The organism is Methylophaga thiooxydans DMS010 (genome assembly GCF_000156355.1).
Lineage (GTDB): Bacteria > Pseudomonadota > Gammaproteobacteria > Nitrosococcales > Methylophagaceae > Methylophaga > Methylophaga thiooxydans.
On the sequence record NZ_GG657906.1, the window covers coordinates 205,232 to 260,382 of the forward strand.

General features: G+C 45.3%; 47 protein-coding genes, 1 tRNA gene and 1 pseudogene (1 of these 49 cut by a window edge). 29 read left to right on the plus strand and 20 right to left on the minus strand.

Annotation, left to right across the window (positions count from 1 at the left end; all coding sequences use genetic code 11):
• Positions 1-1,575, minus strand: partial view of an AAA family ATPase gene (locus tag MDMS009_RS14805; RefSeq protein WP_008292220.1) — the 5' portion only. The gene continues 48 nt to the left of window position 1, outside the view; only the first 1,575 of its 1,623 coding nucleotides appear in the window; the start codon lies at positions 1,573-1,575; the stop codon falls past the left edge of the window.
• Positions 1,576-1,791: 216 nt separating this feature from the next.
• Between MDMS009_RS14805 and MDMS009_RS14810 the strand changes: the two genes are divergently transcribed.
• Positions 1,792-2,976, plus strand: coding sequence for an MFS transporter (locus tag MDMS009_RS14810; protein ID WP_043888413.1), 1,185 nt, complete (start codon positions 1,792-1,794; stop codon positions 2,974-2,976).
• A gap of 23 nt (positions 2,977-2,999) precedes the next feature.
• Here MDMS009_RS14810 and MDMS009_RS14815 read toward each other — a convergent pair whose 3' ends face one another.
• Positions 3,000-3,776, minus strand: coding sequence for a nuclease-related domain-containing protein (locus tag MDMS009_RS14815; RefSeq protein ID WP_008292163.1), 777 nt, complete (start codon positions 3,774-3,776; stop codon positions 3,000-3,002).
• Between the two features lie 185 nt (positions 3,777-3,961).
• On the opposite strand from MDMS009_RS14815, the gene MDMS009_RS14820 reads away from it, so the two are divergent.
• On the plus strand, positions 3,962-4,156 hold the full coding sequence (locus MDMS009_RS14820; protein WP_008292240.1) for a hypothetical protein: 195 nt from the start codon (positions 3,962-3,964) through the stop codon (positions 4,154-4,156).
• A 75-nt stretch (positions 4,157-4,231) separates the two neighbouring features.
• Complete coding sequence (locus tag MDMS009_RS14825; protein WP_008292128.1) at positions 4,232-6,958, plus strand: cation-transporting P-type ATPase; 2,727 nt, start codon at positions 4,232-4,234, stop codon at positions 6,956-6,958.
• Positions 6,959-7,277: 319 nt separating this feature from the next.
• Here the strand turns inward: MDMS009_RS14825 and MDMS009_RS14830 are convergent, their stop codons facing one another.
• The 4 genes and pseudogenes from MDMS009_RS14830 to ptsP all read right to left on the minus strand — a co-directional run bounded on the left by MDMS009_RS14830 (position 7,278) and on the right by ptsP (position 13,803).
• Positions 7,278-8,504 (minus strand): carbohydrate porin, encoded by a 1,227-nt coding sequence (locus MDMS009_RS14830; protein ID WP_237700544.1) that lies wholly within the window; start codon positions 8,502-8,504, stop codon positions 7,278-7,280.
• 83 nt (positions 8,505-8,587) lie between these two features.
• Positions 8,588-10,291, minus strand: coding sequence for a fructose-specific PTS transporter subunit EIIC (locus MDMS009_RS14835; protein WP_008292194.1), 1,704 nt, complete (start codon positions 10,289-10,291; stop codon positions 8,588-8,590).
• A 48-nt stretch (positions 10,292-10,339) separates the two neighbouring features.
• Positions 10,340-11,269 (minus strand): annotated as a pseudogene (gene pfkB / locus MDMS009_RS14840) (1-phosphofructokinase); the annotation flags it as partial.
• 104 nt (positions 11,270-11,373) lie between these two features.
• On the minus strand, positions 11,374-13,803 hold the full coding sequence (gene ptsP, locus MDMS009_RS14845; RefSeq protein WP_008292095.1) for a phosphoenolpyruvate--protein phosphotransferase: 2,430 nt from the start codon (positions 13,801-13,803) through the stop codon (positions 11,374-11,376).
• A gap of 197 nt (positions 13,804-14,000) precedes the next feature.
• Here ptsP and MDMS009_RS14850 point away from each other — a divergent pair, with 197 nt between their 5' ends.
• The 4 genes from MDMS009_RS14850 (at position 14,001) to MDMS009_RS14865 (ending at position 18,695) form a co-directional block, all read left to right on the plus strand.
• On the plus strand, positions 14,001-14,984 hold the full coding sequence (locus MDMS009_RS14850) for a LacI family DNA-binding transcriptional regulator (protein WP_008292045.1): 984 nt from the start codon (positions 14,001-14,003) through the stop codon (positions 14,982-14,984).
• Positions 14,985-15,110: 126 nt separating this feature from the next.
• The gene (locus MDMS009_RS14855) at positions 15,111-16,124 is read left to right on the plus strand and encodes a class 1 fructose-bisphosphatase (protein WP_008292223.1); all 1,014 of its coding nucleotides are present in this window, start codon (positions 15,111-15,113) and stop codon (positions 16,122-16,124) included.
• A gap of 254 nt (positions 16,125-16,378) precedes the next feature.
• A complete protein-coding gene (locus MDMS009_RS14860; protein WP_008292039.1) occupies positions 16,379-16,708 on the plus strand; it encodes a hypothetical protein in 330 nt (109 codons plus the stop codon).
• 139 nt (positions 16,709-16,847) lie between these two features.
• Positions 16,848-18,695 carry a lytic transglycosylase domain-containing protein gene (locus MDMS009_RS14865; RefSeq protein ID WP_043888416.1) on the plus strand — a complete coding sequence of 616 codons (1,848 nt, stop codon included), beginning with the start codon at positions 16,848-16,850 and terminating at the stop codon, positions 18,693-18,695.
• Between the two features lie 77 nt (positions 18,696-18,772).
• Here the strand turns inward: MDMS009_RS14865 and MDMS009_RS14870 are convergent, their stop codons facing one another.
• The 9 genes from MDMS009_RS14870 to MDMS009_RS14910 all read right to left on the minus strand — a co-directional run bounded on the left by MDMS009_RS14870 (position 18,773) and on the right by MDMS009_RS14910 (position 30,380).
• Entirely contained in the window at positions 18,773-19,063 is a 291-nt protein-coding gene (locus MDMS009_RS14870; protein ID WP_008292221.1) for a DUF3144 domain-containing protein, read from the minus strand.
• Positions 19,064-19,355: 292 nt separating this feature from the next.
• A complete protein-coding gene (locus MDMS009_RS14875) occupies positions 19,356-19,670 on the minus strand; it encodes a thioredoxin family protein (RefSeq protein ID WP_008292075.1) in 315 nt (104 codons plus the stop codon).
• A 25-nt stretch (positions 19,671-19,695) separates the two neighbouring features.
• A complete protein-coding gene (locus MDMS009_RS15945) occupies positions 19,696-21,249 on the minus strand; it encodes a hypothetical protein (protein ID WP_008292076.1) in 1,554 nt (517 codons plus the stop codon).
• A gap of 279 nt (positions 21,250-21,528) precedes the next feature.
• A complete protein-coding gene (locus tag MDMS009_RS14885; RefSeq protein ID WP_008292121.1) occupies positions 21,529-22,449 on the minus strand; it encodes a DUF2971 domain-containing protein in 921 nt (306 codons plus the stop codon).
• Between the two features lie 66 nt (positions 22,450-22,515).
• A complete protein-coding gene (locus tag MDMS009_RS14890; RefSeq protein ID WP_008292114.1) occupies positions 22,516-23,667 on the minus strand; it encodes a ribonucleotide-diphosphate reductase subunit beta in 1,152 nt (383 codons plus the stop codon).
• Positions 23,667-26,597, minus strand: a complete 2,931-nt coding sequence (locus MDMS009_RS14895; protein WP_008292131.1) for a ribonucleoside-diphosphate reductase subunit alpha — start codon at positions 26,595-26,597, stop codon at positions 23,667-23,669. Before MDMS009_RS14895 ends, MDMS009_RS14890 begins: the two co-directional genes overlap by 1 nt.
• 347 nt (positions 26,598-26,944) lie before the next feature.
• On the minus strand, positions 26,945-27,472 hold the full coding sequence (locus tag MDMS009_RS14900; protein ID WP_008292098.1) for a hypothetical protein: 528 nt from the start codon (positions 27,470-27,472) through the stop codon (positions 26,945-26,947).
• A gap of 95 nt (positions 27,473-27,567) precedes the next feature.
• Positions 27,568-29,715 (minus strand): methyl-accepting chemotaxis protein, encoded by a 2,148-nt coding sequence (locus MDMS009_RS14905; RefSeq protein WP_154647058.1) that lies wholly within the window; start codon positions 29,713-29,715, stop codon positions 27,568-27,570.
• 197 nt (positions 29,716-29,912) lie between these two features.
• Positions 29,913-30,380, minus strand: a complete 468-nt coding sequence (locus MDMS009_RS14910) for a peroxiredoxin (RefSeq protein WP_008292174.1) — start codon at positions 30,378-30,380, stop codon at positions 29,913-29,915.
• Between the two features lie 119 nt (positions 30,381-30,499).
• Between MDMS009_RS14910 and dapA the strand changes: the two genes are divergently transcribed.
• The 5 genes from dapA to MDMS009_RS14935 all read left to right on the plus strand — a co-directional run bounded on the left by dapA (position 30,500) and on the right by MDMS009_RS14935 (position 34,968).
• Positions 30,500-31,378 (plus strand): 4-hydroxy-tetrahydrodipicolinate synthase, encoded by an 879-nt coding sequence (dapA, locus tag MDMS009_RS14915; protein ID WP_008292042.1) that lies wholly within the window; start codon positions 30,500-30,502, stop codon positions 31,376-31,378.
• Positions 31,379-31,401: 23 nt separating this feature from the next.
• A complete protein-coding gene (bamC, locus tag MDMS009_RS14920) occupies positions 31,402-32,433 on the plus strand; it encodes an outer membrane protein assembly factor BamC (protein WP_008292195.1) in 1,032 nt (343 codons plus the stop codon).
• Positions 32,433-33,200 (plus strand): MBL fold metallo-hydrolase, encoded by a 768-nt coding sequence (locus MDMS009_RS14925; protein ID WP_036315110.1) that lies wholly within the window; start codon positions 32,433-32,435, stop codon positions 33,198-33,200. The genes bamC and MDMS009_RS14925 overlap by 1 nt, the downstream gene beginning before the upstream one ends.
• A 10-nt stretch (positions 33,201-33,210) precedes the next feature.
• Positions 33,211-33,921: a phosphoribosylaminoimidazolesuccinocarboxamide synthase gene (purC, locus tag MDMS009_RS14930; RefSeq protein ID WP_008292130.1), complete on the plus strand. Its 711-nt coding sequence runs from the start codon at positions 33,211-33,213 to the stop codon at positions 33,919-33,921.
• Between the two features lie 90 nt (positions 33,922-34,011).
• Entirely contained in the window at positions 34,012-34,968 is a 957-nt protein-coding gene (locus MDMS009_RS14935) for a GGDEF domain-containing protein (RefSeq protein WP_008292182.1), read from the plus strand.
• A gap of 12 nt (positions 34,969-34,980) precedes the next feature.
• Here MDMS009_RS14935 and pyrC read toward each other — a convergent pair whose 3' ends face one another.
• Positions 34,981-36,036, minus strand: coding sequence for a dihydroorotase (gene pyrC, locus MDMS009_RS14940; protein ID WP_043888419.1), 1,056 nt, complete (start codon positions 36,034-36,036; stop codon positions 34,981-34,983).
• Between the two features lie 158 nt (positions 36,037-36,194).
• Here pyrC and MDMS009_RS14945 point away from each other — a divergent pair, with 158 nt between their 5' ends.
• The 10 genes from MDMS009_RS14945 to argF all read left to right on the plus strand — a co-directional run bounded on the left by MDMS009_RS14945 (position 36,195) and on the right by argF (position 46,011).
• On the plus strand, positions 36,195-37,937 hold the full coding sequence (locus tag MDMS009_RS14945; RefSeq protein WP_008292200.1) for an acetolactate synthase 3 large subunit: 1,743 nt from the start codon (positions 36,195-36,197) through the stop codon (positions 37,935-37,937).
• Position 37,938: 1 nt separating this feature from the next.
• Positions 37,939-38,433, plus strand: a complete 495-nt coding sequence (ilvN, locus tag MDMS009_RS14950; RefSeq protein ID WP_008292265.1) for an acetolactate synthase small subunit — start codon at positions 37,939-37,941, stop codon at positions 38,431-38,433.
• A gap of 50 nt (positions 38,434-38,483) precedes the next feature.
• Complete coding sequence (gene ilvC, locus MDMS009_RS14955) at positions 38,484-39,497, plus strand: ketol-acid reductoisomerase (protein WP_043888445.1); 1,014 nt, start codon at positions 38,484-38,486, stop codon at positions 39,495-39,497.
• 109 nt (positions 39,498-39,606) lie between these two features.
• Positions 39,607-40,350: a CDP-diacylglycerol--serine O-phosphatidyltransferase gene (gene pssA, locus MDMS009_RS14960; RefSeq protein ID WP_008292101.1), complete on the plus strand. Its 744-nt coding sequence runs from the start codon at positions 39,607-39,609 to the stop codon at positions 40,348-40,350.
• A gap of 217 nt (positions 40,351-40,567) precedes the next feature.
• Positions 40,568-42,100: a 2-isopropylmalate synthase gene (locus MDMS009_RS14965; RefSeq protein ID WP_008292104.1), complete on the plus strand. Its 1,533-nt coding sequence runs from the start codon at positions 40,568-40,570 to the stop codon at positions 42,098-42,100.
• Positions 42,100-42,588 (plus strand): DNA polymerase III subunit psi, encoded by a 489-nt coding sequence (locus MDMS009_RS14970; RefSeq protein ID WP_008292160.1) that lies wholly within the window; start codon positions 42,100-42,102, stop codon positions 42,586-42,588. The genes MDMS009_RS14965 and MDMS009_RS14970 overlap by 1 nt, the downstream gene beginning before the upstream one ends.
• A 30-nt stretch (positions 42,589-42,618) precedes the next feature.
• A complete protein-coding gene (rimI, locus tag MDMS009_RS14975) occupies positions 42,619-43,071 on the plus strand; it encodes a ribosomal protein S18-alanine N-acetyltransferase (protein ID WP_043888421.1) in 453 nt (150 codons plus the stop codon).
• 101 nt (positions 43,072-43,172) lie between these two features.
• A complete protein-coding gene (gene sodB / locus MDMS009_RS14980) occupies positions 43,173-43,754 on the plus strand; it encodes a superoxide dismutase [Fe] (RefSeq protein WP_036315131.1) in 582 nt (193 codons plus the stop codon).
• A 157-nt stretch (positions 43,755-43,911) separates the two neighbouring features.
• A complete protein-coding gene (locus tag MDMS009_RS14985; RefSeq protein WP_043888423.1) occupies positions 43,912-45,111 on the plus strand; it encodes an aspartate aminotransferase family protein in 1,200 nt (399 codons plus the stop codon).
• 3 nt (positions 45,112-45,114) lie between these two features.
• Entirely contained in the window at positions 45,115-46,011 is an 897-nt protein-coding gene (argF, locus tag MDMS009_RS14990) for an ornithine carbamoyltransferase (RefSeq protein WP_008292186.1), read from the plus strand.
• Here the strand turns inward: argF and murU are convergent.
• Positions 46,008-46,691, minus strand: a complete 684-nt coding sequence (gene murU, locus MDMS009_RS14995) for an N-acetylmuramate alpha-1-phosphate uridylyltransferase MurU (RefSeq protein WP_008292032.1) — start codon at positions 46,689-46,691, stop codon at positions 46,008-46,010. The genes argF and murU overlap by 4 nt on opposite strands.
• Positions 46,688-47,677, minus strand: a complete 990-nt coding sequence (locus tag MDMS009_RS15000) for an aminoglycoside phosphotransferase family protein (RefSeq protein WP_008292133.1) — start codon at positions 47,675-47,677, stop codon at positions 46,688-46,690. Before MDMS009_RS15000 ends, murU begins: the two co-directional genes overlap by 4 nt.
• Before the next feature lie 196 nt (positions 47,678-47,873).
• Here MDMS009_RS15000 and MDMS009_RS15005 point away from each other — a divergent pair, with 196 nt between their 5' ends.
• Positions 47,874-48,287, plus strand: coding sequence for a hypothetical protein (locus tag MDMS009_RS15005; protein WP_008292284.1), 414 nt, complete (start codon positions 47,874-47,876; stop codon positions 48,285-48,287).
• A 5-nt stretch (positions 48,288-48,292) separates the two neighbouring features.
• On the opposite strand, the gene MDMS009_RS15010 is transcribed toward MDMS009_RS15005, so the two are convergent.
• Together MDMS009_RS15010 and MDMS009_RS15015 are read right to left on the minus strand one after the other, a co-directional pair.
• On the minus strand, positions 48,293-48,883 hold the full coding sequence (locus MDMS009_RS15010) for a Maf family protein (RefSeq protein WP_008292048.1): 591 nt from the start codon (positions 48,881-48,883) through the stop codon (positions 48,293-48,295).
• Positions 48,884-48,899: 16 nt separating this feature from the next.
• Positions 48,900-50,534, minus strand: a complete 1,635-nt coding sequence (locus MDMS009_RS15015; RefSeq protein WP_008292292.1) for an alpha-D-glucose phosphate-specific phosphoglucomutase — start codon at positions 50,532-50,534, stop codon at positions 48,900-48,902.
• 85 nt (positions 50,535-50,619) lie between these two features.
• On the opposite strand from MDMS009_RS15015, the gene MDMS009_RS15020 reads away from it, so the two are divergent.
• The 6 genes from MDMS009_RS15020 to MDMS009_RS15045 form a co-directional block, all read left to right on the plus strand.
• The gene (locus MDMS009_RS15020; protein WP_008292041.1) at positions 50,620-51,531 is read left to right on the plus strand and encodes a cation diffusion facilitator family transporter; all 912 of its coding nucleotides are present in this window, start codon (positions 50,620-50,622) and stop codon (positions 51,529-51,531) included.
• A 49-nt stretch (positions 51,532-51,580) separates the two neighbouring features.
• Entirely contained in the window at positions 51,581-52,192 is a 612-nt protein-coding gene (locus MDMS009_RS15025) for a nuclease-related domain-containing protein (RefSeq protein WP_237700545.1), read from the plus strand.
• A gap of 2 nt (positions 52,193-52,194) precedes the next feature.
• Positions 52,195-53,103, plus strand: a complete 909-nt coding sequence (locus MDMS009_RS15030; protein WP_008292057.1) for a 5'-nucleotidase — start codon at positions 52,195-52,197, stop codon at positions 53,101-53,103.
• A 2-nt stretch (positions 53,104-53,105) separates the two neighbouring features.
• Positions 53,106-54,629 (plus strand): HDOD domain-containing protein, encoded by a 1,524-nt coding sequence (locus tag MDMS009_RS15035; RefSeq protein WP_008292166.1) that lies wholly within the window; start codon positions 53,106-53,108, stop codon positions 54,627-54,629.
• A gap of 69 nt (positions 54,630-54,698) precedes the next feature.
• Positions 54,699-54,783, plus strand: a tRNA-Leu gene (locus tag MDMS009_RS15040).
• 57 nt (positions 54,784-54,840) lie between these two features.
• Positions 54,841-55,151: trigger factor (locus MDMS009_RS15045; RefSeq protein WP_008292288.1), on the plus strand; the 311-nt coding region annotated here is incomplete at its 3' end.

Sequence of the window (55,151 nt, forward strand, 5' to 3'; positions counted from 1 at the left end):
TTGACGGAACACATCAATATCTGGCTCAACACCCCGGTTTCTGGCTACGCGCAGCACCAGACGTAATAACATTTTCATATCGCGGGGGCTGATTTCCTGGAAGCTGGCCATCAGCTTCGCCAGCAGTTCGTCACTCAATTCAAATTCGTACTGCCGGGCAAACACTTGCCAGATTCTGGCGGCATTGTCGGCACTCGGTATGGTGTATTCAATGATTGCAGCACAGCGTGAAATGATGGCTTCATCAATATCCGACGGACGATTGGTGGTCATAAACAATAAGCCACTGAAATACTCCATCGTGCGTAAAAATTCAGCCACGATGGCATTTTGTTCAATATTGTCACCGCGACTGACAATAAACACATCCGCCTCGTCCAGTAGCAGCACACAGTTCCAGCGTTCAGCACGTGAGAAAATGACGCGCAGGTTGGCCTCGATATCCTTGGCGCTGGTGCCGAGTGACCCTGAGTGAAGCAGGTATAGCGGCCGTTCAATCAATTCGGAATAAATTTCTGCTGTCAGAGTTTTGCCGACACCCGGCACGCCCTTACACAAAATGACGTTGCCTGCGGTTTTACCTTCAATAATATCGCCGCTGAAAACATCAACATTAGTGGTTAATACATCGAGCAAGTCATGGTGCGTCTGGGGCAGAATCAATTTGTCTTTCAACGCTTCATCATAGACATATCGGCTCAGGTAGTCGGCATGAATCCAGACAAAGTTATGTGTCTGTAAATTAAAGACCCGCAGCAGCGGCCATTCGGGCAGGGCCAGAACATTGTCTTCACCTTCAAGCAGACAAGACTCGCGCAATTGTGAATGGGTTTTCACATCCCTGGCCGGCATATCATGGATGACTTTTGTATCGATGGCGGCACCATCTGAATTGACTTGTGTTTTATCGGTGTAAATCAGCCCGCTAGCGATAAACTGCTCAGAAAACTGATCCCGCACTTCGCGACAATAACGTGCATAGCTGACTTCGTAATCGGCTTTTAAGGCGGGGGTTTCTTTAAAGACTTGCTTGAGTTCCAGCACTTCATTGATACGTTTCTTATTCACATCACCGGGGCTGAAGGATAGGTGGTCATGTTCAAAACCGAAGTAGCCTTTTTTCAGGTTTGGTGACAAATGGCAAACATGGACGAGAAGGGATTCTTCGGCGTGGGCAGTGGCCGGCTTATAACTGAAGTCTGTCACCAATGCCGGGTAAAATTTACCATCGGCTTTTTTGAAATAGACCCAGCCATCGATCAACTGGTGTTTGAGGAAGGCTTCCAGTGTCGAAGAAAAAGCATTGAAGTTGGGAATAGGTGAATCAAATTCACCATCACGGGCCAGTAAGATGGCATCGATTGCCCGCCTGGACTTTATATCTTCCAGTAAGTCCGCGACCCGGGCCATATCCTGCAAGGCTGGCAAGGATAACTGCCGAGGCTCGATTTCCATATCAGTCGATTTTACATAGCCTTGACTGACCGCCTCTTCACGCGTCACCTTGTCACGGTATGGCGTTAACTCGGCATGCTGTGTTGCTTTGATGAATTTGTGAGAAACAATAAATGACACGTGACGGACCTATAATCAAAAATAAAAATGACTGTATGTGAAAGGAATAAGTTCAGCTTAGCGACTTGCCGCGTGAGAGTCACGTCGATTAATCAGCAACGATGAGTTAGTTGCTGGGGTAGGGCAGTCCATCACAAAAACAGAGGGCCCTAAACCTTAACTCAGTTTTAACCTTATCTATGTTACATTGCGCGCCTTTCTATAAGACGCAGTCATATGTCCTCAAGTAACCTCTCAGCTTCCTCTTATTCTTTACCATGGGTGATCTTTGCTTTGGCCATCGGTGGTTTTTGTATTGGCACAACCGAGTATGTGGCGATGGGGTTAATTCAAGAAATCGCCACAGATTTAAGTGTGTCGATTCCCTCAGCTGGATATTTCATTACTACTTATGCTTTAGGGGTGACGGTTGGCGCGCCAGTATTAGCGATTTTAGGGGTGAAGTTACCGCGTAAGAGCTTATTACTAGGGTTGATGTTGTTTTACGGCGTGGCCAATGCAATTACGGCATTAGCCAATAGTCCTGAAACCATGTTACTCAGCCGTTTTATTGCCGGTTTGCCGCATGGGGCGTATTTCGGCTTTGCCTCATTGGTGGCGGCAGATCTGGCGGGGCAACACCGCCGCGCTTCCGCGATTGCACAAGTGATGATGGGCTTAACGATTGCCAGTGTTATTGGTGTGCCATTCGCGACCTGGTTGGGACAGACCTATGGCTGGCGGGCTGGCTTTGAGTTTTCGGCAGTTACCGCACTTTTTACTATACTGGCGATCAGTTTTTTGGTTCCACGCATTAAGCCGTGCACCTCAGCGAGTATTCGTAAAGAAATTGCCGGTTTTAAAAACATCCATATGTGGTTAACGCTGGCAATTGGTGCGATTGGTTTTGGCGGCTTATTTTCTGTTTATAGCTATGCATCGCCAATCTTGACTGAATACACTGGCGCCAACGTGAAAGTCGTGCCATTCGCTTTAGCTGTTTTCGGTGTTGGTATGGTGCTTGGTGGTCTGGTCGCAGGCTGGTTGGCCGATAAACACCTTAATAAAACCATCGTCGGCGTGTTAGTCAGTTCCGCAGTCGCCTTTATTATTGCCGCGTTGAGCATGACTGAAGTGTATAGCGCGATTGCAGCTCTGTTTTTAATCGGCTTTACCGTGACAGGTTTGGCCGGGGCATTGCAAATCCGCTTAATGGATGTCGCCGGTGAAGCGCAAGCCTTAGCGGCCTCACTCAATCACTCTGCGTTTAATGTCGCTAATGCTTTAGGCGCCTTTTTAGGTGGCTTTGTGATCAGTCATCAAATGGGCTGGATTGCACCTGTCTGGGTTGGCCTGGCTTTGAGCCTGTCGGGCTTGTTACTGTTTAAGCTGGCACTGAGTGTAGAAGCCCGTAGCGTTTAAACTACATTAGTAAAGGCTTCAGATTATTCTGAGACCGCAACAACGGCGCGGCATTTCGGGAAGGATGAACACCCCCAGAACGGCTTACCGGCATTGCCACCTTTTTTCGTCTCCCTCAACACCATGGTGCTACCGCACTTCGGGCAAAGGTTTTTAGCCGCTTTCTCAGCGACAATAGCCTGAACATGTCTTACATGCTCACGATGGTTTCTAAACGTTCTGGCTAAGCGGCCTTCTTCAATTGCGTTTGTTATTTCCACAACTTGCTTGGGGGTGAGAACGGTTTCTGTTTTTGATTCAATGTAACGAATGTAGCCCATGCCAAAAGTGACGTTATCGGGCATTGAGGTTTTGAATTCACTGTCACCAATGAACACAATCACGGAATGCACCTGACTGTCCTCAAGGTTGAGTAAAGATTGCAGGCTTTTCGTGTGCTTGTAATTTTGGTGAAGGGGATTTTGAAATTTATTAGTGTGCTTATAGATTTTCTGTGTCCACATTTTCTGGTTAGGACTACCGAAAATCCAACCTTTGAGATTCTTGGTTTCGACGACAAAGACACCATAAACAGACACGATAATATGATCAATTTGTGTAGTGCCATCATCCGTGGGCAGAGTTACGTTTTTGATTAGGTGATAAACATCGTTATCTAACTTCCATGCAGCAAAGAGGTTGATGATGAACTCGCCGACAATGCCTTTAAACCAAGGCGTTTTGATGAGAGAAATAATGAAAAGAATCGGTATCAAATACCAGAAAGAGAGTAATACTTGAATGAGCGGCGAAAAGTCCATTTACCAAATTCCTTTTGGTGAGGGAGAGGGTAATAAGAATAAACCGACTCGCAGTTTTAATCAGCTAATAATTTTAACGCTGCTGCCTCTTGACTGTTCAATCATGAAAAGCCATAAATGCAGATAGGATCTCTACTTGTCAGTTGAATTCATTTGGATTTTATTTCGATGGAAAAGGAAGCAAAATGCAGAAGGTGTTAGCGAAAGAGTCAATTAAGCTTCTTAAGTTCGGTATTGTTGGATTGCTACTTGTCATTGTGCTTGTGCTCGCAGGTGAAGAGCTTAGTGGAATAGAAGCACTGATACTGGGCATCACCCCCTATGTTCTTTACCAGATTTACTGTGGCAGCCAGTGGGCAACAAAACGTAAGAAGAAATAACCCATCTGAATAACGTTTCTGTTTCAGTTACATCGCACTGATTGCCTTATTGAGTGGCTGAAAGCTGCCTAGTCAATGAGTGATGATAGGGTGGATAATCAGTATATGGGCACAAAATCAAAATGGCATAGTCACTCTTTTGATGTCGCACTTGAGGATCTACAAACTTCTACTGCAGGTTTGACTCAGGCTGAGGCCGAAACACGACTGTCAAATTATGGCCCAAATTGTTTACCACATGCCACCCGTCGTTCTCCCTTTGTGCGTTTTGTGTTGCACTTCCATAATATTCTCATTTATGTCCTTCTCGGGGCCGCTGCGATTACAGCACTTCTTGAGCATTGGATTGATACCGGCGTTATTCTCGCAGTGGTCGTTGCAAATGCAGTTATCGGTTTTATCCAAGAGGGCAAGGCGGAAGACGCCATCGATGCCATCCGTCATATGCTGGCGCCTCGCGCCAACGTTATTCGCAATGGCGAACGCACCACTATCAATGGCGAGCAACTGGTGCCGGGCGATATCGTTTTACTGGAGGCTGGTGGAAAAGTACCTGCAGATCTCAGATTGTTTTCCACACATGGTTTATCTATACAGGAAGCGATTTTAACCGGGGAATCATTGCCGGTTGAAAAGCATACTCATTCTGTTGATGACAATGCTTTCTTAGGAGACCGCAGCTGCATGGCCTACTCGGGCACACTCATCACAAGTGGTCAGGGTAAAGGGGTGGTGGTGGCCACGGCTTCAGGTACGGAGATCGGTCGTATCAGTGGACTTTTATCGCAAGTAGAAGCGTTAACAACCCCACTGGTGACACAGATGGATGTGTTTGCCAAATGGTTAACGGTCTTTATTTTTGTCATCGCCGTGGTCTTACTCGCGTTCGGATATTTTGTTGCACATTATGATTTCACTGAGATGTTTATGGCAGTGGTGGGCTTATCTGTCGCAGCCATTCCTGAGGGACTTCCAGCCGTGCTCACCATTACCTTGGCGATTGGTGTCCAGGCAATGGCTGGGCGTAACACCATCGTGCGACGCTTGCCAGCCATTGAGACCTTAGGCGCGGTATCGGTTATATGCACGGATAAAACCGGAACGCTTACTCGTAACGAAATGATGGTTGCCTCGGTGCTGACTCATCGCCACCTTTTCACGTTGGAAGGGAGTGGCTATGAACCCACAGGAGCGCTGAAGCTTGAAGACGCACATGTGTCTCCAAAGGAACACGCTGTTCTGGCTGAATTGGCCCGCACTGCAACACTCTGCAATGATGCCGTGCTACGAGAGCATAACAGTGTGTGGCTGGTGGAAGGCGACCCGATGGAAGGAGCGCTGTTGAGTTTTGCAGGTAAAGTCGATGTGAAAACCCGTGAGGAGCAGGCTACCTGGACGCGAACGGATACCATTCCGTTTGATGCCAAACATCGCTTTATGGCAACGCTCAATCATGATCACGAGCAACACGCCTGTATTTATATCAAGGGTGCGCCAGAGAGTGTGTTGGCAATGTGTGCCAATCAGCTCAGCGCCGATGGTAGTGCTGAAGCTTTGGATACGGCTTACTGGAACGAACGGGCAGATGCCATTGCCGCACGCGGACAGCGGGTATTAGCTTTTGCCTCAAAAGCCATGACACCTACTCATACTGTGTTGGAACGTGGGGAGTTATCAGGCTCTCTAACCCTGAACGGTATGGTGGGAATGATTGACCCACCTCGCACAGAAGCTATTAGTGCAGTGGCTGAGTGTCATGCTGCTGGCATTCAGGTGAAAATGATCACCGGTGACCACATTAAAACGGCTGCCGCCATAGCTAAGCAAATTGGTCTGAGAAGTACCGACAACGTCCTCACCGGAAGTGACCTGGATAAACTTGATGACACCGCACTTCGTCAGGTCGTCATGGGGTGTGATGTATTTGCCCGTACCAGTCCAGAACACAAACTACGGTTGGTCATGGCCTTGCAATCTCATGATATGACTGTCGCTATGACAGGTGACGGCGTTAACGATGCACCTGCGTTAAAACGAGCAGATGTCGGCATTGCCATGGGACAAAAAGGCAGTGAGGCGGCAAAAGAAGCTGCAGAACTGGTGTTGATCGATGATAACTTTGCCTCCATCGTGGCAGCTGTGTGCGAAGGCCGGACAGTCTATGACAACTTAAAAAAAGTCATTAGCTGGACATTACCGACCAATGCCGGCGAAGCGATGACAATAGTGTTAGCTTTGCTGTTAGGGATGACATTGCCTATTACACCGATTCAAATTCTGTGGGTTAATCTCATCACAGCCGTCACACTCGGCATTGCACTGGCGTTTGAACCCACTGAAAAAAACACAATGCGCCGACCGCCACGCGAACGCCATGAATCGTTAATAAACGGCGGACTGGTTTGGCATATCGTGTTGGTATCACTACTGTTTCTGTGTGGTGTATTTGGTACGTATCACTACGCCATAGATAAAGGTTACTCACTAGAATTGGCACGCACCATTGCATTGAATTCATTGGTGGTGATGGAAATTTTCCATCTGTTTTTTATTCGAAATATCTACAGTACGTCGCTCACCTGGCAAGGCGTGCGCGGGACCAAAGTTGTGTGGACTGTAGTGATTGCCATAACAGCAGCACAATTCGCGATTACCTATCTGCCATTATTGCAATCCATTTTTGCTACTGAATCGATTCCAGTACTCGATGGTCTACTGATCATCGGAGTAGGTATTACCTTATTTATTATCATTGAGTGTGAAAAGCAGATGAGACTGGCACTCCAGAAAATAAAGCGTTAATGATAAAAGCATTAAGCGATATGAGTTATCGCGAGCTATAAACGCACCGCGTCGCGTCACATTGATATTCATCATTCTCGTTGTACTATCAGCTGAACCATTTGAGTGTATAGAAGTCCTGATATGGTGCATCACCCCCTCTATTTTTTTACCAGCTATACCGTGCTTTCCAGTGGGCAACAAAACAGAAGAAGAAATAATCCTATATAAAACTGAAATTTTCGGTCATGAAAAGTCAACTGTGTGTGACTTTGTTGATTATTCTAGCTGGCAGGGTTAGACATGCCTTAAAATAAAGTTATGTCTAACCCAAACCTCTTTATTTCAGTGACTTAACTATATCTGCAAGATTAACATCGAACCGCAGACCTAATATAAAAATATTATCTAAGTCTTTTGTGCGTCCGGGATCAGCGAATTGATCGGGATTGATAATGTACTGAATATTGGGCTGAACTCGGATTTGTGGTGTCAATTGGTAGCCATAACTCAATTCCATCATCACTTGATTATTTGAAGGCGTGCCTGAGCCACCATTTGATTCTCTTGCCAGTCTTAAGTCTTCTAGGGCTTCTCGGCTATAGTTTTGTTTAGATACAACAAAAGCGACCGTATCATTGTCTCTACTTTGGAAGGTGCCGCGCTTAACGAAACCGCCTTGTAATTGATAATCGACCGATAATTCGCCAGAACCTTTAGTTAATGCTGCACCGAATAACGTCAGGCTACGTTTTGAGTCGGGATCAGGGCGGTAAACGACTTGTTCGAATCGAGCAAATATGCCGGAACGTCCGTTTAATTGTTCGTATGGGTTACCTGTCTCGACCGCGTTATTACCCGCACTGTCTTTTAGTGGGTGAAAGTAATCCGTTTTGTCATACCAGCCACCCAATTCATATGTTCGAGGGTAACGATCGCTATCCCAGTTGGTGCGGTAGCCCAAAGTAAATGGAACGATAAAACCATTTGATTCCTTAGTGTTCCATGTCAGGCCGTGATTACTATCATCTTGGTGACCGCTATTGTCCTCATACACACCCACGTGGGCGTAAACGTTTGGTGTAAACCAATATTTAGATCGTGCCCCCCAACTAGATACGGGCCACCATGTGAAGCTACTGGTGCGAAATACAAACGTTGGGTTGCCACAAGCCGCATTATTCTGGAAATACTGACAAAGTTCAGACCCTAAGAAGTTAATATTAGCCACCATACGACCGGCCTCAAGTTCAAGTTTGCCATCCAGTAGGTGTTTCTCCAGTGAGAATAAAACTAGACGAGAACCTTGGCCGCCATAAATTTCTTGAACAGAAGTGCTGTTGCCAAGTTTTTTCTCGGCAAGGTTATTACCATGGCGGTTAGTTGCTGCTAAATGCAGCGTGGTATCGGACCATCCAAAAGCGTTATCAAGATTAATATCGGCGCCTATGAAAAGTTGACCTGCATAAGCACTTCCTTCGCTTTGACCACCATCAACATTGCTGGCCGCTTCGCCAGTATAAGATGAACTCCATTTTACTAAATTAGTATCAACCGATTCTGCCATTACCGGATTAACAAAGCCGAAACATACGAGTGAAATAAGGGTTATATAAATACGCATGGGATCTCTCTTCCTGTAGTTCTATATCAGTTAGTTAATTTTTTTTTCACAATAAATAAGCAAAGAGTTGTAACAACACTCCCAGCGACTATCGCAAATGCATACATGCCTAGATGTGTGACAGCATTCGGAATACCTAATACAAAGGCGCCGCCATGAGGCACTTTGAGTTCTACTCCTACAGCCAGAGAGATTGCGCCTGCGGTTGCAGAACCGAGGATTAACGAGGGGATGACACGGAATGGATCACGAGCAGCATAAGGGATAGCGCCTTCCGTGACGAAAGAAATGCCAAGTACAGCCGCTGCGTTGCCAGCTTCGCGCTCCTCTTTATTAAATTTATGAGGAAATAGTTTTGTTGCTAACGCTAGTCCAAGCGGTGGCGTCATACCACCCGCCATCACGGCCGCCATAGGTGCAAATACGCCGCTGGTTACCAGGCCTGTTGCAAATGCATAAGCGGCTTTGTTGACCGGTCCCCCCATATCAAATGCCATCATTCCACCCAACAGCAACCCTAAAAGCACAGCACTGCCAGCCTGCATACCCTCAAGCCAATCTTTCAAGCTAGACATGATTTCAGCAACCGGTGCGGCAATAACGTAATACATTAAAAGACCAGTCAGCATGGTTGTGAGAACGGGAAGAATGAGGACGGGTTTTAGGCCATCGAGGTTTTTGGGGAGTTGAATCCACTTACTCAAGGCTGCTGTGATATAACCAGCCATGTAACCAGCGACAATACCACCTAGAAAGCCAGCGCCAAGATTAGCGGCCATCAAGCCACCCACCATACCTGGGGCTAGGCCTGGTCGGTCGGCAATGGAAAATGATATATAACCAGCAATCGCTGGCACCATAAGCATAAAGGCACCTTCGGCGCCGATTTGGAATAATGCGTAGGCTAAGGTGCCAGCATTTTCCTCTTCATAAGCATAGATACCACCTAAAGCAAAAGAAATAGCTATCAGTATTCCCCCGGCTACAACAAAAGGAAGCATGAAGGACACACCTGTCATCAAGTGCTTATAGGCGCCTGCAAGCCCTTTTTTATTATCCTGAGATGCAGCAGTTTCACTTTTAGCTACTTCCACTGTGTTGCTAGATGCTTCTTTAAAGGCTTTTTCTATAAGCACAGCACCATCTGCAATAGCGGGTTTAGTCCCCGACTTGAAGACTAATTTCCCCTGAAATCTAGATGTATCAACAGTCGTGTCTGCAGCGATAATAACTAAGTCAGCCGCTGCTATTTCCTCAGGAGTTAATTCATTACGGGCACCAACAGATCCTTGTGTTTCGACTTTTATTTCATAACCGAGACTTTTTGATCCTTGCTGTAATCCTTCAGCAGCCATGAATGTGTGAGCAATACCAGTAGGGCAAGACGTAATCGCAACGATCTTTTTACCTTTTTTGGACGAACTATCAGATGTTGATGAAAGACGCTCTAGTACTTTAGATGGGCTATCCAGTACCTCATCAATACTCGCTTTGATAGTGGGCAGATCAGCAATATTTGAGTCACTTATTTCAACATCACCAACCAAGAGTAGTGACTCTGCATCATTCAGCATTTCTTGTGTTATGGCTGCAATGACGCCTTGGGGGGTACGCACCTCTATGCAACATGAATGGTTCAGTTCGGAAGCCGCTTTTCTTAACACTTCGCCTGCTAGAACAGCGTGTGTTTCTTTATGTTTGTCATCGACAATGATGAGTAGTTTAGACATGTTAATCTCTCCTGTGACCCTTTGTTTATATTGCTATAAGGTTCTGCTTTAATTGGTTTTAATGTGACTTGTTGTAACCGATTTTGCCAAAGAATTAATGGTCTCTCTGGACGGTAGGTTGGGGCCGTGAAGTCCCAATTTGCCCACAGCGAAAGCGGTTGCCAGTTTTGCAGTAGCTTCTAAATCAAGCCCATCAAGCACAGCAGCAACAAGACCGGCGACCATGGCGTCGCCAGCGCCGACAGAGCTGTTACTAGCAATTTTGGGTGGACGAGCATGAAGCACACCTTCATGAGAGACAAATAATGAGCCATCAGCACCCAACGAAACAATGACATTTTCTATACCGCTATGATTAAGTTTTTGGGCAGCATTCATTATGTCGCTTGTTTCTTTTAAGTCTTCACCCACGAATGTTTGGAGCTCGTGTAAGTTAGGTTTAATCATAAAAGGAGGAGGGGCATTACTCGTCAGAATGGAAGTCAGTGCCGGGCCACTGGTATCAACAATAATACGTAAATTCTTGTATGCCAGTTCTTGCATTAAATGTGTGTAAAAATCGTCGGGGCAGCCCGTAGGTAAGCTTCCTGATAATACTAGGATAGAGCCATTTTCGAGTTCACTCAGTCTTTTCAAAAGCTCATCCAAATTCGCTTCAGATATGTTCTGTCCAGACATGTTCAGATCAGTGGTTTCTCCGCTTTGCTTATTCAAGATCTTGATGTTTGTTCTGGTTTCTCCATTAAAACGAACAAAGCCATCGATGATTTTTTTCTGTTTGAAAAGCTTGCTGAAAAGTTCTGAATTATCATTACCAAGTAGGCCGGAGGCATAGACAGAAACACCCCAGTCAGCAAGACAGGAGGCAACATTTACGCCTTTACCACCAGCATTGGAACGAGCGCTACTGACACGGTTAACATGATCAACGGCAAAGAGGTCGACTTCCAGCGTTTGATCGATGCCAGGATTAAGAGTGACTGTGGTAACTGGGAAATATCATAATTACGCCCCCTTAAGCTCACGAACAGCTCTCAGTCGTTTCAGCTTCTAAGCCTTTTGTGCTAACGCTTGAAGTTCAGTCATTGAGTTTGACGAAGACGCGCTTTGACAGCGGGAATATCGAGCGGTGACATAGATAACTCTGATACACCCAGTCCAGACAGGATGGCAGCGCCGAGAGGATCACCAGCGATACCACCACAGGCACCGACCCAGCAGTTTTGATCCTTTGCACCATCAACCGTTAGCTTAATGAGTTTGAGAACGGCGGGGTGTAGGCTATCCGCTTCAGCAGCAAGTGTAGGATTTTGTCGATCCATCGCGAGACAATATTGGGTTAAGTCATTGGTGCCAATAGAGAAGAAGTCTGCATGTTTTGCTAAAGCCTGAGCTTCAAGTGCCGCTGCAGGAACTTCAATCATCACGCCTATGGGGCAGCTTGGTGCATCCATTGCTACTCGAACATCTTCACAGAGCGCGCGGAGCTTTAATAACTCATTTACTGACGTGACCATTGGGAACATGATTGACAATTTAGCTCCCTCTTTCAGAGCCCGATAAAGCGCGCGGAGTTGTGGTTGGAGCAAATCAGCACGTCGAAGCAGTAATCGAGAACCACGTACCCCTAAAAATGGGTTTTCTTCTTGAGGAAGTGCCAGTTGAGGAGCTTGTTTATCGCCCCCGATATCAAGCGCACGCACAATCAGATCACGGCCATCCAAATTGTTGGCCATGGCAAGGTAAGTCTCGAATTGCTCATCTTCAGATGGCTCATCACTTCGTTCGAGATATAAAAATTCGGTACGCATCAAGCCAACACTTTCAGCGCCTTCAGATAGAGCTTCTGCTACGTGATCAGGTTGATTGATATTGGCACCAATGAGAATTTCAGTTCCATCTGTGGTTTTTGCAGGTAGTTGTCGTGTCTCTGCATCTTTCGTTTGTTGAGCTTGAAGTTTCGCTATCCACTCATGAGCTGAAGTTATATCTTCATCATTTGGATCGATATAAATACGTCCTGCTGTTCCATCAAGAATCACATGGGAGTCATTAGCTATATCCAGTAACCCTTTGCCGCCCCCCACTAAAGCGGGTAAACCTAATGTTCTAGCTAAAATAGCGGTATGAGACGTTGGGCCACCCTCTGAGGTTGCTAAGCCAATCACTTTTGTGATGTCCAGAGCTGCCGTATCAGATGGTGTGAGGTCGTCACTAATGAGTATATATGGATGGTCGGGACAGCCTTTCTCGCTGGTATTTGACAGCTCAGGTTCGATTTGAAATAAGACTTTGTTGCCAACGTCTTTGAGATCAGTTGCTCTTGCAGCTAAGACTGGGTTACCAAGTGCAGACAGACGATTCGCCATGCGCTCAACGCCTCTATTCCAAGACCAGGCAACACCATGACCATCAGCCATTATCTGACAGACAAGCGTGATGAGATCGGTATCGTTTAATAATTCGATATGTGCCAAGAATATCTTGGCTTCTTGTTTTCCGAGTCGCTGTTCTGTCTCTTCCGAAAGTGCTTTGAGCTGTGTTTTTGTCTGTCTCAAGGCTCGGTGAAGTCGTGATGCACTTTCAGAGAGCGATTCAGTTTGATCCGGGATCTCGAGTGTGTGTTTTATTTTTCTGTAAATTGGCCCAACCACCATGCCTGGCGCTGCTGATGCACCGATGATTGCAGCCAAATCTTCTCTTGCTTGCCAAGAGGGACTTGATTTTTGTCGTTTTAATGCCAGTTCCGCATCCGCTTTCTCTTGAGCGGAGAGGCTTTGCATAAGTATCTGCATTACTGATAATGCTTTATCAGCATCAGCGCCTTCTGCCGATACAGTTAGAGACGTGCCTTCTCGAACTCCCAGGCGAAGTAAGGCAATTAAATTTTTTGCGTCAGCCGTTTTGTCTGCATGACGAATGCGAATCGACGAGTTGAATTGGCGTGCAGTTTCCAGCCACTTAGTTGCTGGGCGAGCATGCAAGCCTGTGGGGTAATCGAGTGTCCACTCGAATTTTTTTGCAAAGTCAATCAGGACTTCAGACTCTTCGGGTTCTTCACTTGCTTTATTCAGTGAAGTGACGATGAGCTGCTCATCATCTGTTTGAAACAGCTGTTGGAGTTGTTCCTCGTTTTGTAGCAGGCCTGTTAGCGTTTGGAGCAAAGTAATATGCCCATCAGTTTGAGCAGAAATTGCGACAACCATATAGGCGATCTGGCCTGGGTTCCATTCCACACCTTGAGGAATTTGAAGTATCGCAACACCATCCTGTTTTATGAGATGACGATCTTCAGCGATACCATGTGGAATGGCTATACCGCGTCCTAGAAAGGTGTTGGCACGTGTTTCACGGTCCTTCATGCTTTGTGCAAAGGCGGGTTCAACACAGTTATTCGTGACGAGTAGCTGTGTTGCTTGTTCAATTACTTCCTCTTTGCTGGAAGCGGTGACATTAAGTTGCACTATTTGTACTAGGTCTAGCTCGCTATCAGTCTGCTTTGTTACAAGCATAATTTATCTCCTCTCTCGATTTCCGTCACGCTATGTTTACGCGAACTTATATTTTGCTTTAGAAGTATTGAAAACGTTTTCAGGTAAAATGTCAAACAATTTAATGACAGCGTGCAATATCCTGTGGTAAGGTTGGCTTCAACTGTTGATATATATAGTTTTTTGTAAATTTAACGAACTTGGAAACGTTTTCTAATATGAGTGTCGGGATAAAAGATGTAGCGAAAATAGCCGGTGTTTCACCTGCTTCGGTTTCTAGGGTGTTAGGTGGCGGATCCGTGAGTGATAAAGTACGAGAACAAGTACTTAAAGCGGTAAAGTCCACAGGATATAGACCCAATATGGCGGCAAGACGGTTACGCTCAAACCGCACCGCGACAATTGGATTGATAGTGGCCGATCTGGTAAATCCCTTTTTCACAGCAATCACTCAAGCTGTGGAATCAGCCGCTTACAAGGCAGGCATGCGAGTCATGTTTTGCAACACGGGTGAAGACCCTGAACGTGAAGAAATGTATCTCAAATTCATGCAAGAGGAACGAGTTTCGGGCCTGATTGTGGCACCCACAACACAGGGATTGAAGTCATTGCGTAAATGGAGTTTTGACTTTCCTTTAGTACTCATTGACCGTGCTAGAGACAAAGAAAAATTCGACGTCATAGTCATGGATAACCACACCGCTACTAAAGAACTCGTTATTCATCTTCACAGTCAAGGATACCAGCGTATTGGTGGCTTATTTGGTGCGACAAGCATTACCGGAGAACAACGGAAAAATGGCTATATAGAGGCAATGCATTCTCTCGGTCTCAAACCTGAGGTTAAGAGTCTGCCTTCTACAGCCATTGTTGCTCAAAACGAGCTTGAAGCATGGTTTTCATCTCCTGACAGACCGGAAGCGGTCATTCTCAGTAATAGCCTTTTTACTCGTTCAGCACTGATGGCTGCACGAGCGACAGGCTTGCGAATTCCTCATGATATCGCCATTGCTGGCTTTGATGATGAACCATGGTCATCATTAGTCGATCCCGGTATTACGGTAATTCGTCAACCAGTTGAAATGATGGGTAAAGAAGCTGTTTCTGCAGTTATTCAACGCATTGAAACACCGGATGCTCCTCTGCGCCGCCTTGTGCTTTCAGGTGAGTGTGTGATTAGAGATTCAAGTCAGAAGCCGTAGTGATATCACGGTAATAAAAATGATCATTCGCGTTGCAGTCTGATGTTAATTGAAGTGACTGCCAGTCATATCTGCAATTGGTCGTTAACATTTAATCTATATAAGCCCAAGTGAGAGGAGACATTTATGTCATCTATTGGAAAATCGATAAATCAATTTATTATTGAACAGCAACTTAGTCATGCTGGTTCAGGAACCGATGATTTGTCGGGGCTTCTTGCTGATATAGCGAGCGCCTGTAAAAAGATAGCTCACCTAGTAAGCCGCAGTGCCATCATAGGAATAGGTGGCGCTAGCGAGTCTGAAAACGTACAGGGCGAAGTCCAGAAAAAACTCGATATCATCACCAATGATGTCATGGTTGAACATCTCAATTGTCATGGTTACCTGGCTGCAATGGTATCTGAGGAAATTGAAGACATTATTCAAATTCCCGAGCAACTGCCCAAGGGTAAATATCTCATTGCTTTTGACCCACTGGATGGTTCGTCCAATATCGATATTAATTTATCTGTGGGTACTATCTTCTCAATATTACGCTGCCCACAAGGAGTCACCCAGCCAACGTTAGAAGACTTTATGCAAGCTGGTACAGAACAAGTGTGTGCAGGTTTTTGTGTTTATGGGCCTACAACCATGATGATCCTCACCACTGGCGATGGGGTGAATGGTTTTACCTTAGATCGCGATATTGGCGAATTTGTTTTGACTCATCCTAAGATGACCATTCCAGAAGATACCGCTGAATTTGCCGTGAATATTTCCAACCAACGGTTCTGGGAAACACCGGTAAAAAGTTATATTGAAGAATGTATTCAAGGTATTGATGGTGAGCGAGAAAAGAATTTCAATATGCGTTGGGTCGCTTCCATGGTGTCTGAAGTTTATCGTGTATTGACTCGTGGAGGCATTTTTCTCTACCCGCTCGAAACGAAATCAACCAGCCCAAATGGCAAACTACGCCTCATGTATGAAGCTAGCCCGATGAGTTTCATTGTTGAGCAAGCAGGTGGGGTTAGTTCAACAGGGTATCAGCGAATTATGGACATCAAACCTACAGATTTACATCAACGTGTGCCAGTTATCTTAGGTTCCAAAAACGAAGTGGAGCGTGTGATCGGCTATCACGAAGAAGGATAATTCTCCTTAGTGAGCTATAAACTACGCAAAACGGTGATGGTGCCTGTAATTGAAATAACGGATGCTGTGCTTTAAGCGTAGCTACAGGTGAGGGAGAACAGCTTAAGAATAAATAGTCACTATAAAACGGTTGCTTGAGGTGTTCTGGAATAAATAGTGTCTGTCGTATTTACGCATTGTAATGCCAGAAACTTAATTGCAGTAACCCCACCCTAATTAATAAAACATCTCTTCATTAACCGGGAATAGTCATCATGGTCAAAACTCTTGACGAGCGTCATGCAGAATCAGAACGTCAACTTACTCAATTAGCACCTTGTGAAACGGAAGCTGAATATCGCAAAGCGGCGGAAACAGGCAACCCTGAAGCCTTGCTGGCTCTGGCCAAAGCTTTGCTTGATAACAGCATTGAACATCAGGACCCTGATGAGGCATTGCTTTGTTTGCAACGGATTCGAAATACGGCAGGGAATGCTGCTATCCCAGATGATGAGTTAGATAAGGTGGAGCGCAAGGCTAAGAAAAAACAACACGAATTGGGCGAAGCCCAGCAATTAGAGTACATGCATAATCAGGATGCCTGAATGATGTAAAGGGAGATGTTTTTTCGTGCGGGTTAGCTGTAAAATCCGACACATCGGTGTCAGCCCAAGTACACCCATTTTTCAGGTGCCTGCTCACTTTGACTCTCTTGCCTATTTTTTTTCCCCCAAGTAGCCTCAAATGAAGCCTATTCTCTGGCTATTTTGTATATTACTCAGCTCGAACGCTCAGGCTACAGGCGAAGTTGAAATCCCCTTACTGGCTGAAACAGCCCATATTCAAGCCGCAGTAGGTCGCGTCCTTGAGCTTGATGAGAATGGTCAGAGTTCACTCGGCGACGCTCAATGCAATCGGGTTGATTTGTCCGATCTCGTATTGTTGACCGAGGACGCTCAACTGGCTGTTGACATGGCATTTTCCGCCGCGACGGGTGCCCACGTGCTCGGGGCCTGCCGAGGGCTGACGCCATGGCAGGGGCGACTGACATTGAAATTGACTCCTCAGGTTATGGAGTCCGGACTGGCCATAGAGTTTGTACCTGATTCGATCGAATTGTCGCGACCAGACAGTAGCCCCGGACTGTTGAGCAAACCAGCTAAGCTTATTGCCGATATGTTGGTACTGCCACGCATGAAGAGCGTGCAGATTGATTTAGCCGGGCCACTGAACAGCCTGGATGAATTGATCGAGCAATCGCTGGGGCCAGCGAGTTCACATGATGATGAGCAGTCCCTGATTCAGCGTACCCACATTGCTCGACTGCAAACAGAAGAGACAGGCGTCAGAGCCTGGTTGGCTTTTCAGGTTCGTGTGCCTGAACCCGCCGAGCACGTATCTGAGCCAACTTTCAATGTCAGCGAGCTGGCACAATGGCAAACGCTTGAAGATGAGTTAGATGGCTTTCTGACTACCATCATTTCGACCTTGGCTCACTCAACCAACTCACATGCCTTACGTATCGAGTTACTCGCCGTGTTGTTGGATGCACGACATGCTATTGCCGAGGCGCTGACGGTCGATGATCCTGAGCATGATCCGGTTCGCGAACTTTTCCTGACGACCTGGGAACGGCTGCGACCGCTGATGAGTGAACTCGAAGGTCTGGAAACGCCGGGCTTGGAAGCGGACTTCAAGCTTGCTGCGTTTATCGCTGGTGGTGACGCGTTGCGGGCACTTGATGCCTTGGGGCCTGAATATGGTTTCGAGATCACCCGTGACGGGCTGCGTAAACTTGCTCGCTTGCTGTTGGCCGAAGCTGTGCCACCCAGTTTTACGCCGTTGCCTTTGGAGGTCGATCCGGCATTTCGCGACTTGTTTGGGTTTGATGCCAGCGGTGAGGCCGAATTCACAACCGTAGAATCGACGCCACACAGAGACGTTAGTTTTGGGCGAGTAGGGGCTTGGCTATTGCCAACTGCTTATGCCGACACTGTTCCGCCGGCTGTGGCTTTAAAAGGGTTAGTCCCACAGCTGGAAAACCTTAATCATTACCTTGAGCTGGTTGCTAGTTTGCTGGAAGAACAGGCCAACGCCTGGCTAGCCAAGAATAATAAGATGCCGGACAGAATGGCTGAGCGACTCGACCCTCTGGTACGTGCTACCGCATGGAAAGAATCCTGCTGGCGCCAGCTTGTAGGGTCGAGTAGCGACCCACAAGTATTGCGTTCATCTGGTGGCGCGGTGGGCATGATGCAAATCAACGGTCGGGTTTGGCGTAAGGTGTACGATCTTGACCGCCTTGTTAATGAGGTCGACTACAATGTAAACGCTGGCATCGACATTCTGACCCATTACATGCTTGATTATGCGATCCGCAAAGGCGAGCACGAACAGCCCGGCGGTGATGACAATTTGATAAAGGCAACCTATGCCGCTTATAACGGCGGGCCTGGGCACTTGTCACGCTATCGTCGCGACGACACATCCAGCCAATTGAAGGCCATCGACAATGCGTTTTGGAATCACTACACAACCATCAAAGCTGAACAATGGCCGGATATCTCAAGCTGTTACGCGGTCGGTCAGTAAGCTAGTCTTTTAACCGACGCAAACACAAAAAAGCCGACGCAATGTCGGCTTTATTTTAGTTGATAAGTGACGTCAACTTAATTTGGATTGTATTCATCAAAGCGTTCGATATATTCCTCAATGTTTTGCGCCATCATATCGGTATAACGCTGAGTGAAATAATCAATGATTTTTTGTTTTTCTTCTTTTAACTTTTCAACATCATCAAACTGACGAACAGTCGTAAATACATTAAAACGTGATGCAGAGAATAAAATTGCCGCATTGACATTGTCTACTTCGGTTTCTGCATGCTGCTGGTTAGCAAGGTTTATAAACTCATCACAGCGTTCTTGGAATGTTTTTTCAGCAGGGGCGTTTTCGCTCATATTCTCTCTCAGTAGTAATAGTTAGATATAAATTTTGATTAGCCAAAATAGACTTTCAAATCAGAGATAAATGCCTGTTTTGTTTTTACTAATCCCCAAAGGGAAAACAGACTTTTCTCTCTATCATGTCGGTCAATATGATTTTTAGAGAAGTTAGAGTACGTGATTAGCTCACATTTATAAAGCCAGTTCCACTTTCTCAAACATGTGTTGACAGGGCTAAAGGATGAAGCTCAACATGGGCTAAGTTTGATTTCAAAGCTTTGTCGTATTGTTTTGATTATGAGCAGTGTTAGTTGATGTTCGAAAGTAATTGGCGAACCTCGTCAGAACGTAATGGCCTCACTAGACGACCCACTTCATTGCCATCTTGCAGAAGTATCAACGTTGGCCAAAGCTTTACCTTAAACGCACGTCCTAGTCGTTTGCCTTTTCCGTCATATATCTTAATATGACGCAGTCCTGAATGTTCCATGACTGCTTCTTTTATCGCAGGACTTGCAGCCTGACAGTGTCCACACCAAGGCGCACCAAACTCAATTACAACGTCACCGGAGAACTCGCTGACTTGTTCTAATGTAAATGCTTCTTCTGCGTAATCAAACACTCTGACCCCGTTGATTCAAAGAAATTTAGAGTTCATAACTTACGACAAACTTTGAGTTTGCTTCTGGTATCCACTCTACATTCACTGTGTCACCAGGTTGAATATTACTGATATCGATATAAATCTTTGGAGTAACTGAACTGAAGTAAAAAACTTTTGGAGGCAATACAACCTCTTGTCCGAAGAGTTCGACCGTCTCACACTCATTTTGAACCATTCGCATACTGATCGGCTTATCAATAGCCAGCATTTTATCGACGTTTTCTTTCTTATCCGTCACAATGATGTCTGTTGAAAGATTATCGGAAATCTCATTTGATTTAAACTGCTGATTGCCAGAGATTATATCAGTAATCTCTGCAAGTCTCTTATGCTCTTCAGCGCTATACGATACATCTAATTTGAAGTTTATTTGCACACCTAAAGAGCGGCCTATAATTCTGCAACTGTTGATATAGTGTAGGAAACTATTAGTATTTTTAACAAACTCTGAATTGTCAGCATACATAGCTTGGCTAGTGAGTATTTTGCTACCGTCTACTTCTAGTGAAGTGAATATCTGCCACCCTAATGCAATTTTTTCGAAAAGCGAAAAGAACTTTTCAAAATATTTTATCTGCTGAATGTCCGTTCCTTCCCAACGCTCAAAACCAACTGTGAAGTTTAAATCAACTTTATGTGTAGTTTTATTTTCTGTGATTGGCTTACTAAAGTTAGTACTAAACGTGTCAGCGCAGGACTTGCCAGTAAAATTGAATGACTTAGTACCAATTCTCAAGTCACCGTGAATATCATCAAATGTCTCAACAAGGCTAGTTTCTTTCTCAACTAGCCATATTTTTTGTATGGCCTTTCTATTAGTTGCGGAGATATTAAGCTTCCCATAGGGCTGGTTAAATAGTTCCTCGAATAATCTTGAGCCTTCAAAATTAAATGAAGAGGCGTCTATTTCCACATCTTTACCATGCTCAACTAATTCCATATATTGTTTTTGGTAATCTTTTGCAGCTTCGCTAGGAATTATCATCTGTAGAGGAACAGTCTCTTTGGCAAGAATGCGAAACGTTGACATATTACCGTCAAAAAAAGATTGAACTTTAAATCTCTCATCAAGTGCCTCCAAGGCTTTCTCGGAAGCGATATGTACATTTGAGATAGCGGTCGGTACGAAATTGGCACCTAACCCTGTCAAAGATGCTGTGATTGTATTAACAGTATCTTTGTGACTAGGTATTTTTTTGCCTAGCTCAAGCCGTGCATTATTTTCAGCTATTTGCTTCCATTCTTTCAGTAAATCAACGGTATATCTTATTAGATCTCTATCAATATCAATTGAACAGTTTGAGCAAAGCCATATGGCATTATCAAGTGACTTTCTTTCTGAAGAGCTCATCGAACTGTCATACCGTGGGCCTCCGGGAGACGCGGCACAGATATGGGCTGCAATACCGATATTACTTATACCTCCAGAGTCAGATGGGGCAGTTGTTTGTACTCGACATTCTGGATTTGAGCATCGGTTAGATACTCTAGCCTTGAGTTTTTCTATTACTGCTTTAGTGAAGTTATCTCGACTCAATGATGTCTCCGACAGTCTTAATTAACAAATACTTCCTGATTAGGTTTTCTAACTGTATTTCTCTGGTCAATCCTAACTTTTGAAACAATATTGAATAGCTAGAACAATGAACAAAAGGGTCAGACACGATTGATCATGTAGCTGACACAAGGAACCAAAGGGGGCGGAGTGGATTGATTTGCAAATGTAAATGCCTCGTCTGAGTAATCAAACACTCTGACCCCATTGATTGTTTCACAATTTCAATCGTGTCTGACCCCTTTGGTTCCTCTTGCGGTGCTATTTTCGACCAATTTCATCCATACTTTTGTAATAATCCTCTAACATTCCGAAGTGTTGCATCATACGGAGAGGATTTCTCCCTGCAGCATAATTTTGATGTTGACTCTGTACAGAACACCAAGGGCACAGGTTTGTATTTTTTGTAGGCTCACTACACTTTTCACATTTACTTGAAGCTTTCACTAAAGAGTCAGTATCGAAAAGTAGTGTTGAACCATCAAGAGCTATGAAATACGGGCGTGAACTTGAACGTCCAATCCTGAATTCGTATTGATCTGCACCTATTTTTTCTGACAGAGATTTAACCTGTTCAATTGTATCCCGTGTTGCTTGATGGCCAGTTATCAAAGCAGTTACACAACCTTGGGGAATTTTGAATAATTGCAATCCGTTTTCTAATTTGGTGATGAAAGCTTGATCAATCAGTAACCTTCTTTCCATTTCATAGCTCCAGCATGACTGCTTTGTGAAGTATGCTGCATTCAAGACACCACTCTGAAGAAAATAGTGATAGCGAGGCTTTCCTATATGTGCTGCTCTGTACAACATATCTAGCAGTTCTGGAGCTGGTTCATCTCGATATTCGACGTCATCAAACCTAACAGCTGGAAAGCTTTCAAGAACTTTCTCTTCATCTATTTCAACTACAACACCACAGTGGTTATGGGCATAATGTGCCCACATTGGTACCACTTCCGGAGACGTGGAAAAGCATGTAGTTGGTATTTGTGGAATTTCACCAATTACCTCATTGTAATGGGCAAGAATATCTGGCGGTTGATTGTAATCAATTGTCAGGAATAACTCATATGGGTCATTGAATTCATTCGGGTAGGAGCATTTGAAAGAGCAAAAGCCCTCATCGGCAAAAGCTTTGTCCAAAATATCTGGACCCAAGTATTTGTAAATTTTCGCCATAAACTTTCCAATTCCATCTGGTCGAATAAAAAAGCCGACTCAAGGTCGGCTTTTATGCTTAACTTCCTAGTCCCATTTAAGACCGCCACCGGTTTGATATTCGGTGACTTTGGTTTCAAAGAAGTTCTTTTCTTTCCGCATATTGGCTTGTTCATCCAGCCAGGGCAGGGTAGCTTCGGCACCGGGGAACGGTTCTTCAAAGCCTAGCTGTTTAGCACGACGGTTTGCGGTGTAACGGAACTGGCCGTGATGCACTTCTTTTGAGTAACCCAAAATCGGGTCACGCAAAATATAGCCGGCGTAGGTTTCTTCGGCTGCATCGGCTTCTTCAAACATCTGTTGGACTTTTTTCGGGTCCAGCGTGATGTTTTCTTCTTTCATGATTTGTTTACAAACACGAATACCGAACGAGGCGTGCATCACTTCATCACGCATGATGTATTGCAGTTGTTCGGCGGTGCCTTTCATCAACCCACGACGTTGCAAAGCGAAGATAGGCGAGAAGCCGTTGTAGAACCATGAACCTTCAAAGATGCCTGCGAAGAACGCGTAAGACATAACGAAGTTTTCCAGCTCGTCACGGTCACGCAGATCAATATCACTACGCATGACGGTATCTAAACGGTCATTGGCGAGTTTAATTTTCTGATGAATCTCTGGCACCACACGGTAGCGGTTATAGATTTCAGACTGATCCAGACCAATGGTTTCGATGCAGTGCTGGTAGGTCCATGTGTGCAAAGCTTCTTCATACACCTGACGTGCTTGATAGATTTGCAGCTCAGGTGCGGTCATTTTTTCCATCACCGCCAGACCGATATTACGCATGGCGAGAATATCGGAGGTGGTCAGGTAAGACAGCACGTTTTCATAGACGTGGCGTTCTTCCAACGTCAGTTTATGACGGTAGTCATGAACGTCTTGCGCCATGTTGATATCAAGCGGTGTCCAGTGATTCTTATTGGCATTAAGGAAGTAATTCCATGCCCAAGGGTATTTGAACGGTGCCAATTGATTGATATCGGCTTCGCCATTGATAACGCGTTTGTCGTCGGCGTTAATCGCTTTGGCGTTGTTCAGCGGCATTTCTGTGACCTCAGCTCTGGCCGGAGCTTCGCTGAGATCATTGGCCGCCGGTTCTGCCGGCTTGACTTCTTCTTGTTTTGCTTCTTCAGTACCGGCTATCGGTGCTGAGAATGGATCGTCCCAATTCAACATTACTGACATGCCTCGCAATCTGGTTCTAAAATCGAGCACGCTTGCGGTGCTTCCATGCCTTCACCCAAGAATTCCTCAGGATCAGCGGCGGCACTGGCTAGTGGCGCACTTGCTGCTGCGCTACTGGCCACAGGCGATGCAGTTGGTGCACTCGCTACGGGTGTGGGGCCAGTCGGTTTTTGCGCTGAAGGTGGCGGCGTAGGGGCAGAGCTTGTTTTCTCAGCACCGGTCGCACCCATTGAACGCAGGTAATAAGTGGTTTTCAGACCACGTACCCAAGCCAGTTTGTACAGGTTATCCATCTTCTTACCTGATGGTTCTGCCATGTACAGGTTGAGACTTTGCGCCTGATCAATCCATTTCTGACGACGAGAAGCGGCTTCAATCAACCAACGTGCATCCATTTCAAACGCGGTGGTGTACAACGCTTTGAGTTCGTCAGGAATACGGTCGATGCTTTGCAGACTGCCGTCGAAGTATTTCAGGTCATTGATCATGACTTCGTCCCACAGGTCACGTGCTTTCAGGTCTTCAACCATATATGGGTTGATGACGGTGAACTCACCTGACAGGTTCGATTTCACGAAAATGTTTTGATAGGTCGGTTCGATTGACTGACTCACACCACAGATGTTGGAAATGGTTGCTGTCGGTGCAATCGCCATAGTGTTGGAGTTACGCATGCCCTGACGTTTGATTTTGTCACGCAATGCATCCCAATCCATGGTTTGGCTATCGTCTTGTTGCAGGTATTCGCCACGCGCTTCTTGCAACAGTTTGATTGAGTCAATCGGCAGAATGCCTTTGCTCCACAAGCTGCCTTCGTAGGATTGGTATTTACCACGCTCAGCGGCCAGGTCAGAAGAGGCTTCAATCGCGTAGTAGCTGACGGCTTCCATTGATTCATCAGCGAACTTAACGGTTTCTTCAGAGCTGTATGGCAGGCGCAGTTTGTATAGCGCATCCTGGAAGCCCATGATGCCCAGACCGACCGGACGGTGCAGCAGGTTAGAGTTACGCGCTTGTGGCACGCTGTAGTAGTTATATTCGATAACGTTATCAAGCATGCGCATCGCTGTACGAACGGTTTTCTGGAGTTTTTGTGTATCCAGTTTGCCGTTTTCGTCGATGTGCTTAACCATGTTGACCGAGCCCAGATTACACACAGCGATTTCTTTGTCTGATGTGTTCAGGGTGATTTCGGTACACAGGTTTGAGCTGTGAACGACGCCAACGTGTTGTTGCGGGCTACGCAGGTTACATGGATCTTTAAAGGTGACCCATGGGTGACCGGTTTCAAACAACATGCCTAACATTTTGCGCCACAGATCGGTCGCTGGCAGTTGCTTGAAGTTACGGATTTCACCGCGCGCTGCTTTTTCTTCGTACTCGGTGTAAGCCTTCTCAAATGCCAGACCAGTCAGATCGTGCAGATCATCGACTTCTTCTGGTGAGAACAATGTCCATTGACCTTCTTCGGCAACACGTTTCATGAACATGTCCGGAATCCAGTTAGCCGTGTTCATATCATGGGTACGGCGACGGTCATCACCGGTGTTTTTACGCATATCGAGGAATTCTTCGATATCGATGTGCCATGTTTCTAGGTAAGCACACACGGCGCCTTTACGTTTACCACCTTGGTTAACGGCAACGGCTGTGTCGTTGGCCACTTTCAGGAATGGCACAACACCTTGTGATTTACCGTTGGTGCCTTTGATATGGGCGCCCAGACCACGAACACGGGTCCAGTCATTACCCAGACCGCCTGCATATTTAGATAGCAGGGCGTTATCACGCATAGCGTTGTAGATGCCGCTGAGATCATCAGGCACGGTTGTCAGGTAGCAAGAAGACAACTGAGGACGCAATGTGCCTGAGTTAAACAGGGTCGGCGTAGAGCTCATGAAGTCAAAGCTAGACAGTAGGTTATAGAACTCAATCGCGCGTTCTTCGCGGTTCAGCTCGTTGATAGCCAAGCCCATTGCGACACGCATATAGAATGCTTGCGGTAATTCGAAACGGGTGCCGTCGTAGTGAATGAAGTAACGATCGTAAAGTGTTTGCAGACCTAAGTAAGTAAAGTCGAAATCCAGTTCCGGTTTCAGGGCTTTACCCAGACGGTCTAAATCAAACAGGCCTAATTCTGAATCGACCAGCTCTTTTTCAATCGCTGTGTGGATGTAGCTTTTGAAATAGTCCGGGTAGATATCAACCATTTCGTTTTGTGCCGCTTGTTTCGGCATTTTGAAAACAAAGCTCAGGGCTTCACGTCGGATTCCGTCCATCAGCAGGCGAGCAGCCAAAGTACTGTAGGCAGGATCTTTTTCGATAAAGGTACGTGCGCCCATGACTAGGGCTTTTTCGACATCAGATTCTTTAACACCGTCGAACAGGTTACGTTGGGTATCACGCAGGATAGCCTCACGGTCTACTTCTGCCAGACCTTCACAGGCTTCAGTGATGAGGTTATGCAAACGATCGATATCCAGCGGTTGACGGGTTCCGTCAGCTAAGGTGACATGCAGGGTTGTCTCATTAGCCGGTTGTGGATGTTTCTTTTCTTCTTCAGCACGTTTTTCGGATTGTTTTTCACGATAAACCACATAAGAGCGAGCAACTTTGTATTCGCCTTCACGCATCAGCGCCAGTTCAACCTGATCTTGAATATCTTCGATGTGAACCGTGCCACCATCATCCAGACGACGAAGCAGGTTATCTGTGATCTGGCCGGTCAGTTTTTTCACTGTATCGTGAATGCGGCGACTGTTTTGCGCAGAGTCACCTTCGACGGCTAAAAACGCCTTGGTAATCGCGACAGCAATCTTGCCGCTATCAAAATCGGTTACCTTGCCGTTACGACGGATAACGCTGTAGCCGCTTTCCGCGGAGGAGGGGGTATGTGTAGTTTGTGCTGGTTCGCTCGCCATAGTGAATTCCCTGCTTTTGTTTGTTGAGTCTAAAATCACAAAACCACTAGTGGTTGTGGTTGTGAAATGATTGAACCACAAGATAGTGTGTTTTTAAAGTCTTGGCAAGGGGAAAAGTTGCACATAAATTGTGCACTTTTTGTGGATAACTTTTAGCTGATCTGAGGCTAAGCTAACCCCGATGCGCGATCACAGCTTTTGTGCTGTTTTGGTGCTTTAAAAAATAAATTTTAAATAAAAATTTTTGCTTAAAACTGACCCCGTTTTGAAACGGGGTCGGCAATCATACTGAGTCGATTTTTATTCGACAAGGGGTGTTACGAGAGAATTATTCTGCTGAATGAGACTTAGTAGGTTTCTGACACAGAAACTGCAATGGGTTGAAGCAGTTGCCGCGCTCTTTGTCGATCACCACTTTCTTCTGCTTGCACTATCAACGCCCATTTATTTTGCTGTGTGGCTTCAATGGCATCGTTGATCAGCGGATCATGGTCTGGGCGAAGTGAGATCACGCCTGCGATAATAAAACCGAGAAAAATACCGATGATAGCGAGCGCCATATGGGTCAACATGGGGCTGGACTGGGCAAAGGTAGGGCCGACGCTAGAAAGTAAGCTGGCCAGTAGCAGCCCAAACAGAAAACCAATTGAGCCGAACAGAAAGTGAGACTGAGAAATCAGTTTGCCGATTGCATGGGTTTCGGGCTCGATTTTGTGTCCGGCATTATTATCATGCGGTGTGATTATGTTGATATGCCGCTCAGTGAAGTGTCCGTAATCGATTAAGGTTTCTTTCGCTGAGTGAGCCGTGTTTTCATCATTAAAGATTCCTGCCACTTTGCTGTGGTATTTTTCTTTATTGATGGTTGCAAACATAGATTGTCTCCTTAGTCATTGATGGACTATTGGGGACAACAGATATGCCGATGATATCCAACCGACGCTAACGATTTACTATTTTTGTGATCGATTTAACGCTGACTGACCTGAAAAACACTCACAAGTTGGCTGAGTTTCTGAGCTGTGTTTCTGACCATCACCGAGCGTTGCTGCAAGGCATCAATGGCTTTTGTCATTAATCCTGCAGAATGACCGACGTCACGCGCTGTTTCACCGTGGATCTGACTGTTCTGGTCAAGTTGCTTGATGGTGGCAAACATTTGTTCTACCAAGGCATGTAACTGGGTGTTTTCTGATGAAGCTTCTTCCGTTTTCTTCAAACTACGGTCGACATTATTAACGCCATGTTCCATGAATTTCACCGCTTCCAGCGTTTCAGATTGAATGGTTTCTATCATCTTTTGAATTTCTTCTGCCGAATTGGCTGTGCGTGATGCAAGGCCACGAACTTCATCAGCAACGACTGAAAAGCCACGACCATGTTCACCGGCACGCGCCGCTTCAATCGCGGCATTTAATGCGAGCAAGTTGGTTTGATTGGTGATTTCGGATATCACACCGATGATGTTACCAATTTCAGCCGTGCGGCTATGCAGGCTTTGCACCGCTTTCGCTGAAGTCTCAACGACATCGCGAATTTCCTGCGTGCCGCTACGAACAGATTCAAACTGTATACGGGCTTCCTGTACCACATCATCCATAGCTTGTTTCATTGATTCTGCGGTACTGGAAGCATTACCAATGTCCTGAATTTGGGCTTCGAGAAGATGCAGCATTTTATCGATAGCTTCGGCGACCTCGGTGGAGACATGAAACGCATCGCGGTTGGTTTCAAGCATCGCTTCATTGGTTTGGCTGACATTGCTACTGGTGGTGATAACCTGCCCGACAATACCGTCAAGGTTGTCGATAAAGCTATTTATCCACCTGCCCATATCACCGGTTTCGTCGTTTGTCATCCGGTTGCTATCGAGGCGCTGCGCTAAATTTCCTTCACCTTCTGCAATGGTGCGAATCACTTCGGTCATTTCATCCAGCCTGTTGGCCAAAGGATTGGTGGTTAGCTTTTTATATAGAGCAGCAATAAATACAATCATGCCTGCTGAAATGCCATTGATAATGAGTTCGGATAAGCTGGTGAACGCATGCAAGCCTGCATTAACGCCGAGCAGGGCAAACATTGACATGACAAAGCCTTTCATCAGGCTGACATTGATTGAGCGACGACGATAGACTTCTTCTAAGTCACCTTCACACATCATGCCCCAGCGATCAGGGGAGCCTTTCAATTGGAAGGTGACACCTTTACCTATAACCGGAATATGACGGTAGTCTGAGTAAGCCGGGTAGGTGACAAATAGGTTGCTGCCGTTGCGAATGGTTTCTCTGACACCGGGGTGAAGTTGTCCGGTGGCGGGATCGGTAAAGCGAATTTCAAATTCAGTATGGCGTTTAACACCGACCGTGCCCCATTTGGTGTGAATACCACTTTTCAGGTTTTCACCGTGTGAAAAGGTGTTGTCTTCAAAACGGGAACGCGAAAGAGCGATGCCTTGTTGGTGGCCTGGCTCGAACCGGGACTCCACCATAAAAATGTAATTATCACCTGACTCTGTATAGATATGACCTGCTTCACGTTGAATCAGATCACCCAACACATCGTTGGGGACACGGCCACAGACAGCACCAATGACTTCGCCGTCGCGCTTAAGTGGCTGATAGAACATCAACGTGACTTCGTCATGGAACTTAGAGCTGGACGGGCCTATTTTTAAGGTAAGGTCATCCACGTAAGGACCATGAAGAAAGGCTTCTGATAGGCCTTTCTGAACAGCTTTAGGCGGTAAGTCACGCTGATTGATGTGTAAGGAATAAGTGGAATGTGTCACCACACCTTTCGCATCTATGACAAACAATTCTGAGAAGTCAGGCGCGGCGAGTAGGCGATCTTGTAGGCTACTGGTAGTGATCTCAGGATAGGTATCAACGACCTGCTCTGCCAATAGCTCCATTTGATCCCATTGGCTGGTTGCCCATTGTTGGAGGATCTTGACGCGAGTTGCGGCGATACCTTCAAAGGTTTTTTCAACAGCACTGTAGTTGTGTCGATTGAGAAAGCAGGAACGAGCCATTGCCAGTTTTCCTGTTTCACCGAACCAAGGCAGCCATCTTCTTTCTGCCTGACTTAAATTCATGGACTGGCTTTTTAACGTGCTCATGGTTTTCCTCATAGATTTATGAAGGTTCTGAGAGCAATAGCTAAGCCAGAATTTAAGGCGCTGTTTCTAAAAGAAATTGTTTATTTGTTTTTTCTGTCGGCGCACCACCATGGTGCGCCGCTGTGATTTGATACAGAAATTTTGACCCAGAATGGGGCTTGTTTAGTGGATTTAGCTTATTGATTATAAATAGGTATTTATAATTCCAGTATAGCTTCTTTCACTTCGTCGAGATGCTGTTTCACTTTCACTTTTCGCCATTCATTACGCAATACGCCATTAGTGTCGATAAGAAAGGTACTGCGATCAATGCCCATGTATTCACGGCCATAAAGTTTTTTTAGTTTGATAACATCGAACAGATTGCAAACAGTCTCGTCTTCGTCGGACAAAAGGTCGAAAGGGAAGGATTGCTTGGTTTTAAAGTTTTCATGTTTACGAAGGCTATCTCGTGAAACACCGACGATAAGCGTGTTATGGTCATTAAAGAAGGCAATATCATCACGAAAATTTTGACCTTCAAGTGTGCAACCCGGCGTATTGTCTTTTGGGTAAAAGTAGATAAGAATATTTTTACCTTTATGGTCTGACAGCCGAAAGGTTTTATCGCCAGTGCTCGGCACCTCAAAGTCAGCTACGGGTTGCCCAAGTTGTACTTGTGTCATCTAATCATCCTGTTTTAAAACGATTTGCCAAAAAACGTACCTTACACAATACAGTCTGATCTTGTCATCATCAGGCAGGCAAAGTACCATGCCTGTTATTTTTTCGGAGTCCTTTATCTATGTTTAGCGGCAGTATGGTAGCTCTTGTCACACCCATGCGAGCAGATGGCTCGTTGGATGATGACAGCCTGCGAAAGTTGGTCGAGTTTCATATCAGCCAAGGCACAGATGCCATTGTCGCTGTGGGTACGACCGGTGAATCTGCAACCTTGAGCGTGAACGAACACACTGATGTGATTCGTAAAGTAGTGCAATACGTTAATGGTCGTGTGCCTGTGATTGCCGGCACGGGTGCAAACTCAACGTCGGAAGCCATTGAGTTAACCCAGTCTGCAAAAGACTTAAACGTAGATGCAGTATTACTGGTAGCACCTTATTATAATAGGCCGACGCAAGAAGGCATGTACCTGCATTTTAAAGCGATTGCCGAAGCTGTTGACATCCCGCAGATCCTATATAATGTTCCAGGTCGTACTGCATGTGACTTATTACCTGAAACGGTAGGCAGGTTGTCACACATAGACAACATCATTGGCATTAAAGAAGCCACAGGTGATGTCTCGCGGGTTCAACAAATCAAACAATTGTCAGTAGATGGCTTTGAGCTTTATACCGGTGAAGATGCCAATACGGTCGACTTTATTCTCGCCGGCGGTGTGGGTGTTATTTCGGTAACAGCCAATGTTACACCGGCGTTAATGCATGATGCGTGCGTGGCTGCGTTGAATAATGAAGAAGAAAAAGCCCGAGAAATAAATCAGAAAATGGTGGCCTTACACCAATTTTTATTTGTAGAAGCTAACCCTATTCCTGTTAAATGGGCGTTATCGGAAATGGGGATGATCCCAGAAGGTATTCGCTTGCCAATGACGGTATTGTCGGAAAAATACCATCAGCCGGTGCGTGAAGCCCTCATTACGGCGGGTGTTCTAAACTAAAATAAATGAGTGAACTGTACTAAATGAACGCGAAATTATTTAAACAAACATCGCTGGTCGTCATGATGTCGGCCGTACTGAGTGGTTGTGGTGCATTTTCTACACTGGACGAAGTCGTTCCAGACAATACCCAGAAATACCGCAAAGCTGAAACCATGCCGCCTCTGGATGTGCCCCCTGATTTGAGTACAGTCCGCATTAATGACGATATTGCCGGAACCGATGACTCGACCGCAACATACTCTGAATTTGAAGAAGCCGCGAGTAACCCTCTGGCTGCTAAATACAATCTGACACCAGAGAAAAAACCGTCACTGGCCGGTGAAGGGCGAAGCCGTCATTTAGTTGTGCCGGGTGACCGTGAAGTAACGTGGCAGCGTATACAAGAGTTCTGGGCCAACAAAGGCTTGGAAATCGACCGTATCGATGGTCGTATCGGCCTGATGGATACTGTCACCGATGCTGATGGTTATGCTTATCGTGTACGCATGGAACGTGGCGATACATCAAAGATGGCTGAAATTTACCTGAATGCAACCGATGAAACGCAAGCTAATTCTCAAAAGAATGAGGCTACATTGCGTGAAATGGCTGATTACTTAGGCTCTTTGTACCAAGAAGATGTCGCCAAGGTTGAAGCGCAAAAACCGGCACCAGCTCCTGAAGAAACAGCGCAAGTCTTCCTGATGGATGACGAGAACGGTCAACAAAGTCTGGTGGTTGAGCAAGACTTCCAAACCGTATGGCGTCGTGTTGGACGTGTTTTAGACAGCAAAGGCTTTGCTGTAGAAGATCGTGATCGTAGCCGTGGTTATTACTTTGTTCGCTATATCGATCCATTTAAAGAAATCGAAGAAGATGATGAAGGCTTCTTCAGCAGCTTAGCGTTTTGGCGTGATGATGCTGAAAAGAACCCACAAGAGTATTACTACATCAAAATGAACTCTGAAGCCACTGACACTCGCGTGATGGTATTGGATGCAGAAGAAAATCGTACATCGAGCGATACTGCCAAGCGGTTGTTGAACCTGATTCAGGAGCAACTTGCACCCTAATGCGATTTGCTTCCCTCGGTAGCGGTAGTCGAGGTAATGCAACCTTAATCACGTCAGGAAAAACCACGTTGATGATCGACTGTGGTTTTTCCGCACGTGAGGCAGTAAAACGTCTACAACTATTAAATATCGACCCTGCTTCACTTTCGGCCATTTTGATCACACATGAACATGCCGACCATATGGCGGGTGTCAGGGTAATGGCGCGTAAGTTTAATCTTCCGGTCTATACCACACCAGGTACGGCAGGCTGCTTACCCGAAGATGTGGCACCTTATATTCATGCGTTTAACTGTCATGAAAAGTTTGTTATTGATGACATTGAAGTAGAACCGTTCCCTGTACCACATGATGCTCGTGAACCGAGCCAGTTTGTATTTTCAGATGGTGCTTTAAGAGTTGGGCTACTGACCGATGTTGGTTCGATAACACCATTAATCGAGAATACATTGTCAGCATGTGATGCTTTGTTACTGGAAGCTAATCACGATTTGACGATGTTAGAACAAGGTGAATATCCCGAACACCTTAAACGTCGTGTTGGTGGCAGATTAGGCCATTTAAATAACGTGCAATCTGCCTCGTTACTTGAGAAAATTGACACTTCTCGTCTACAGCATATTATGGCAATGCACATCTCGGAAAAGAATAATTGTCCGTCGATTGCCGTTCCCTTATTGGCCGAAGCCTTGGGATGCGAGCACGATTGGATTGGTGTCGCCGATCAGGAAGCTGGTTTTGACTGGCGTGAAGTAAATAACCGTTAAGAGACTTCAAATGCAAAAGAAACAAGAACTGTACTCAGGCAAAGCAAAAAGTGTTTTTGCCACAGATGATAATGATTATGTGGTTTTGAGCTTTCGTGATGACACCTCGGCATTTGATGGTGAGAAGGTCGAACAGTTAAGCCGTAAAGGTGAAGTAAACAATAAGTTTAATGCCTTCATCATGCAATATTTGTCAGACAATGGCATCCCGACGCATTTTGAGAAGCTGTTGAACGATACGGAATCCTTAGTCAAAAACATGCAAATGATGCCGGTTGAGTGTGTCGTTCGTAATGTGGCTTCGGGTAGCTTAGTGCGTCGTCTCGGCGTCGAAGATGGTATGGAATTAACGCCTCCCGTTTTTGAATTTTTCCTCAAAAATGACGCTTTACATGATCCCATGATTAACGAATATCACATTGAAACCTTCGGTTGGGCAAAGTCAGAAGATATCAATAAAATGAAAGAGTTAACCTTTAAAGTTAATGAACTCTTGAAGACGTTGTTTGTCGATGCAGGTATGATTCTGGTCGACTACAAACTCGAGTTTGGCCTGTTTAATGGTCAAGTTTATCTTGGCGATGAGTTCAGTCCTGATGGTTGTCGTTTATGGGATGCTGAAACGCGCAAGAAGCTGGATAAAGATCGCTTTAGACAAGGTTTGGGCGGAGTAATCGAAGCTTATATTGAGGTGGCGCAACGTATTGGCGTTGATATATAGATCAATAGTTTGTAGATATATTAACACTGAAGCATGGAGGCAGTAACGACCGAAACCGCGTGACGGGCAGAAGATTTTATCGGAGAATGCATGCAAAAGCCAAGTAGGCCGGCTGATGATAAAGCAAGAGTTTTTAGTCTTAGATCATTAAATTTACTTGATAGTGATAAAGATGAGCGTTTTGACCGATTGACTCGACTTGCCGTGTCTATCTTTGATGTGCCAATTTCACTCGTCAGTCTGGTTGATGAAAACCGGCAGTGGTTTAAGTCATGCTATGGAATAAGTGCAAAAGAAACGGGGCGTGATGTGTCTTTTTGTGGTCACGCTATTTTAGGTGACGAAGCATTTGTTATAGAGGACACGCATCTGGATTCACGTTTTGTTGATAATCCACTTGTTGTTGGTGAGCCTCATATCCGTTTTTATGCCGGTTATCCAATAAGGCATGTGGATAATTTCATACTTGGCACGTTGTGTTTAATAGATACTCGCCCGCGTCATTTTTCGCATCGCGAGCAATTGATACTTCAAGGCTTAGCTGAACTGGTTGAACGCGAAATTCATGCTATACAGCTTGCGACAATGGACGAGCTTACCGAGATTTATAATCGCCGTGGCTTTTTTGCTTCTGCCAATCAAGCTCTTAATCTATGTCGCCGGCAATCATTACCAGTCAGTCTCGTATTTTTAGATTTAAACAAATTCAAGCAGATTAATGACCGTTACGGTCATGCAATAGGCGACAAAATCCTACAAGAGTTTGCCCATCACCTCACGCTGGTTTGTCGACAAACCGATATATCAGCCAGAATTGGTGGTGATGAATTTGTTTTACTGCTACCAAACGCAACTGATACAGAAGTAAAGAAAATTCTTGCTCGTTTTGCGCAGTTCAATAATGACGTAGCAAAGGAGTATTCGATTGCATACTCCTATGGTGTCGTAAATTTTGATGAGGCCATTCATCAAAGCCTGGATGATTTGCTCGTTGAAGGAGATCAGCTCATGTATAAACGTAAGAAAAAAGCTGCTAGAAAAAACTAGCTAAAGTTAACATCAAATCGAGTCAGTCACTTTCCAGCCAATGCTGCCACCGGCACGCATAGGTACTAGCGTAGTGCTATCAAACTCTAACGCTTCTGGCACATTCCAGCTTTGTTTTTGCAGCGTAATCTGTTCAGCGTTGCGTGGTAATTGATAAAAATCAGGGCCGTTAAAGCTGGCAAATGCCTCTAGTTTATCTAAAGCGCCTGCAGCTTCAAATGCTTCCGCATATAGTTCTATCGCTGCGTGAGCACTATAAATACCGGCACAACCGCAGATGTTTTCTTTGCCTTCACGAGGGTGGGGCGCGCTATCTGTTCCTAAGAAAAACTTTTTGCTACCACTAGTTGCAGCAGCAATTAATGCGTGTTGGTGGGTATTACGTTTCAATACCGGTAAGCAGTAGTGATGAGGCTGAATACCGCCTACGAGTAGGTCATTTCTGTTCAACAGTAAGTGGTGCGGGGTAATCGTTGCAGCAATACGATCTGTTTCATTCTGAACAAACTGTGCAGCATCGGCTGTGGTGATATGTTCAAAGACGACTTTTAATTCAGGAAAGTCGGTGAGCAGAGGCTGCATAATGCGGTCGATGAAGACTTTCTCACGATCAAATACATCAATATCTGCCGTGGTGACTTCACCATGTACCAATAGCGGCATGCCGCACGCTTGCATGGCTTCAAGGGCTTTATAACAATTTTTTATATCGGTGACGCCCGCATCAGAATTAGTGGTTGCACCAGCCGGGTAAAGTTTGACAGCATGGACGAGTCCGCTATCCTTGGCGCGTAGGATTTCTTCCGCACTGGTGTTGTCTGTCAGGTACAAGGTCATCAGTGGTTCAAACTGATTACCCGCGGGACGCGCAGCCAAAATACGGTCGCGATAAAGTATTGCCATCTCTGTTGTAGTGACCGGAGGTCGCAGATTAGGCATGACAATAGCTCTTGAAAACACGCGTGCAGTATCAGGAACGGTGCGATTTAAGGCGAGATCGTCGCGCAAGTGGAGATGCCAGTCGTCTGGGCGGGTAATATGAAGTTGGGTCAAATTTGCGTTAGTCATAACCGCTAATTATGCCACAGCTAATGCGTTAAGCCGAAATAGTTACAACCCATGCTCGAGTCGCAACAGCGCTGGTTCTTGACCTTATCTCGCATTACAAGTAACTTTACACGTTTGATGTTTTTAAGCTTCTCGTGAAGTGATTAAGAGGGAAACACGTGGAATTAAGCGGCGGTGAGATATTAGTACAATGTCTCAAAGATGAAGGTGTCGAATACCTGTTTGGGTATCCTGGTGGTGCCGTGCTTCATATCTATGACGCACTATACAATCAGGAGGGTGTGAATCACATCCTGGTCCGCCATGAGCAAGCAGCAACACATGCTGCTGACGGCTATGCGCGGGCGACAGGGAAACCTGGCGTCGTCTTGGTTACTTCAGGTCCGGGCGCTACGAATGCTGTAACGGGTATTGCGACAGCCTATATGGATTCGATTCCTATGGTTGTGATTACCGGTCAGGTTGCAACAGCCAATATTGGTAGTGATGCGTTTCAGGAAGTAGATTCCGTTGGTATTACTCGTCCTTGCGTTAAGCACAACTTCCTTGTGAAAGACATAAACGATCTTGCTGAAACAGTGAAGAAAGCATTTTATGTCGCAACCACAGGGCGTCCTGGTCCGGTTGTGGTCGATGTACCAAAAGACATTACTGACCCCAACATTAAGATTCCGTATCACTATCCGGAAACGGTTCAGATGCGTTCTTATCAGCCAGTATTGAAAGGTCATAGTGGCCAAATCAAGCGTGCGGTAGATCTGTTATTAAGTGCTAAAAGGCCAATGATTTATACCGGTGGTGGTGTGGTTCTGGGGAAAGGTTCCGAAGAACTACGCAAGTTTGTACGCAAACTAGGCTATCCAATCACGAGTACGCTAATGGGCCTCGGTGCCTATCCAGCCAGTGATGAATTGTTCCTCGGCATGCTGGGCATGCACGGTACTTATGAAGCGAATATGGCGATGCACGATTGCGATGTGCTAATCGCAGTAGGTGCGCGTTTTGATGATCGTGTTACCGGTAAAATCGCTGAATTCTGTCCACATGCGCAGATTGTGCATATTGATATCGACCCATCGTCTATTTCAAAAACGATTACGGTAGACGTGCCTATTGTTGGTAACGTGCCGGATGTTTTGCAGGAAATGAATCACCTGCTGGAAAGCGATAAGAAAACGCCAAACAAGAAAGCTATTGATGACTGGTGGAAAACAATCAATAGCTGGCGTAGTCAACAATGTATGTCATATGACCGTAATAGCGACAAGATCAAGCCGCAAATGGTCATTGAAATGTTGCATGAAATTACACATGGCAATGCCTACGTAACATCAGATGTCGGTCAGCATCAGATGTGGGCTGCACAGTATTACGGCTTTGATGAACCTAACCGTTGGATAAACTCCGGTGGTCTCGGCACTATGGGCTTTGGTTTGCCCGCAGCCATGGGTGTTCAGCTTGCCTACCCGGATGAAGTGGTCATTTGTGTCACTGGTGAAGGTAGTATCCAAATGTGTATTCAGGAGCTGTCGACCTGTCTGCAATACGGCCTGCCGGTGAAAATCGTTGCGCTGAATAACCGTTATCTTGGCATGGTTCGACAGTGGCAAGAGTTTTTCTATGAGAATCGTTATTCGCATTCTTATATGGAATCGTTACCTGACTTCGTTAAATTGACGGAAAGTTACGGTCATGTCGGTATTCGTATCGAGCGTCCAGAAGATTTACGTGCCGAGTTGGAACGTGGCTTTGCGATGAAGAATCGTTTGGTGTTCTTCGATATCGTGACGGATCAGGCTGAAAACGTGTATCCGATGATTGCACAAGGTAAAGCGCATAACGAAATGCATATGTCGCCGCACTGTGTACCACCACAAGATCCAGAAAGGGAGCTGTCTTAACATGCGCCATATTATCTCCATCCTGATCGAAAACGAAGCAGGGGCGTTGTCGCGTGTGGCTGGATTGTTTTCTGCGCGTGGTTACAATATCGAGTCACTGACAGTCGCACCCACAGAAGATCCGTCGTTGTCGCGTATGACGATTGTGACAACCGGTACAGACCGAATTATTGAACAAATCACCAAACAGCTTAATAAGTTGGTTGATGTGGTTAAACTGCTGGACCTGACTGAAGGTCCACACATTGAACGTGAAATGATGCTGATTAAAGTTAAAGCATCAACAATGGCTCAACGTGAAGATGTTAAACGCCTGTCGGATATTTTCCGTGGTCATATCATTGATGTGACATCTTCGACCTACACCATTGAACTGACCGGCGCTGTCGCGAAACTGGATTCATTTATTGAAACCCTGGCTGAGCACAAAATTATTGAAACTGTCCGTAGTGGCGTTTCAGGTATTGCCCGCGGCGAAAAAAGCCTGCACTTGTAATTCGATTAAATAATCGCTTTTAGAAAAAACTAAGGAATTCAACCATGAGTTTGAACATTTATTACGATAAAGATTGTGACCTGTCCATTATTAAGGACATGAAAGTCACCATTATCGGCTACGGCTCTCAAGGCCATGCCCATGCCTGCAACCTGAAAGATTCTGGCGTTGATGTCACTGTCGCTCTGCGTGCGGGTTCATCTTCTATCGCTAAAGCTGAAGGCGCTGGCCTGAAAGTCTCTGATAACGCGAGTGAAGCAGTTAAAGGTGCTGACCTTGTTATGGTTCTGACACCGGACGAATTCCAATCTCAGTTGTACACCACCGACATTGAACCAAACCTGAAACAAGGCGCTGTTCTGGCGTTCGCTCATGGTTTTGCCATTGTTTACAACCAAATCGCACCGCGTGCAGACATTGACGTCGTCATGATTGCACCAAAAGCACCTGGTCACACAGTACGTAGTGAGTTTGTTAAAGGTGGCGGTATCCCAGATTTGATCGCTATTGAACAAGACGCATCAGGCAAAGCGAAAGAGATCGCATTATCTTATGCATCTGCTATTGGTGGCGGTCGTACTGGTATTATCGAAACTACTTTCCGTGATGAAACTGAAACGGATCTGTTTGGTGAACAAGCTGTTCTGTGTGGTGGTGCAGTAGAACTGGTTAAAGCGGGTTTTGAAACACTGACAGAAGCAGGTTATGCGCCTGAAATGGCTTACTTCGAATGTCTGCACGAACTGAAATTGATCGTCGACCTGATGTACGAAGGTGGTATCGCCAACATGAACTACTCAATCTCAAACAACGCTGAGTATGGTGAGTATGTGACAGGCCCACGTGTTATCAACGAAGAAAGTCGTTGGGCCATGCGTGAAGCACTGAGAAACATTCAAGAAGGTAAGTACGCAAAACAATTTATTCAGGAAGGCCAATCTGGCTATCCTGAAATGACTGCAATGCGTCGACTGAATGCTGAGCACCCAATTGAACAAACGGGTACTAAACTGCGTGAAATGATGCCGTGGATTCAAAAAATTGTTGATAAAAGCAAAAACTAATCAATAGTTTACTGAGTCAGAAGCGGGGACGGTTGTGAAAACAGCCGTCCCCGTTTTGTTTGCAGAGGTGTAATGTCATAATGGCAGCACTTTAATCAGGGAGTAATGTATGGTCAGCAGTGAAAAACAACAAAAGCGTGGGATTTATTTATTACCTAATCTGTTTACAACCGCCGGGTTGTTTGCCGGTTTCTATGCCATTGTTGCTGCCATTCGTGGTGATTTCGAATCTGCTGCTATTGCTGTTTTTGTTGCCATGATTATGGATGGGTTAGATGGCCGCATCGCACGTATGACAAATACGCAGAGTGCTTTTGGGGCGGAATATGACAGTTTGTCTGATATGGTTGCCTTTGGCTTAGCACCGGCCTTGGTGGTTTTCCAATGGGCACTTTTAGGCTTGGGCAAATTTGGCTGGATGATTGCGTTCATTTATGCCGCCTGTGGCGCGCTTCGCTTAGCACGATTCAATACACAAATTGGTACAGCTGATAAGCGTTACTTCCAAGGCTTACCTAGTCCTGCTGCTGCAGGCACGATTGCTGGTTGGGTCTGGCTGGGTACAAGCCGCGGATGGGATCCTGCAATATTGATTAACATTGCGGTACCACTCACGTTTTTCTGCGCCATTTTAATGGTCAGTTCAATGCGTTACTACAGCTTCAAAGATCTAGATTTAAAAAGCCGCGTGCCTTTTGTAAAAATGTTGGCACTGGTGTTGATTTTTGCCTTGATTGCTAATGATCCGCCTTTGATGCTGTTTTTGATATTCGTGACCTATGCGATTTCAGGCCCGGTGTTTACCTTATTCAAATTACGTCAACATCGAAGTGAAAGGGCTCACACTAAATAAGCGCTTGGCAATTTCACATTTTAACCCTAATATTTAAGGTTATAACTACTGATACGCTGTTTTTCTTATCATTAACAGTGTTTTCAAACTAATAATGGTTGCTGCTGACTATTGCCTGCTACGACTGCCCAAATGGGCATCCAGACTCGGCTAAATAACCCAACGTCTCAGTTGGAAACCAAAGACCAAAAATAGTCTGCACAACGGAGCAGGAAACATGACCGACCAATTAATTATTTTCGATACCACCTTACGTGATGGTGAACAAAGTCCTGGTGCTTCAATGACCAAGGACGAAAAAGTACGCATTGCTAAAGCCTTAGAACGGATGCGTGTTGATGTTATCGAAGCCGGCTTTGCGATCGCCAGCAAAGGCGACTTTGAAGCAGTCCAGGCGGTTGCTAAAGCTGTAAAAGACAGCCGCATTTGTAGCTTGTCACGTGCCTTAGATGCCGATATCGACCGCGCCGGTGAAGCCCTCAAAATGGCTAATGCTTCGCGCATACATACCTTTATCGCCACGTCTCCTATTCATATGAAAATGAAACTTCGTATGGAGCCCGAACAGGTTATCGAAAATGCCGTGAAAGCGGTCAAGCGAGCACGCCGTTATACCGATGATGTTGAGTTTTCCCCCGAGGATGCTGGTCGAAGTGAGACAGATTTTCTTTGTCAGATCCTTGAAGCTGTTATTGACGCTGGTGCTACGACGCTAAATATTCCGGATACGGTTGGCTATAACCTGCCGCATCAGTTTGGTTCCCTGATTGGAACCCTCCGAGAACGTATCCCTAATGCAGATAAAGCGGTGTTTTCTGTTCATTGCCACAACGATCTCGGGCTGGCTGTTGCTAACTCGTTATCCGCAGTAATGAATGGTGCAAGACAGGTCGAATGTACGATTAATGGGCTCGGTGAGCGTGCGGGTAATGCTGCTTTGGAAGAAATTGTCATGGCAGTCAGAACACGTCAGGACATGTTTCCTTGTGATACGAATATCGATACTCAGCATATACTGTCAGCATCGCGCTTGGTTTCAGGTGTCACCGGTTTTGTTGTACAACCGAATAAAGCCATCGTCGGGGCCAATGCGTTTGCCCATGAATCAGGCATTCATCAGGATGGTGTACTGAAAAACCGCGAAACCTATGAAATTATGCGTGCCGAAGATGTCGGCTGGAACACCAACCGCATGGTCTTAGGTAAACATTCAGGACGCAATGCATTTCGGAGTCGTTTACAAGAATTGGGTATCGAACTGGAGTCGGAAGTCGAACTCAATGCTGCTTTCACACGATTTAAAGAATTGGCTGATAAAAAACATGAAATCTTTGATGAGGATATCCAGGCCTTAGTCAGTGATGTCGTTGCCACTACCGATGAACGGGTGAGTCTGGTGTCGATGAAAGTTTGCAGCGAAACCGGCGAAACACCGGTAGCCACAGTCACCTTGTCTGTTGATGATGACGAAGTTCAAGTCCAAATGAGTGGCAGTGGTCCCGTTGATGCTGCCTACCGTGCCATTGAGTCTATTGTTCAAAGTCATACTGAACTGCAACTATATTCTGTTAGCAATATCACAACAGGAACGGATGCACAGGGCGAGGTTAATGTACGTCTTGAGAAAGGTGGACGTATTGTTAGCGGGCAGGGCGCTGATACGGATATTGTTATCGCCTCAGCAAAAGCCTACATCAATGCATTAAATAAAATTCTGGCTCATGTTGATCGTGCCCATCCCCAAGTCTAATGCCATTATCTAAGCGACAACATTTTTTTCTGGCAGAACTGGATATACCGGTCTGGGAACTGAGAGAGACGTCGCTTTCGACTGACGCTAAGATTGATGACGAATCGACTGAATATACGCCCCCAGCATTGGATATCGATCTTAGTCCGGCAATATGGCTATTGATGGCATCGACAGAAATGAACGATAGTGAAGCACGTTTATTTGATGCGATGTTGAAAGCTCTCAAGCTGAGTAGACGAGCGGTTGCCGTCATCGACTTTCAGACCTTTGAAGCACTTGCTGGCAGGGATACCGACAATAAAATTCTATTAGTGATGGGGGAAACATCGTTGATGCCTGCTGCGCTCAGTTTGACCCAGCCAACGCTTATTCAGCAAAATGATAGTCGCTGGATTGCCACCTACAGCCTGCAAGACATGCTACAACAACCAGCATTGAAAGCGACTGTCTGGCAAGCATTAAAACTGCTGCCAGTAGCGAATTGAGCGTCAAACAGAATGATGTCGCCAAGGGTAATGTTAGATGACGATTTGGCCGAAGTGCATGGCATTGAAACCTCAGCAAATCGTTTTCCCTGGAGCGTCAAGAACTTTTCCGACAGTCTTGATGCCGGACATCATGCATGGGTTTATATCGACCCTTATGATGTCATTATCGGTTTTGCTATTGTTCAGTTAGTTCTGGATGAAGCACATTTGCTCAATATTTGTGTCAGACCGGATATGCAAGGACAAGGTTATGGGCGTAGGATACTGGAACATATCATTGATCATGCAATGAGCAAGTCAGCAACATTGTTAGTTCTTGAAGTTAGACAATCCAATCAACGTGCACAAAGTTTGTACGAACAGTTTGGTTTCAACGAAATGACGGTTCGGCGGGGATATTATCCTGCTGAGCAGGGCAGAGAAGATGCGATTTTGATGGGGTTAGATTTATCAATGCTATCGGTTTTCGGCGGTTTATAAAATAAACTGTCACCTTTGGAGTACTTGCTATACAGTTAGTGCTCTTTTAGACTAATCAACTTAACTTACTCGGTTATTTTTTCACTTTTAGGAGATTGAATATGGCTTTTGAATTGCCACCACTTCCTTATGCACAAAATGCACTGGAACCTACTATTTCAGCAGAAACACTTGAATATCACTATGGCAAACATCATCAAACCTACGTCAATAACCTGAACAATCTGGTTCCTGGCACTGAGTTTGATGGTAAGTCTTTGGAAGACATCATTACTTCAGCCAGCGGTGGTATTTTCAATAATGCAGCGCAAGTGTGGAACCATACTTTCTACTGGAACTGTATGACACCTGATGCTAAAGGCGCACCTTCTGGTGAACTGGCAGCAGCGATTGATAGCACATTTGGTTCATTCGATGCATTCAAAGAAGAATTTAGCAAATCAGCAGCGACTAACTTTGGCTCTGGCTGGACTTGGTTGGTGAAAAATGCAGATGGCAGCATCGCCATTGCAAATACCAGCAATGCCGGTTGCCCATTAACTGATGGCCAAACACCATTGTTGACAGTTGATGTGTGGGAACATGCTTACTACATTGATTTCCGCAATGCGCGTCCTAAATACCTGGAAGCTTTCTGGGGATTAGTGAATTGGGATTTCGTTGCAGCTAACTTTGCAGCATAAATAAAAGCGGAGTAGGGATTTTTTGCTTATCCCTTAATAACGTTATAAAATACCGCTTTTTTGATTGATGGCAGTTTCGTCAGAAACTGCCATTTTTCGTTTTATAGGCCTGAAAATGGCCATTGCAGTATTGCCGTCACGGCAAGGAGATAAAGCCATGACAGATTCCGTCATGCCTACATACGGGCGTCTTGATGTAGCGTTTGCAAAAGGTCAAGGTGCTTGGTTAACAGACACACAAGGAAATCAGTATCTTGATGCACTGAGTGGTATTGCTGTGTGTAATTTAGGGCATTGCCATCCTGCTGTGACTAAAGCAGTTCAGGATCAAGCTGAAACGTTGATTCACACCTCTAACTTTTATCATATTCCGTTGCAAACCCAGCTTGCCGATAAGTTAACTCAAGTATCAGGCATGGAGCAGGCATTCTTTTGTAACTCGGGTGCTGAAGCGAACGAAGCGGCTATCAAAATCGCACGTAAATATGGTCATAGCAAAGGCATAGATAAGCCCGTCATTATTGTGATGGACGGTAGCTTCCATGGCAGAACGATGGCGACATTGACCGCAACAGGGAATGCCAAAGTACAAGTCGGATTTGATCCGCTGTTACCTGGCTTTGTTCGTGTGCCGTATAACGATTTGGATGCTCTCCGCATGGCCATTGGTCACTGGCCAGAAGCTGTAGCAGTGTTGCTGGAACCGGTGCAAGGCGAAGGTGGTATTAAAGTACCTGATTCCGAATATTTAGCGGGTGTCAGATCGATTTGTACCCAACGTAAGTTATTAATGATGTTGGATGAAGTGCAAACGGGCGTAGGGCGTACCGGACAATGGTTTGCGTTTCAGCACAATGAAACAGTACTGCCTGATGTTATGACCTTAGCGAAAGGCCTAGGTAATGGTGTTCCAATCGGGGCTTGTTTAGTGGCTGGTAGCGCAGTTGGTGTGTTGCAAGCTGGTAATCATGGTTCGACTTTTGGTGGTAATCCACTTGCTTGCAGCGCAGCATTAGCCGTATTAGAAACAATTGAAAAAGACGACTTATGTCAGCATGTCACCACATTAAGTGATCAGATGCTGCAGAGCTTCAAAAACAAGCTAGGCGATCGAGACGGCGTAAAAGATATCCGTGCCTTAGGTTTCATGTTTGGTATTGAACTTAGTATCCCTTGTGGAGACCTAGTCAGACTGGCTTTGGCAGAGCGCTTATTGATTAATGTCACTGCTGATAAAGTGATTCGTTTAGTACCGCCGATGATTATTAATGCTGAAGAAGCAGAACTCATCGTTGAGAAAGTAAGTAAGCTGGTTTTGACATTTTTGTCATCACACGCTGTTGAGAGCGTTGCGTAAAACATGAGACATTTTCTGACCCTGAAGGATCTGAGTTCGGTTGAGTTAAAACAGCTGATTAATCGTGCTAGTGAATTAAAAACGATGCACCATAATGGCGAAATCTATCAGCCATTAAAAAATCAGGTTCTCGCGATGATATTTGAAAAATCATCCACCCGCACCCGTGTTTCATTCGAATCAGCGATGATTCAATTTGGTGGCGGCTCTATCTTCTTGTCACCAGATGATACCCAATTAGGTCGGGGTGAACCGGTTGAAGATTCGGCACGCGTGATTTCCAGTATGGTTGACGCGGTAATGATTCGTACTTTTGAACACAGCAAACTGGAAACCTTTGCTAAGTTTTCTTCAGTACCTGTTATTAATGCGCTGACTGATGACTTTCACCCATGCCAACTACTGGCAGATATGCAAACTTACCAGGAACATCGTGGTTCAATTGACGGGAAAAAAGTGGTCTGGATTGGTGATGGCAATAATATGTGCCATTCCTACATCAATGCGGCGCAACAGTTCGGGTTTGAACTGCATATCGCAACCCCTGAGGGGTATGAACCTAATCAGTCACTGATTGATAGTACTCAAGCAGAGATTCAGTTGTTTAATGATCCTATTAAAGCAACAGAAGGCGCTGATTTGGTTGTCACTGATGTATGGGCCAGTATGGGGCAAGAGGAAGAGCAGCGTAAACGCGAAGCGGCCTTCGCTTCTTTCCAAGTCGATCAAGCAGTCATGAATGTGGCCGCGAAAAACGCACTGTTTATGCACTGTTTACCGGCACACCGTGGTGAAGAAGTCACAGCCGAAGTGATTGATGGTCCGCAGAGTGTGGTGTGGGATGAAGCTGAAAATCGCTTGCATGCTCAAAAAGCCTTGCTAGAATTTCTCTGCGCTTAAAGCTTTTCGTTCTCGAGCTGCTGCGTTAATTCATTCAAGCGTTCTAAGGTGCCAATATCTGACCATTGGCCATGATGAATCTGACCCGTCACCTGGTTTTGTTGAATCGCAGCATCAAATAATGGCTTGAGCGGTCTCTTGGAATTGTCCAAGCCTGTAAACATCGCCGGCTTATAGATGCCTATGCCACTAAAGGTCAATTTATCTTCACCGTGATGCTGAACCTGACCACCTTGATCCAAGGAAAAGTCACCTTCAGTATTATGTTCAGGATTATTCACCAGCACCAAATGACACTGTGTGTCCTGCGCTAAGGTGAAGTCTTTTAATGATGCGAAGTTAAAATCAGTCCATATATCACCATTCACCACTAAGAACGGCTCATTTCCCAGTAAGGGAAGGGCATTTATGATGCCTCCGGCCGTTTCCAACCCACCATCCAATTCAGGCGAGTAGTAAAACGTTGTGCCATACTTCTCACCGTCCCCCAAAACAATAGGAAACTGTTCACCTAGGTGGGCATAGTTAATCACAATATCGCTAAAACCGGCGCTGACCAATGCCTCAATAAGATATTCAATAAGACGCTTATCCCCAGCATGAATTAAGGGTTTAGGTGTGGTATCTGTCAATGGACGTAGACGTTGTCCGCGACCTGCAGCCAAGATCATTGCTTTCATTGTATTGCCATAATGCTAGAAGTTTGCGTGAGGTACTGGTGTAGCTGCTCGAGCTCGGGGTAGCGTGCCGTGACAGCCAATACATAGCGTAAGGTAAGCGACAAATCTTTTAGATAACCGTCCTTACCATCACGATAATATAAGCGACAGAAAATCCCCAGAATCTTCAGGTGTCGCTGAAGCCCCATCAGATCAAACCAACGAATAAATGTATCTTTATCACAATCAATTAAATGATTTTCTTGCGCTTTATCAAAATAATAATGAATCCATTGGCTCACCTTCTCCTGTGGCCACTCGATATAAACATCACGCAATAAGGAAACAAGATCATAGCTTACAGGACCAACCACTGCGTCTTGAAAGTCAATAACACCGACGTCTTTGTCTTTTACCAGCATCAGGTTACGACTGTGGTAGTCACGATGCACAAATCGCTGTGGTTGGTTGTTAGCATTATCACAAAGCAGGGCAAAAATATCGGGCAGAAAGTCAGGCTGTGGTAGATCTAAATGACGTTGTAAAAACCACTCATGAAATAATGCCATTTCTCGCGTTAATGACTCAGAATTATAACCCGCTATTGCGAGTTCATTTACCGGACTTAACTGCATCTTGATGATTTCATCTATCGCTTTTTCATATAACGCATCAGCCGATGTGTTATTGAGGACAGACAAAAATGAGGTGTTGCCTAAGTCACTCAGCAATAGGAAACCCTGTTGTAAATCTTTTGCATAGATTTTAGGTACGTGAATGGCGAACTGAGCTAAAAATTCCGCTACCTTAACAAACGAGTCAATGTCTTCGTGTTCAGGTGGCGCATCCATGACTATCCACGTTGACTCTTCCTGCTCAACGCGAAAATAGCGTCGAAAGCTTGCATCGGATGAGGCAACAGTGAGCTCAAATTCATGATAGGGCAGTACTGCTGTTAGCCATTCGTTGATGGCATGGCGTCGTTTGTCGTTGATATCGTTGTTCATTAATATTTTTGAAATGTCTGTTATCTATTTGTATTTAGTTAATAAATATACTGTTAAATTGATCATTATTCAGTGTGATGTCATACGAAACTGCTAATTTACATCGGTTCAGGTATCATCGGGAATTATTTCCCAAAATGCCTGTCCATTTTGGTGAATTGATACGTACTAAACCATAAGCCACAACGGAGTCGCAATGAACAAAATTCTTTTATCAGCTATTTTTCTCGGTTTTTCTAGCTTGGCAGCTGCTCAAGAGTATGTCACACCAGCCGATTTATCCGCTGAGCAATCTGAAAAAATGTACAGCATTCTCACCGACTACAATAGCTGCATGATGCAGGGTCGACTACAACCTAAAGCTGATGCGACATCCGGTCAGGAAATGGCAAACGAGCTGATGCAATCTTGTGAAACGCACCTGGACGAGCTTAAACTGCACTTGGCTGATAATGGCGTCGAACCAAGCCTTGTAGAGGGCATGGCTAAACGTATGCGTTCTCGCGCTGCACGTAAAATGATGACGCAAACCATGAATAATCTCGCTGCGCAAGCACAAGCAATGGATAACGCGAATAAAATGCCTGCAGAAGGCCAAGCCGAAGAATAATAACGTTACTGGTTGAGCTGCAAAATGTCGATATCTTGATTGCTGAGCAGTTCAATCAAGCGAATCAAAGGCAACCCTATCAAGCTGTTGGGATCATCACCCATCAGTTTCGAGAACAGGCTGATACCAAAGCCTTCCGACTTGAAACTACCAGCGCATTGATAGGGTTGTTCTTTTTTCAGATAAAAGTCGATTTGGTTATCCGTTAAGTCTCTGAAGTGAACCGTAAACGGTTCTACTAAAGACTGCATTTCCTCTGTTTTTGCGTTATACAAGGCTAAACCTGTTTGAAAGACCACCTCTCTGCCAGATGCCTGTTTCAGCTGCATCATTGCTTTTTGGTGATTGCCCGGTTTCCCTAAGATTGTGTTATCGATAACAGCAACCTGATCAGAACCGATGATTAATCCCTCCGGGTGTGTTTTAGCGATTTCCAGCGCTTTTTGTGTTGCCAGGCGCTCGACTAATTGTTCCGGTGTTTCGTCAGTGAGCGGAGTTTCATCAATCGCGGGTGACACCTGAATAAAAGACAGGTTTAATTTGTGCAAAAGCTCAGCACGAAAAGGGGAGCTTGAACCCAGAATCAGTTGTTGCATTCGATAACCTTTACAGTCAGGTAATAACAGTGGGGGTTGTACGACCGGTAAAGTCGACAATTTTCGCTAGCGAGTCAGCTAATTCAATCAAGTCAGCCAAGGTTTGCTGTGTATCATCAAGCAGCTTCGCTTTATCATCTTCGTAGGACTCAATGTAGACGCGTAATGTCGCACCCTCCGTCCCAGTGCCTGAGAGCCGGTACACAATGCGATCACCACCATCAAAACCAATACGAATACCTTGTTGACTCGATACACTGTTATCGATGGGGTCGTGATAGCTGAAATTATCGGCATAACTGACCGTGCGCCCATTAAATGTTTTTCCGGTGAGTGTCGGTAATTGGTCTTCCAAGTGTTGCATGACTTGTTCAGCTTCTGCATTTGGTATGGCTTCATAATCATGGCGTGTATAAAAGTTACGGCCAAATGTTTGCCAGTGCTGGCTCACAATATCGGCAACGGACTGGCTACGTGCAGCGAGAATATTGAGCCAGAATAAGACCGCCCATAAACCATCTTTTTCACGTATGTGATTGGAGCCGGTGCCAAAACTTTCTTCACCACATAATGTGGCACGATCGGCATCCAGTAAATTGCCAAAGAACTTCCAGCCTGTTGGGGTTTCATGAGCTTCTATGCCCAGTTTTTCGGCAACACGATCAGCAGCCTGGCTAGTCGGCATTGAGCGTGCGATCCCGCTAAGTCCATCTTTGTAGGCAGGGACAAGATCTGCATTTGCCGCTAATATTGCCAAGCTGTCAGATGGTGTGACGAAGAAGTTGGCGCCCAGAATCATATTTCTATCGCCATCCCCATCTGATGCAGCACCGAAGACTGGCGCATGGTCAGAGAACATTTCGGCTACTAATTCTTCAGCGTATGTCAGGTTCGGATCGGGATGACCTTTAGCAAAGTCTGGCAGTGGTATGCCATTAATCACGGTTCCTTTTTCTGCGCCCAAGCGGTTTTCCAAAATTTCTTTGGCATAAGGGCCAGTAACGGCATGCATGGCATCAAAGCGCATTGAAAACGAGTCTTTAGCGAGTAAGTCTTGGATTTGATTGAAATCAAAGATGGTTTCCATCAAGTCAGCGTAGTCGCTCACCGAGTCAATAATGTCTATCGTCATACCTGACAATTCTTTAGACCCTATTTCATCCAAGGCTATATCCGCATCATTACTAATTTTATAGTCTTTAATAGTTAAACTGTTTTCAAAAATTGCTTCCGTAATTGACTCAGGGGCAGGGCCACCATTACTGGTGTTAAATTTAATCCCAAAATCACCATCCTGACCAGCCGGGTTATGGCTTGCAGAGAGAATAATGCCGCCAAAGGCTTGGTATTTACGAATCACACAAGAAGCCGCGGGTGTAGACAAGATGCCATTCTGACCAACCCAAACCTGGCTAAAACCATTCGCAGCGGCCATTTTAAGAATGATTTGTATCGCGGTTTGATTATAAAAACGGCCATCACCGCCGATAACTAAGCTCTTGCCAACACAATCACCAATGGCGTTGAATGTTGCTTGAACAAAGTTTTCCAGATAATTAGCTTGTTGAAATACAGTGACTTTTTTACGTAAGCCTGAAGTGCCGGGTTTTTGATCGGTAAACGCCGTGGTCGTAACCGTGGTATGAGCCATATAACAGTCCTGATGTGAAGATGAGCATAATAGCGGCTTTATTGCTAGACTCGCCGCAATTAATGCAACCAACTATACTGACTCCATGAACAAGCCTCAACAGATTGATAAAGCCCGTTTAATGCGGATGGCAACCTATGCCTCTGTTGCTACTGCCGTGACACTTATCATTGCTAAATTGGTGGCATGGTTTATCAGTGATTCGGTCAGTATTTTGGCTACTTTGGTCGATTCGAGCTTGGACGTCTTGGCCTCAGTGGTAAACCTGATAGCAGTCAACCACGCTTTACAACCTGCTGATAGAGAACATCGTTTTGGTCATGGCAAAGCAGAACCCTTGGCGGGATTAGGCCAATCTATGTTCATCGCCGGTTCGGCGGGTATTTTGTTACTTCAAGGCATTAGTCGTCTCATTCATCCACAGCAGATTTCTAATGGTATTGAGTTAGGTATCGGCGTGATGATTTTTTCGATGCTTGCGACGCTCGGATTGATCAGTTTTCAACGCTATGTGATCAGACACACAGACTCTACCGCGATTAAAGCCGACGCTTTGCATTACAAAACTGATTTATTGGTGAATGGGAGTGTCATTATCGCTTTGGTGTTGGCAGCTTATGGCTGGGCTATTTTCGACCCGATTTTTGCGATTGTGATTGCCTTGTTCATTTTGTATAGCGCTTGGTCTATTGTCAGAGAAGCGATTGATCTCCTGATGGATCACGAGCTGCCTGACGAAGACCGGCAAAAAATAAGAGCGACGGTACTGAACAATCCACATGCGAAAGGTTTACATGACTTACGCACACGCCGTTCAGGTACAACAGTTTTCATACAGCTACACTTGGAGTTGGATGAAACATTACTATTGCGCGAAGCGCATGCGATTGCGGATGAGCTGGAGAATGCGGTGAAAGCGTTATTTGATGATGCCGAAGTGATTATTCATGAAGACCCCATCACGCACTTACCACCTGATCCACAAACCGTAAATTAGATCACAAAACTAACAGGGGTCTCGTATAATTTTGTTTTTGAAAGATTGGTTGCAAGAGGTAGTTCCCATTATTAACCTAGATTCGGCATGGCAATGGTTATTCATCGCCGTCATTATGCTGCTGGTAGTGCTGATTTATTTGGTCATTCATCGCAGAAAAAAAACGTTAAAAGCGCGGTTGCTTGAGAAGGCATTGCAACCACTTCGAGCAGACGAAGTACGCTCCATTGTTATTCCTGATGGCATTGGTGGTGTGCTGGAAGTAGAACGTCTGCTCTTAATGGAACAAGGCCTACTTGTGCTTGAAACTTATCCGTTGGCGGGCCATTTGTTTGGTGCAGAGCATATCGATCAGTGGACGCAGATTATAGAGGGGCGAAGTTATAAATTTCCCAACCCCTTACGGCATGTACATAACTCAATGCATGCCTTGCAAATGCTGGCGCCTAAAGTCCCCATTTTTTGTCGCGTCGTGTTTACGGGCGAAGGTGATTTTCCAAAGGGTAAACCTGCAGAAGTGTCTGTGATTGCCACTTTAGAGCATGACTTGCAAGCCGTTATTGATGCGCCCAAGATGGCGACTGCAAGTAAAAAAGCATGGCAGTCAATTTTACGTATTGCACGTAAAGATGGTCACGAAGTATTGAAAGAAGCGACATAATTATGGATACCAAACGTTTAGTGGTAGCAATTTCATCCCGAGCATTATTCGATTTGGATGAAAGTCATAAAATCTATGAAGAACAAGGCACTGAAGCCTACTGTAAATATCAAATAGACAATGAAGATGTGCCACTCGCACCAGGCGGGGCATTCAATCTGGTACGTAAACTACTAGCTTTAAACGATAATAATCCGAATACACCTAGAGTTGAAATCATCCTTTTATCACGTAACAGCGCCGACACCGGTCTGCGAGTTTTCAACTCTATACAACATCATAAACTGACAATAACGCGAGCTGTTTTTACCTCTGGAAGTAGTCCATATCGTTATGTTGCGCCATTTAGCGCTAGTTTATTTCTATCAACAAGTCCTGAAGATGTTGGCATGGCACTGGATGCTGGAATTGCTGCGGCGACTATTTTGCCGTCACATGTGGGCAATAATAATCATTCTGAAGAGTTACGAATTGCCTTTGATGGCGATGCGGTTTTATTTTCAGATGAATCAGAGCGTATTTTTAAAGAGCAGGGCTTAGAAGCGTTTACTGAGAACGAACAACAAACAGCAAAAAACCCATTACCAGGCGGCCCATTTAAAGACTTTCTGTTAGCGCTCAATCAAATTCAAACCGAATATGATGAAGATGAGTCGCCCATTCGAACCGCCCTGGTGACAGCACGCTCAGCACCGGCTCATGAGCGGGTTATCAGAACGCTTCGCGCTTGGGGTATTCGAATTGATGAGGCCATCTTTTTGGGTGGCATGGAAAAAGGCCCATTTTTGAAATCGTTTGGTGCAGACATCTTTTTTGATGATCAAGAACAACATTGCATGTCAGCAATGGCACATGTTGCGACTGGGCACGTACCACATGGCATAGCCAATGAAATGAAGAAGAAGGACTGAGTTTGGCACAACCGCAACACCAAAATGTAAACGAATGGATAAATCAACTTAGCGATAATGACATGCCGGTTTTTTCCGGTACGGTGACCAGTGTTACCGACGCTGTAAACAGTGAAAGAACTTCCGCATCAGATGTAGCGCAAATTGTGCTCAAAGATGCGTCACTCACGACGCGTTTATTGAAAGTTTCTAATAGTTTTCACTTTAACCCAACCAAACAACAGATAAATACAGTCTCACGTGCGGTGATGGTAATGGGGTTTGATCAAGTGCGTGCACTGACGCTGTCTATGGTCTTGGTCGATAATTTAGGCAAAGGCCAGAACCGACAAAAGTTGGTAGAAGAAATGGGGCTGGCTTTTCATGCCGCCACTCAGGCGCAGGAATTAGCGATCAAATTAAAAGCCAAAAACCCAGAAGATATTTTTGTGGCGACTTTATTGTCGCGGCTAGGTCAAATGGCATTTTGGGCGTTTGCAGATGATTACGCAGAGGCGCTGCAAAAAGCGATTGAAGATGGCATGAATGAAGTGGAAGCAGAAACCGAAGTACTCGGCTTTCCTCTGTCATCGCTGACTCGTGGTTTATGCAAATCATGGTCGTTAGGTGATTTACTTGATAGCTACGTGAATCAGCGCAACGATGATAGTCGAACAAAGTTTATTCAAGGCGGTAATGCTTTGGCGACGGCGGCCACGCAGGGTTGGGACAATGAAGAAACCGAAACTGTAATTAAAAAGATGGCGGATTCTCTCGAGATAAAACCATCTGAATTGAAAGACATGGCTTTCGCTAACGCGCGAAAGGCAAAAGAAGTGACTAAACTCTACGGCAGCTTCGAAGCAAGCCGAGAAATTCCACAACCGTATGTACCGTTAATCGAGGGAGATGATGAAGCGGGAGAGGCGAGTGCTGCTGATATAGAGGATGCAACAGCTGCTGAGAAAGTCACGACAGAAGATAGTCCAGATATAGCCAATCTAAATGAAGAACAGCCTATTTTCCAAGAGGCCAATAACGACTACCTAATGAGTGTGATGGATGAAATTTCAGCTACCGTTCAAGATAAAGCTAGTTTAGGCATTATTTTAGAAATGGTGTTGGAGGGCATATACCGCGGAGTAGGAACTGACAGGGCGATGTTTGCCATTCTGAACCCCGAGCGCACCGTTTTATCTTGTAAGTACGCTTTGGGTGACTCAGCTGATATATTGAGTCAGACTTTGAAAATCGATGTTAGAAAAGAAGAAAATATTTTTAATCAAATTATCAGCAATAAGAAAGCCCGGTTGATATCTGGTGATCCTAAGCAACTTGGTGGCACCTTGTCGCGAGAGACATTGAAACTACTCGGAACACCCCCATATATTGTTATGCCAACGATAGTTCGCAACAAAGTCATTGGCGTTTTTGTGGCTGATCGCAACGCGAGTGACCGTGAAATCACGCAACAGGATTTCTTGGCATTTCAGCAGTTCTGCCAACAAGCGAATATGGGTTTAACTTTTTTGGCAATGCAAGGGTAGTTTTATCGCTGTGTTGTAGCTATAATAGCCGACTTCTTCAGACAGCAACGTTGTCTGATAACAGATTATGCGAGAGTGGCGGAATTGGTAGACGCGCTGGATTTAGGTTCCAGTAGGGTAACCTGTGAGAGTTCGAGTCTCTCCTCTCGTACCAATTTTCAGAGGCTGATGGTCAAGCCATCCAAGCCAAACCCCATGTTTGAGGTAAAGAATGCAAGTTACTGTAGAAAATGTGAGCGAACTTGGCCGTCGTATGACGGTGACAGTTGAAGATGCCAATATTGAGCAAGCAGTACAAGAACGCCTTAAGTCGATCAGACCTAGCGTAAAAATGGCGGGTTTCCGCCCTGGTAAGGTGCCGATGAAGATGGTCGCACAAAGCCACGGCCCATCAGCACGCCGTGAAGTTATCGACACCATCGTTCAAGACAGCATGCGTGAAGCATTCACACAAGAAGGTGTCAACCCAGCGGGTCCTCCACATATCGACAGCATGGATGAAGAGGGTGAAAAATTTATCTA

What these genes read in the sequence shown, in the direction of transcription:
- MDMS009_RS15010 (WP_008292048.1), bottom strand. Translation starts at nt 48,883, where the DNA reads ATGCAACAACTGATTCTGGGTTCAAGCTCCCCTTTTCGTGCTGAGCTT.
- MDMS009_RS14885 (WP_008292121.1), bottom strand. Translation starts at nt 22,449, where the DNA reads ATGGCGAAAATTTACAAATACTTGGGTCCAGATATTTTGGACAAAGCT.
- MDMS009_RS14810 (WP_043888413.1), top strand. Translation starts at nt 1,792, where the DNA reads ATGTCCTCAAGTAACCTCTCAGCTTCCTCTTATTCTTTACCATGGGTG.
- MDMS009_RS14895 (WP_008292131.1), bottom strand. Translation starts at nt 26,597, where the DNA reads ATGGCGAGCGAACCAGCACAAACTACACATACCCCCTCCTCCGCGGAA.
- MDMS009_RS14835 (WP_008292194.1), bottom strand. Translation starts at nt 10,291, where the DNA reads ATGTCTAAACTACTCATCATTGTCGATGACAAACATAAAGAAACACAC.
- MDMS009_RS14910 (WP_008292174.1), bottom strand. Translation starts at nt 30,380, where the DNA reads ATGACACAAGTACAACTTGGGCAACCCGTAGCTGACTTTGAGGTGCCG.
- MDMS009_RS14935 (WP_008292182.1), top strand. Translation starts at nt 34,012, where the DNA reads ATGCAAAAGCCAAGTAGGCCGGCTGATGATAAAGCAAGAGTTTTTAGT.
- MDMS009_RS14965 (WP_008292104.1), top strand. Translation starts at nt 40,568, where the DNA reads ATGACCGACCAATTAATTATTTTCGATACCACCTTACGTGATGGTGAA.
- MDMS009_RS14985 (WP_043888423.1), top strand. Translation starts at nt 43,912, where the DNA reads ATGACAGATTCCGTCATGCCTACATACGGGCGTCTTGATGTAGCGTTT.
- MDMS009_RS14970 (WP_008292160.1), top strand. Translation starts at nt 42,100, where the DNA reads ATGCCATTATCTAAGCGACAACATTTTTTTCTGGCAGAACTGGATATA.
- MDMS009_RS15030 (WP_008292057.1), top strand. Translation starts at nt 52,195, where the DNA reads ATGGATACCAAACGTTTAGTGGTAGCAATTTCATCCCGAGCATTATTC.
- MDMS009_RS14890 (WP_008292114.1), bottom strand. Translation starts at nt 23,667, where the DNA reads ATGTTGAATTGGGACGATCCATTCTCAGCACCGATAGCCGGTACTGAA.
- argF (WP_008292186.1), top strand. Translation starts at nt 45,115, where the DNA reads ATGAGACATTTTCTGACCCTGAAGGATCTGAGTTCGGTTGAGTTAAAA.
- MDMS009_RS14850 (WP_008292045.1), top strand. Translation starts at nt 14,001, where the DNA reads ATGAGTGTCGGGATAAAAGATGTAGCGAAAATAGCCGGTGTTTCACCT.
- MDMS009_RS15000 (WP_008292133.1), bottom strand. Translation starts at nt 47,677, where the DNA reads ATGAACAACGATATCAACGACAAACGACGCCATGCCATCAACGAATGG.
- bamC (WP_008292195.1), top strand. Translation starts at nt 31,402, where the DNA reads ATGAACGCGAAATTATTTAAACAAACATCGCTGGTCGTCATGATGTCG.
- rimI (WP_043888421.1), top strand. Translation starts at nt 42,619, where the DNA reads ATGTTAGATGACGATTTGGCCGAAGTGCATGGCATTGAAACCTCAGCA.
- pyrC (WP_043888419.1), bottom strand. Translation starts at nt 36,036, where the DNA reads ATGACTAACGCAAATTTGACCCAACTTCATATTACCCGCCCAGACGAC.
- MDMS009_RS14815 (WP_008292163.1), bottom strand. Translation starts at nt 3,776, where the DNA reads ATGGACTTTTCGCCGCTCATTCAAGTATTACTCTCTTTCTGGTATTTG.
- MDMS009_RS15005 (WP_008292284.1), top strand. Translation starts at nt 47,874, where the DNA reads ATGAACAAAATTCTTTTATCAGCTATTTTTCTCGGTTTTTCTAGCTTG.
- MDMS009_RS14925 (WP_036315110.1), top strand. Translation starts at nt 32,433, where the DNA reads ATGCGATTTGCTTCCCTCGGTAGCGGTAGTCGAGGTAATGCAACCTTA.
- pssA (WP_008292101.1), top strand. Translation starts at nt 39,607, where the DNA reads ATGGTCAGCAGTGAAAAACAACAAAAGCGTGGGATTTATTTATTACCT.
- ptsP (WP_008292095.1), bottom strand. Translation starts at nt 13,803, where the DNA reads ATGCTTGTAACAAAGCAGACTGATAGCGAGCTAGACCTAGTACAAATA.
- MDMS009_RS14830 (WP_237700544.1), bottom strand. Translation starts at nt 8,504, where the DNA reads ATGGCAGAATCGGTTGATACTAATTTAGTAAAATGGAGTTCATCTTAT.
- MDMS009_RS15015 (WP_008292292.1), bottom strand. Translation starts at nt 50,534, where the DNA reads ATGGCTCATACCACGGTTACGACCACGGCGTTTACCGATCAAAAACCC.
- ilvN (WP_008292265.1), top strand. Translation starts at nt 37,939, where the DNA reads ATGCGCCATATTATCTCCATCCTGATCGAAAACGAAGCAGGGGCGTTG.
- murU (WP_008292032.1), bottom strand. Translation starts at nt 46,691, where the DNA reads ATGAAAGCAATGATCTTGGCTGCAGGTCGCGGACAACGTCTACGTCCA.
- MDMS009_RS14820 (WP_008292240.1), top strand. Translation starts at nt 3,962, where the DNA reads ATGCAGAAGGTGTTAGCGAAAGAGTCAATTAAGCTTCTTAAGTTCGGT.
- MDMS009_RS14860 (WP_008292039.1), top strand. Translation starts at nt 16,379, where the DNA reads ATGGTCAAAACTCTTGACGAGCGTCATGCAGAATCAGAACGTCAACTT.
- sodB (WP_036315131.1), top strand. Translation starts at nt 43,173, where the DNA reads ATGGCTTTTGAATTGCCACCACTTCCTTATGCACAAAATGCACTGGAA.
- MDMS009_RS14900 (WP_008292098.1), bottom strand. Translation starts at nt 27,472, where the DNA reads ATGTTTGCAACCATCAATAAAGAAAAATACCACAGCAAAGTGGCAGGA.
- MDMS009_RS14865 (WP_043888416.1), top strand. Translation starts at nt 16,848, where the DNA reads ATGAAGCCTATTCTCTGGCTATTTTGTATATTACTCAGCTCGAACGCT.
- MDMS009_RS14870 (WP_008292221.1), bottom strand. Translation starts at nt 19,063, where the DNA reads ATGAGCGAAAACGCCCCTGCTGAAAAAACATTCCAAGAACGCTGTGAT.
- MDMS009_RS15020 (WP_008292041.1), top strand. Translation starts at nt 50,620, where the DNA reads ATGAACAAGCCTCAACAGATTGATAAAGCCCGTTTAATGCGGATGGCA.
- MDMS009_RS14855 (WP_008292223.1), top strand. Translation starts at nt 15,111, where the DNA reads ATGTCATCTATTGGAAAATCGATAAATCAATTTATTATTGAACAGCAA.
- MDMS009_RS14825 (WP_008292128.1), top strand. Translation starts at nt 4,232, where the DNA reads ATGAGTGATGATAGGGTGGATAATCAGTATATGGGCACAAAATCAAAA.
- purC (WP_008292130.1), top strand. Translation starts at nt 33,211, where the DNA reads ATGCAAAAGAAACAAGAACTGTACTCAGGCAAAGCAAAAAGTGTTTTT.
- MDMS009_RS14905 (WP_154647058.1), bottom strand. Translation starts at nt 29,715, where the DNA reads ATGAGCACGTTAAAAAGCCAGTCCATGAATTTAAGTCAGGCAGAAAGA.
- dapA (WP_008292042.1), top strand. Translation starts at nt 30,500, where the DNA reads ATGTTTAGCGGCAGTATGGTAGCTCTTGTCACACCCATGCGAGCAGAT.